Here is a 57,671-nt window from a genome sequence, read left to right as displayed (position 1 = left end):
TGAATAACTCTTTGTTAAAATTCTCATGGTATTTTAACTTCCACTGTTTATGAACATTCAACTCATTATCCAGAACTTCTGCATAAGCTTGATCAACTACCAAGGGTGAAATCAAAATCATAGATAAAAGACTTGTAGCAATATATTTTTTCTTCATTCGTACAATCCCTCCTAAAAAATAAGTGATAGAATCGACTACTTTTTGATTGAATCTAGGCTTAAACGTCTATATGTGTCTTCTTTTAACAAAGAGCAAGTTATTACATGTTTACAACTAAAAATTTCTATAGCATTGTTATAGTTTTATCCTTATCCCTCCTATTCCTTATACTAATGTCATATCACCTCTAACTGGTTATAACCAGCATATAAATATACTAAAGTAAGTAAGGAATATTTGTCAATTCAATTTTCTGATTATTTAGTTAAATAAACTTCCCTGCTGTTCACTTCTAAGCCAAATAGAAAAGTTATAAACAATAAGAATAGCAAATATAGTGAAAAGAATAGGACTCTTACCAATTCTATGATTTGGTAAGAGCCCTTTAATCAAAAAGTATATACAATCTCCTGCTAATTATCTCATATGCAAGAGGTAAATTAAACACTATGAACAAAAACATCCGAGATAAAAGCACACTTAACTAAGTCATTCACTACAAACAAATGACTTTTTAATAAAAAAACAGGCTTTATACCTGTTATTGTTTCTTATTGTAGCTTTGTAAAAAGATTGATCGATTATAATTAAGATTGATAATTTGTAATAAAGTTTAATTAAAATCATCTCTTTAGTATTTCTGATTTGATTTTTTAATACTTATGATTGTCATGATTGAATTTACTTTGTTTAGGATTGTACTTAAACGAACGGTGCTGTTTAACTTATGTTCAACAATCGGACCAGATTGTGGAGTATCGTATTGTGTAAATTTAAGAAAAATAATCATGTTTGCTATCTTTGTATTAATCCAAGCAATCTATTAACCCTTTTTCCAGATTCGGGTTTATTCTCGGCAATTGTACTAGTACCTCCCCAGAGTGACTTGCATTATTGCTAAGTTTCATCTTCCCATTGTGCTGCTTGATTACTTTTTCAGTAAATGTTAATCCCAATCCATAATGGCTGTTACTTGTCCGTCCATAGTTTTCGGTATAGAAAAGTTCAGATCCTTTTTTTAGAGCTTCCTCTGAAAAACCAGGTCCCTGATCAATGATAATGAATTGAATAAAATCTTTATCTTGCTTGACAATCAATTGTACTTTTTCATCCTGTGGGGTTCTTTCAATTCCGTTTAGTACGATATTATTTATCGCTCGAATGAACAGGTTTGTATCTATAAAAAGGATTGTCCCTTTCTCTGTATAATCTTCGACGATTATATTATTACTTAGGCTCCTTATTTCGATTTCTAGCTTCGACAAGAAATCATTGACAGCTATCTCTTCTTTATATGTATTTATTTGCTTGTTATTCAGATTGATATCGATAACTTCCTGAATGTATCGTTCAACCTGTTGTATGGAATTCGTAATATCACTAAAATTTTCCTTCATGTCATTGGTTGTCATTACTTCCAACAGTTCTATATTCCCTTTTATCACTGTCAATGGAATTTTTATATCATGTATTAAATAACTGATTTGCTCTGCCTTCGAGTTAGTAACCTCAATTTCCCTTTGAATGGATTTAACCAGTGCTTCTGATAAACTTTCCATTGCGCCCATCACATCTTTATACTCATTAAATCGAACTTGTGGAAACTCGATATTCAGGTCCTTTTCTTCTATTTTTCGTGCTACTTTAATAAGCTTTTGATTTTCTTGTATAAGAATTCGCGAGAAACTTCTAATATTCCAGACTAAATAAATACAATAAATTAATATCGAAAAAATGGATAACCATACACCAGGGTTTGGAAATACCTTTCTCAATTCAACGTCTGCAAATTGAACTTTTAAGTTATAATAAATCAAAATCGTTTCATTTTGACTATCGTACCTTATAAAAGAACTCATTTTTTCCGTACTATGATTCTGAAAAGCTTCTTTTGCTTTTTCTTTATTCCTTGGGCTCAAATTACTCTTTATCATTTCGCTTGTTTTCTTATTAAAAATGGCGTAATCCAGTTCAGGAGGGATGATGCTGGAATCAATATAAGCCGCATTTACAACTTCATTTTGGATTTTTTCTGCCTTTTTTATCGGCTCGTTTGCCGGAAGCAAAAAGTGTTGATTGATTCCCCCTATCGCGAACCCGATATTTATCATTAATACAAGTAAACCAGCAAAGCCTAATTTTATAATTGATTTAACAAAATAAGCCGAAAATGAATTCTTTATTTCCATATATACCCTACACCCCAGACTGTATTGATGGGGGCTAAGTTAAATTGTGCATACTTTTTTCTTATTACCCTGATATGTTCAATAATAGTTGAAATTTGTGAATCACTTTCCAGTGAATAAACAGATTCATAAATATCTTCTTTGGAAAAGATTTTCCCTTTATGTAAAGCAAGTAGCTCGCAGATTCTGTATTGGGTCCTAGTAAAGCTTACTTCATCCCCTTGGATAATCACCTTTTTCGCTTCCAAATCAATAAGAATGTCGCCGTCGATAAACACTACTTTTCCTTCCTTTTTTCGGTCTGGATTCCCGTCTTAAATGGGCCTCAATTCTCGCATTCACTTCATGTATACTAAACGGCTTGACAATATAATCATCCCCTCCAATTGATAAACCTTTAATAATGGAAGATTCATCACTTTTGGCTGTCATAAAGATAATCGGTATATCAATCGAAGGTCGAATTTTCTTACAAATTTCAAAGCCATCTTCACCTGGCATCATAACATCCAGTAAAATAAGATTATATTTATTTATTTCTTCTATCGTGATATTTTTTATACTTAGAAGAGTAGTAACTTTATGATTTTTCATCTCCAACATTTTTCTGATTAGTCTTAGAATTGCAGCATCATCATCAATCGCTAAGATATTTACCATAATTAAATCCTCCTTTAATTCTATTTAATCGATTGTTTTCCGTCCGGTCCAATTATTAATCCAAACGATACTTAGTACGGCCATCCCTATTGTTAAAATAAGGAATAAATAGTATCCTGTTACTAACATAGGATTGCTAAACAACGTTATATCAGTCATTTTCCAATAGTCAGTTAAATATTCGCTGAATCGATTTGCCCATGCCCAAGGTAGAAATTTCCATACTTTATCTCCAATTGTAGTTAAAGAAAGAGCAGTGATGATCAATCCTCCGAACCCACATATGCTACTAATCCCGATTCCATACTTATAACCCAGGACTTGATAGAAGAAATATTGAAATATAGAAGCTATTATGAAAATTATACCTGTTAAATAATAGAGAGTGAAGTGAACTTCATGTACACCAACTAAAAACTTCAGAGCCAAGGAATAGATTAATATCGTTAAAAATATTGCTGCACTATAAGAGAAAATCATCATTGTTGTTTGACTCATGAACGAGATGGTTTTACTTTGAATTACTCCGACCATATTTTGGAAATGACCTGCTTCATTTTCAGAATCGGCCACCATTCCACAAATAATAGAAATAATGACCGGTGTACCGACTCCAATTAATTCAAAGAAAATGACGTAACTTGCTTCTGAATTTATCGGATTATTCCTAGATAAAAAGTACATCACCAAAGTACAAGGTAAAATTAGGGGTATACCTAAGTGTAATAACAGAAATAAACTTCGCTTTCTCTTTTTAAACTCCCCTAGCAAACATCTATAAAATTGCAACATTATTTCACCTCTATTTTATTAAACGACCTAACAGCCATTAAAGTAAGAACAATAAAGAATAGAATGCTTAATACAAGAGCAATTGGAATGACTGAATAACTGAGTAGTTCATCGTTTTGCGGCAAGGGTATTCCATTAGAGTGCAGTTTAGTTAAAGGCATTTGTACTCTTAAATGCCAGCTATATGGCACGAACCACCAATCTTCTGTAGGGGCAAATAGTGTACCTAAATTTAAATTAAGCATGCTATTTAATAATAAAGTGATAAAGAAGTTCGTTTTCCTCGAGAACCATAAACAAAATGGAACCTGCCAAAGCGAAGTAACAAACATTAAGAAAACCGCCAAAATACAAGAGGAGAGAGAAACTAAATATGGACTTGTCCCAATCAGCAAACTAGTTAGGCTTATAGCAGCAACTAATAGAAGAGAACCCAGTGCCACAAATCCAATGACTAATAAAATTCTACTAATTTCATTTTTTTGGAGATTTATCGGTAAGCCAATGATAGTTTTAAAATTGGTTGATTTTTTTTCCAAATTATTCAGAAGCCCTGCCGTAAGGGCAATAAATACAGAAATCCATAATATCCCCCAATGGTTAATGATGGTTTCTGCACTGAGACTAACTATCTGTGGATCACCGCTTAAAAAATTAAAGCCAAGTGCAAGAAGGGAGCATATTAAAGGAATAATCAAAAGCACCTTTCTTATATTTGTTCGTTTTATTTTTATGATTTCTGATTTCAAATATAAATACATACCGCAACCTCAACCTCCTATTGAGTTCTATTCTTTCGTACAACTTCGGTAAAAAGCGTTTCTAGATTTTCGTAAGAATGGTATTTTCCTTCATACCCGAGTATCCCATTACTGATGATTCCTATATCGTCAGCTATATGTTCAACTTCCGATAACAAGTGGCTCGATAAAAGGACTGTCATGCCCTGCTGCGGAAAAGAAGCAATTAATTCCCTTAATTCTTGAATCCCAAGAGGATCTAATCCATTAGTGGGTTCATCTAGGATTAATAGCTTTGGACGATTCAAGATAGCAAGGGCAATGCCAAGACGCTGTTTCATTCCCATAGAAAAGTTCATTACCCTTTTACTTCCCGTATTGGTTAAGCCGACAATTTGAAGAACCTCTTCGATTCGCTCTTTTGGCAACCCAAGAATTGTATTTATGACCTCCAGATTTTCTTTAGCTGTTAAATTCCCATAAAGTGGGGCGTTCTCAATTAAAGAACCAATATAAGCTAAATCCTTTCTAGCCCACTGATTTCCATTAAAAATAACTTCTCCGGATGTTGGCTTGAGCAGACCCGATATAATCTTAAGTATTGTGGATTTCCCAGCCCCATTTGGACCCAAAAGACCATAAACGGTGTTCTTCTTCACATTGAGTGATACAGCATTTAAAATAGTAGACCTTCTGTATTTTTTGGTTAGCTGTTTAGTTTGCAAGATATACTGATCATTCATATTTGATAACTCCTTTTCATCTTTATAAATGGAGTTTAACAACAAAAAATCAAGATTCTATCAACATTGAAGAAGATATATATTAGTAAAAGTGCCAGACACCCACACAATTCTCAAACAATTTGGGGGCCTGACACTTTATGAAGTTGCCTTATTTACTTCTGACAAACAATAGTTTAAACCACTGATTAACTAAAAACGGCATAAACGATAAGCTATAAATAAAGCCTAATTGGGCGCCACTTAATGCGGCCACTTCAAATATACCCGTAAATGATGGAACAAATAATACGACATGTAAAGCGACAAAACCGATTAAAAATGCTAACCAAGTATATTTATTCGAAAATACACCAATGGCAAAAATCGATTGCTTCGATCTGGAATTAAAGCCATGAATTAATCTCGACAAACATAAAGTAGTAAACGCCATCGTGCTGGCTGTTAAAGTATCTCCTGTTGACAATCCGATTTCAAAAGCAACAGCTGTAGCAATTGCAATTAATAAACCTTCCAGTATAACTTGCGTCGTAAAAGCTTTATTTAACAATGGTGTGCGAATATCTCTTGGCTTGTCCTTCATGGTGTTTTTATTATTTGGTTCCAGTCCAATGGCAATGGCCGGCAAACTATCGGTAAGTAGGTTAATAAATAAGAGATGAACAGGTGCAAATGGAACGGGTAAACCTAATATAGTAGCATATAAAACGACAAAAATAGCCCCTGCATTTCCAGATAACAAAAATAAAATCGCATTTTTAATATTCGTATAGATGCTTCTACCATTCGAGATTGCTTTGACAATCGTTGAAAAATTATCATCTGTTAATATCATAGATGATGCATCTTTCGCAACTTCAGTACCGGTTATTCCCATTGCTACACCGATATCAGCCTGTTTTAAAGCGGGGCCATCATTGACACCATCACCGGTCATCGCAACGACATTGCCCTTTTCCTGCCACGCTCTCACAATACGAATTTTTTGTTCCGGCGTTACACGAGCATAAACTGAAACATCTTGAACTTTTTCTTGCAGTTCGCGATCCGTTAAACCTTCAATTTCAGCTCCTTCAATCGCTTCGGATGGGTCCTGTAAAATCCCGATTTGTTTGGCTATGGCAGTGGCTGTTATTTTATGGTCACCTGTAATCATTACAGGTTTAATACCTGCTTTAATACAGCTTTCAACGGCTGCCTTCGATTCCTTTCTAGGTGGGTCCATCATTGCTATTAATCCTACAAAAATTAAATCTCTTTCATCAAATACGGTAATTGGACGGCCTTCTCTTACTTCCTTATATGCAATGGCTAATACTCTTAAACCATTCATTGAAAAATCTCGATTCACTTCTTCGATTTTTTTTCGATGTTCTTGCGTCAGATTAACTAGACCTTGCGACGTATTCATTTTTGACATTTTAAATAGCAGAACGTCTAGTGCTCCCTTAGTAATCATAATATTTTGCTGATTAATCCGATTAACCGTACTCATAAGCTTCCGATCTGAATCAAAAGGGAGCTCTGCCACCCTTGGACAATGGTCTCTAACAAGTAATTCATCAAAATCATACTGCTTTCCTAATTTCACAAGGGCAATTTCAGTAGGATCCCCGATTTCCTTATGATCTCTTTCCAACGCATCATTACATAATAGCGCCTTTAAAATCAGATCTTTCTCAATTGCATTTTTCATATATAGTTGATCGTGTGGAATCACTTTCTGATTAACGTATACATGTTGGACAACCATTTTGTTTTCAGTTAAAGTCCCTGTTTTATCTGAACAAATAACCGAAACACTTCCCAAACTTTCAACAGCAAAAAGCTTTCGTATTATAGCATTTTCCTTTGCCATTTTTTGTGTCCCAAAAGCCAAGACAATTGTGACAATCGAACTTAATGCCTCTGGTATGGCGGCAACTGCCAACGAAACAGCAAACATAAACGATTCTACTAATTCACGGCCTCGAACCAAATCAATTGTGAAAATAACAACACAAATCATCGTGATGCCTAAAGCTAATTTTTCTCCAAATTGATCTAGACTTACTTGTAGAGGCGTTTTCTTTTCTTTTGCAGTATCAAGTAAATTGGCGATTTTCCCAATTTCCGTTTCCATTCCAATAGCTGTCACAATCACAACGCCTCGTCCATTCGTGACAAAGCTTCCAGTGAAGACCATGTTTTTCTTATCCGCAATGGTTACATCTTCCTTAATCGAATCGGCACTTTTTGCGACAGCTAATGATTCACCTGTCAACGAACTTTCATTAATATGAAGATTATGGCTTTCTAGTAATCTTCCATCAGCATTTATATAATCTCCAGCTTCCAAATATAGAAGATCTCCCACAACGATATCTTCAGAAGGAATTTCTATTATCTGATTATTACGCATTACTTTCGCTATGGGCGAAGACAGTGCTTTCAAATTACCTAAAGATTTTTCTGCCTTTACATGTTGAACAGTGCCCAGAACTGCATTTAAAATAATAACAATCAAAATAACAATCGTACTTTCTACTTCACCTAATAGAAATGAAATAAAAGCGGCTACCATTAAAATAATCACTAATAAATCTTTAAACTGGCCGAAAAAAACGGCAAGTGTACTTACCTTTTTACTTTCCTCTAAAACATTATAGCCGTAAACCTCTTGCCTCTTTTGAACGTCATAATCACTCAATCCCTGATTGGTCACATTCAGTTTATTCATGACTTCAACGGACGACTGCTGATGATACTGTGTCATTTGATTCTCCTTCCAGTGTAAATTATTAATAATAGTTGTGTTATTCAACATAGAGCGGACTATTGCAATAGAAGGAAAACATCATTATTGCACAGTCTTTTAGCTATCAAAATGTCGTTTCTATCACTTGACCCCTTTTGACTTGTATTTTTTCTATTACAAGCCGCGATTTCTGTTACATAGTATTAAAAATTATGTGCTCTTTTGCTCTCGACTCCATATCCCTAATAGTAGAACTATAACAATCTATTCCGTGTCCTAATCCAGTATGATAATAATTGATAGAGAGATTAAATTTTTTGTCCGATTGACAAAGCTAACTTTGCTCTCGCAAACAAAATAACAAGCCCCTCTCGACGTTCAACATCAAGAGGGGCTATGGGTAAATAATTTATCAAGGACTAGATTTCCATAATATGTAGAAAGCTAATTACTAGTGACAGACACCTGTGATTGGCTATTAAAAAAAGATGACATCACGTACTCTATTGATTTCAAAAGATTTATAATACATAAATATCACAATTTTTTATTATTCTATGGTATACTTCTTTCAGTAGCACCATCAAAGGGCACAAACCAATTCGAAGCTGCAGCGTATTTTATACGATGCAGCTTTTTTTGTTTCATATTTACTTGATCCCCATTTTACAATATAATGGTTTAACTAGAAAATATTAAATACATCCTCATTTAAATAGCTTTCCCATATGAAAATTCCAAATCATTAAAACAATCTCGCCAAATGACAAGCAAAGGAGAAAATCCAATGAATGTAGAAAAAATCTTTGAAAGCTTCCCACTATTACATTCTAGCAACCTACAATTTAAAAAAATAGAAGAAAGCCATTTAGACATGTTATTCGCTATCTACGATAATGAAAAAGTATTTGAGTATTGTGGCATTATCCCGAAACACAATATTCAGACTGTCCAAAAAATGATTAGTCATTTTGAACGTGACTTCACGAAAAGAAGTAGAGTGAAATGGGGGATTTTTTATAAAGATCAACCAGATTCTTTAGTCGGTATAATCGAAGCGATGGATTTTAACCAAAAAGTAAATATGGTAACAATCGGCTACTATTTAGCAGAGGACTATTGGAATAAGGGCATTGCAACAGAATCTGTACAAACCATTTGTAAATTTTTATTTGATGAAGCTAACATTAATAGAATTCAAGCGGAAGTTATGCCGATGAACGATGCGTCAAAAAAAGTGCTTTTAAAAAGTGGCTTTATGAAAGAAGGTTTATTAAGACAAGCTTCTTTCTGGTCTGGTAAAGGTATTGTTGATTTGGAAATTTACAGCATTTTGCAAGAGGAGTACAATAAATAAATTGAAAAGGCACGCTAAACAGAACTATTCTATTTAGCGTGCTTTTATTTGTTTATCTCCATACATGTTTGTGGCGTTAAACGGTTGCATAAACCGAATCTACAATCGTTTAATACCTGCTCATCATCACCTACTATTAGTAGTTTAACAAGTCAGGCTTTGTAATCAACAAGAGTATCACATAAGCTTACCGACATTTGCAAAAGCTATCATTTTCTGTTGTATGAATGTAGACATACTACTTCGTTTTCATTCTTTTTTTAGTCGTCTTTTAATTTCTGCTGCATGTAAATCAATATTTCGTTGTGTTTTTAAACTCCAAAATTCCAAAGATTAACATTGCTATACTTAGAGGAGCAAATAAGAGGAAAAACACCTCTTTGCTTACTTTATTAGTAAAGAATAAAATTAGTACAAGGAAGTTGTCGCAGTAATAAAGCTTACATATTTATTATATTTGTAAGACATACAATGCACCCTTTCTACCTTTTTAAATAGGGTAATTCACAAATAGTCTTGAATAAACAGTTTTAACAAAAATAGCCACGCGCATATAAATGAACGTGGCTTTTCTTGTATAGCAGAACCTTATTTTAGTTAATAAATGTAGAAATCTTTCCACTATATGTAGCTAAATAACCCTTTCCCGCTGGCACAGCTCCTTGTAATCTTAGATTTCCTTTATATAAATATCCATCAATCCATTTTTCGTAAGGATACAATGTTGGTATAGAGCTATTAAATGTGTAGTACACTTGATGCGATGCATCTGCATAAAGATAAAAACCTCTTGGATTAATATCAGATTTAGTGATTGTCTCTGATATTATTTCTCCATCTTCATATTCTTTATTGATGTCAAAACCAAGAGGTAGTTCTGTTACTGGTTCTGCTATTGGTGTAAATTCCTCAACATCATTAAAGCTTGTTTCCTCGGCAGCTAAAGAGATTCCTGAAAATGCAAAAATTCCAAAAACTAATGTAAACGCACACAACAAAATACTTAGCCTCTTCATTTCCTTCATCATCTCCTTTATATTATAAATCATTTTGATTATAACTAATAACCTCATTATTTTCAATATTATTATAATTCAGACTACTATAAAAATTTACTATTGGTAAGTGTTATATTTCTTGAAATAAAAAAGTCTAGGCTGAATAATCTATATCACCACTTTTAAGTTAATTTCGAAAAAAATCCTCAACTATCATTGCTGGGCCATTTCCTTAGTGGTAGCTGTTATTTATTTACGCCATACAGTTTAAAAAGTTCCCCAGATTCATATTGTTCAAGAACTATGCTTGCCTCAAAACTGGTCATATTCTGTTCGATTCCTGCAATCTTTTCAAGCATTTTTAAAGCTTCAGCTCTGCGATAGTCCACTATAATTGCATAAATACTGCAAACATATAAGACAAAAGGATTTTCATGTAGAAACAACTCATCTAACACGGCTGTTGCAAGTTCAGATGATTGCTTTAGTTGCTCCAAAATAGCAAGCAGCGCCTTATTGGATTTGTTTCCTCTTTTATAATCTCCTGTCATCTGTGTTTGTTCTGCTATTAAGGCATGTTTGATAAATGTTTCAATTAATATTTTCTCATCTTGCACATTATCACCTACTATTATTTCATTCAGACATTTTAAACTAACAATAGTATCAAAAAAGCTTATCGACATTTGCGAAAGCTTCGTCTTTTAATTTCTGATGTATGTAAATCTATATCTTCTTTATCTTTCAAAGTGTTTTTAAGCACCAAAATTCCAAAGATTAGCATTGCTATACTTAAAGGCACATATAAGAGTAAAAACACCTCTTTGCTGACTTTATTAGTAAAGAATAGAATTAGTAAAAGGAGAGTTATTGCAGTAATAAAACTTACATATTTATTATATTTGCAAGACATACGATGCACCCTTTCCAACTTTTAATTATTTGATTTTTCAGTTATTTAATTCTAGTATATAAATTAGGTAGTTCTACATATGAACATTTATTAGGTACTTCAGAAACAGATAAGAGCAAGAGAGAGGTGAATTTTGTGAAAAGTAAAACTATTTTCTTTATTTTTTTAACATTATTCTTCATTTTCTGTTTAGGACTGCTATCATTCTATAGTCTTAGCAATTAATAGTAATGTTTATCTATCCTCATTTGCATCAAACCATACAGCCTAGACTGTAACCATTTTAATGCAATAAAAGTACTCTAAACAGGTATATCTTTGTTTAAAGTACTTTTATTGATTATCTTAATGGATAGTTAAAAATCTTTCCACAAATCAAATCTACAATCTTAAGATTTCAATTCTTGCCATTTCCAATATGCTTCATATAGCATATCGTGTAGAAATTCCTCGTGCTCTCGCTCATCATCTAGACCTCTCTGTTCTAATTTCATCCCTAACCACACCGTATTATCTTTTCTAAATTTAGGATCACCAACACCATCTATAATACAGAAAAAGTGAAAAAAGGTTGAAAGCATCCGATCGCGAACAATCTTTTCAATGCCACAAATACTATGAAAATCAAATTCATTTGCTTTTAACGCTTTCATTTCCTCAGCAGTTAATTTAAGCTCATCCTCTATGCCTATCATCGCGTTTTCTGGATTTCGTAGGCTATCACCCATTTTAGAGGATTCTTCAATTAAATCATGAACCTCCATTAGTAAACACATTTGACTATCCATCTATATCACCACTTTTAAGTTAATTTAGAAAAAAGACCCTCATATATTTATCGCTGAGCCATTTCCTTAGTGGTAGCTTATTTACATACGCCATACAGTTTAAAAAGTTCACCGGATTCATATTGTTCAAGAACTATGCCGGCATGAAAACCGGTCATATTATTCTGTTCGATTCCTGCAATCTTTTCAAGCATTTTTACAGCATCAGCTCTGCGATAGTCCACTATAATTGCATAGATACTGCAAACATATAAGACAAAAGAATTTTCATGTAAAAACAACTCATCTAACACGGCTGTTGCAAGTTCAGATGATTGCTTTAATTGATCCAAAATAGCTAGCAACGCCTTATTTGATTTATTTCCTCTTTTATAATCTCCAGTCATCTGTGTTTGTTCTGCTATTAAGGCATGTTTGATAAATGTTTCAATTAATATTTTCTCATCTTGCACATTATCACCTACTATTATTTCATTCAGACATTTTAAACTAACAATAGTATCAAAAAAGCTTATCGACATTTGCGAAAGCTTCGTCTTTTAATTTCTGATGTATGTAAATCTATATCTTCTTTATCTTTCAAAGTGTTTTTAAGCACCAAAATTCCAAAGATTAGCATTGCTATACTTAAAGGCACATATAAGAGTAAAAACACCTCTTTGCTGACTTTATTAGTAAAGAATAAAATTAGTAAAAGGAGAGTTATTGCAGTAATAAAACTTACATATTTATTATATTTGCAAGACATACGAGGCACCCTTTCTAGCTTTAAATTATTTGATATTTCAGTTAATTTAATCTAGTATATGAATTATAACACACTTAGGAGGGGCATGATATGAAATTAACACTAAAAATAACTAGTTTATTTGCCGCTTTTCTTTTATTGAGTGCAACTTTAAGTAGTGCTACATATGCACATTCACTAGTTCCTTCAGCGTCTATTAAGACAGAAGAAATTACTGGTACTAATGATTTAATTAAAGCAAACGAAAATGGTGTTGCGGAAAATGATTTTAATATTATTAATCTACCAAGTGAGTTTGATGATGGAATTCTTCTGAAAAGTAAGGGGACCGGAGAAGATTTAAAAATTGGTGTACCGAATAATATGAAGTTAAGTAAACCTACAATTACAGAATCAGGCAGCTATGAGTATAAGAATGACGGTCCAGTAGACTTGATTTTGCAACCGACGGAGTTTGGCGTTAGAAGTATTGTAAATATTAAAAATTCAAGTGCTCCAAAAGAATATAAATTTGAGTTGGATATGCCAGAAGGACATAGGCTTATTTCATCTGCTGACTACTTTGGAGACGTCCCTGGAAATGAGTTAGATACAGAAGAAGTCTTTATTGTAGATGAAAATAACATTATTCAAAGTGTTTTTGGGAAAGCTTGGGCAGTTGATGTTAATGGTGTAGATGTACCCACTTATTATGAAGTGGTTGATAACACTTTAATTCAAACCGTGAATTTTAATGAAAATACTGCATTTCCTGTATTGGCAGATCCAGATTGGGTTGCGATAGGAGCATGTGGTACAGCTTTAGCTTGATTTGTCAGTTCAAATTTATTTGTAGCAGCTAAAATTATTAGAGTGAAAAATTATATTAAAGCTCTCGGTGGTTTTAAAGAAAGTGCAAAATTAATTGCGGGTGCTACATCTTGGGAAGAAAAATTACGTGTGGGTGGATCAGCATTACGTAGTTTAGCAGCAGAAATTACAGGTGTTACAGGTTTGTATGCGTGCACTAGATTCTTTAATAAATGATGAAAATAATCAAATGACTTGAAGAAGAGTAGACAAAATCGTCTGCTCTTTTTTGTCGTACTGTGGAGGCGGAAAAGGATTACAATAATAAATCGTTATGGTTTTTTCATATTAATTGGCCTTGATTTTCCCCTGTAGTGTATGATAAACTCCAAAACAGAACAAACATTCCCCCTCTTTTAATTCTTTATCGTGAATATTTTGTATTGCATAATAAAGTTGGTGCGAGTGGATAATTTAAAACTATAAAATATAGTGTCGGATAATCTGTAGTTGTTATCTATCAATTAAATTAGACACCAACAAAAAAAGATTGTAGATGCTCCCCAAGATTAGGAGCATCTACAATCAAACTACCTCTATTAACCTACTTCTATTTAATACTTTTAGCTGCTTGCTGCATAAGTGCAGCTACCATCGTATCCATTTGTGCGAAACGATCGTCTTTCGTTTGTCCGTTGACATAACGATAATAAATTTGTTGGCAAATGACCGCTAATTTAAAATAAGCAAACGTTATATAATAGCCGATTGTTGAGACATCACGACCACTTTTCTCCGCATAGTGCGCAATAAATTCCTCTCTTGAATAAAATCCAGGATGAACCGTAATTGGTGGCTCCCCTAGTGCATACAACAACATTTTTGGATCATCTGGATGCATCCAATAACTCATCGCAACACCGAGATCTGCTAACGGATCACCTACTGTTGTCATTTCCCAATCAAAAAGCCCAATCATTTCTGAGTAATCTTGTGAAAACATCGCATTGTTGAACTTATAGTCATAGTGAATAATTGTCGCTTCATTATTTGTCGGTATATTAGCCTTTAACCAAGCCGTTAGCGCTGCTACCTCTGACAGCTCAGCTGTTTTTGCTTTCTCATAACGGTCAACCCAACTAACCACTTGGCGTTCCATAAACCCTTCAGGCTTGACCATATCCTTTAAAGCCGTTTCCTTATATGGAATGGCATGGAGCGCTACAAGTGATTCCACCATTTTTTCAGACAATTGACGTGCGAGTGCTACTGTCGATTCTGTCCCTGATGGGAAACGTGTGTCCAACACGACACCTTTTTTTCGTTCCATTAAGAAAAAGTCACTGCCGATAATGCTGGCATCATCGACATATACATATGGTTTTGGTACAACAGCTAAAAACGGATGAAGCGCCGATAAAATGGTAAATTCACGCTTCATATCATGCGCTTTTTTTGCCACTGGCCCAAGAGGTGGCCTGCGAAGTACAATTTCAAAATCCGCTATTTTTAAACAGTAAGTTAAATTAGAATGACCCACACTAAATTGAGAAATTTCTAGTTTCCCCTCTGGTAAGTCTGGGAAATGTCGCTTTAAAAAAGCATGTAATTGCTCTGTATCGATTCGTTCACTTGCCCTTACTTGTATCGTATCCATAGGAACCCCCCTTAAATAATTGCACTCATTCCACCATCTACCACAATCACCTCGCCTGTAACATAATCCGAAGCTGCAGCTGCTAAAAATAATGCAACGCCCTTCAAATCATTTTCAGCACCTAGACGCTTTAAAGGTGTAGCCCCCATTAAATAATCTTGTCCTCGTTCTATTAAAACATTGGACATTTTCGTTGGGAAAAATCCAGGGGCAATGGCATTAATGTTTACGCCTGATGGTCCCCATTTCACCGCTAAATCTTTTGTTAACGTAATAACTGCACCTTTACTAGCGTTATAACCAATTGTATCCATAAAATCAGGGAGTGTACCACCAAGCCCTGCAATAGAAGCAATATTAATAATTTTCCCCGCTTTTTGTGCAAGCATCACTTTACCAACAGCCTGCGTCATTAAAAATGTACCGTTGACGTTCACATCAAACACCTTTTGCCATGCCTCGTATGGCATATCGACAGCCGGTGCCCCCCATGATGCACCACTATTGTTTACTAAAATATCAATCTTACCAAAGGTTTCTAATGTCCGTGACACAACATGGGCAATTTCCTCTGGTTTCGTCACATCACAGGCAAGCGCAAGTGTCTGGACACCCAATTGTGCGAGTTGTGAAGCTATTTCCTCACAAGCCTCCACTTTGCGTGAGCACAGCACAACGTTGGCACCAGCCTCTGCAAAGCCTTGCGCAATTTGTGCACCAAGTCCACGACCACCACCTGTAACAATAGCGGTTTTCCCCTGCAAGCTAAATAGGTCGAGAACAGTCATTTTACCAGCTCCTTTTGCTTTGGGGCATGTTTTTTCAGTTCCAATTTCGCTACAGTATTACGATGTACCTCGTCTGGTCCATCTGCTAAACGCAATGTACGTGAATTGGCCCATTGCGCAGCGAGCGTCGTATCAGGTCCAACGCCAGCAGCGCCAAATGCTTGAATGGCACGGTCGATAACACGCAATGCCATATTCGGTGCGACTACTTTAATCATCGCAATTTCAGCCTTCGCCTCTTTATTCCCTACTGTATCCATCATGTAAGCGGCTTTTAACGTCAGCAGCCTTGCCTGTTCAATATCAATACGTGATTCTGCTATTCGTTCACGCATCACGCCTTGGTCTGCTAGCGGTCGATGGAAGGCTTGACGCTCTAGTAAGCGGCTACACATTTCCTCTAAAGCGCGTTCAGCTGCTCCGATAAGACGCATGCAATGATGAATGCGGCCTGGGCCTAAACGACCTTGAGCAATCGCAAAACCTTTCCCTTCACCCCATAAAATATTGTCCACAGGAACTCGTACATTTGTAAACGTAACCTCTCCATGACCTTCAGGTGCATGGTCATAGCCAAAGGCCGTTAACATGCGCTCTATTTTGACACCTGGTGTATCCATTGGAACTAGAATCATTGATTGTTGCTCATGGACCGAAGCCGTAGAATCCTTATGTTTTCCCATAAAAATCGCGACTTTACAGCGTGGATCGCCAGCCCCGGTTGTCCACCACTTATGACCGTTTAAAATATACTGATCACCATCTCGTTCAATGCTAGCCTCAATATTGGTCGCATCACTGGAGGCCACTGCAGGCTCCGTCATCGCAAAGCAAGAGCGGATTTCTCCACGCAATAGCGGCTCTAACCACTCTTTTTTTTGCTTATCCGACCCATAGCGTACAAGTACCTCCATGTTCCCCGTATCCGGCGCATTGCAGTTAAAGACTTCCGGCGCTATTAATGATCGCCCCATAATTTCACATAAAGGAGCATATTCTATATTCGATAAACCTGCGCCATACTCGCTATCAGGTAAAAATAAATTCCATAGCCCCGCTTCCTGTGCTTTACGCTTCAATTCTTCCATAATCGGAGGAATCGCTCCCCAACGATCCGCCATTGCTTCCACCTGTGCCGCATACAGTGCCTCATTTGGATAAATATACTGCTCCATAAATTTCGTCAGTTTTTCTTGCAGTTCTACTACTTTTTCACTATAAGAAAAATTCATATGAAAGCCCCCCTTTGATTGACAACACGAATGAAAAATGAATGATTATTCATTCTTATTCTTACATTAAATGTTACCGCTATACGGCATGTAAATCAATCATCTATTCCATAAAAATTTGAATAAAAGAGAAAATTCATATGCAAAAACAGCTAAAAAAAGCATCTCCATTTCACCTTCTTTTTACAGCCATAAAAAATAATAACTATATTAAAATATCGTCAACATTATCTTTTACTATCAAAATAATGTATAACACCATCAATGAATTGTCGGATTGCAAAGGGCAGATGTCGATTTTTTAAATACACTAAATAAACATTCCTTTGTAAATTAGGGCAATCAATTTCTTTTTGAACAATCGTCTTCGCTGTTGGCCCCTGTAAATAGTTTTCAGGCAGAATGGTAATACCTAAATTTTCGCGAACAAGGGATACAGCCGTTTCAAAACGTTCGATTTCAAATTGAACATTGATTGCTTGACCCGCTTGTTCAAATGCATGCAAAATATCCTGCCTTGTTTGAAATCCATCTGTACTAATAATGAAAGGCTCATTGCTTAAATCTGCAATGGTCAGTAAATCTTTCGTCGCTAACGGATGATGTAAAGGTAATACAGCGACAAGTCGTTCCTCATACAAACACTTCACTTCTAGCTCTTCATCGTCCATCAATTGATTGGTAATAATCACATGCGTTTTATAGCCTTTCAGTGATTTCTTGACACGCTTGCTACCTAAAATATCGACTAAATGAAACTTCATCTGTGGATAGCGCTTTTTATATTCGACAATCGCTTTCGGTAACCAATGCTTAATGGACTCCATTACACCGATGGTCAAATCACTTGTACCATGTACAATGACCTCGTCCATTTCAATTTTTAGCACTTCCATATTTTTTAATATAACTTTTGCTCGTTCATATAAAAGCTGACCTGCTTCGGTTAATTGCAAATTTCTTGTATTTCTTTCAAGTAAAGAAGAACCAACTTCTTGTTCTAATTTTTTAATAGCATTACTTAAAGAAGGCTGAGAAATATGCAATTTTTCAGCTGCTTTCGAGTAATTCATATGCTCAATAACAGCGATAAAATATTGTAATTGTTTTAAATCCAAAACAACCTACCCCCCATTTATAGTTTAAAACTATAGATTAATAATAATTATATATTAGTAAATATAATTATGTGAATATATAATAAATTAACACTACAAGAATAATGTTAATGGAGTTGATAAAGAGATGTATACAATGACAGATCAAAAACAATGGAAAGGTCGCATCGATTCAACTACTAATCCAAGTAGTTTCCGATTACATCAAAAAGTAAAACGATTAGCTATTAACGATGTAAGCGCTTCACAACAAAAAAATGCTGGGATTGTCGGGTTTATATGTGATGAAGGGGTACGCCGCAATCAAGGGCGAGTTGGTGCAGCAAATGGACCCAATGCACTTCGTGGTGCACTGGCAAGCTTACCGTGGACATTTGATGAGCAACAGGAAATTATCGATGTCGGTAACATTCTTTGCCTCAATCATGCGTTAGAGGATGCACAACAAGAGCTCGGTGAAATTGTTCAAGGTCTACGCGCTAAAAACATGCAATGTATTATCCTTGGTGGCGGTCATGAAACATTATATGGGCATTACTTAGGTGTTCGTGCAGCATTACAAAAAGATGCTCGTATCGGAATTATTAACATCGATGCACATTTTGATTTACGACCATATGATGAACAAACTTCATCTGGTACAATGTTCCGTCAAATTTTAGAACAAGATCCACATACAGACTATTTTGTGCTAGGCATTCAGCGTTATGGAAATACAAAAGAGCTGTTTGATAAGGCACATGAGCTGCAAGTGAAATATGTGTTAGAAGAACAAATGACAGCAGACAACAACGCGCACATTATGAACGATCTACAGCAATTTATGGATAATCATGATTATATTTTACTAACTTTATGTATGGACGTTGTCAACACAGCCTACGCACCTGGTGTTAGTGCACCCTCTCCTTTTGGTCTAGATCCCAAAACGGTTCGAGCTGTAATTCAAAAAGTAGCATCCCATCCACATACCCATTCTTTTGATATATGTGAAGTGAATCCGTTACTAGATGAAAATGGTCAAACAGTCAAATTGGGTGCTTATTTTGTCTATGATGCACTCAACAACTTACTTAGGAGGAACGGTTCATGATCGAAATTAATCAAATTACAACAATATTTCTCGCAGTCGCGTTATTTGCATTCGGGAGCTTCCTTATTAATAAAATAAACTTTTTAAAGCGTTTCTGTATTCCAGCACCAGTTGTTGGTGGCTTACTTTTTGCAGCACTAGCCACAATATTAAAAACAACTGGCCTATTAGAAATATCTCTTGATACATCATTACAAAGCTTATTTATGATTACTTTTTTCACGACAATAGGTTTAGGTGCTAGCTTTAAACTGGTAAAGCTAGGCGGTAAGCTATTAGTCATTTATTGGCTAGCATGTGGGTTCCTTGCGCTAATGCAAAACGTTATCGGTGTATCCCTTGCTTCACTAATGGGCATTCATCCATTAATCGGTATGATGGCAGGTGCAGTTTCTATGGAAGGTGGTCACGGTGCTGCTGCTGCTTTCGGTCAAACATTAGAAGATTTAGGAATTTCATCAGCTATGACAATCGGTGCGGCGGCTGCAACATGTGGCTTAGTGGCGGGAGGTCTAATTGGTGGACCGATTGTCAAATATTTAGTCGGAAAATACAATTTAACACCAGATGAACAAGAAGCAGAAGCTATTGAATATGAAAACAAACATGAACAAATTACATCGGATTCATTCTTTACACAAGTGGTAATCATCACATTTTGTATGGCTGTCGGAACGTATGTTGGCACTTTATTCTCCGAAGCTACAGGTTTCGTATTACCAGGTTACGTAGGTGCCATGTTTGTCGCTGTATTGGTCCGTAATATTTTAGATAAAGTGAAACCAAACGCCATTAACATGAAAAGTATTTCTTTAATCGGTGACGTAACCTTAGGTGTTTTCCTATCAATGGCGTTAATGAGCATTAAACTATGGGAAATTGCCGATTTAGCTTTACCTCTATTTGTCATTGTTTTTGTACAAGTACTATTCATTGTTCTATTCTGTATTTTTGTATTATTTAAATTACTCGGCAAAAACTACGATGCAGCGGTTATGGTTGCGGGCTTTGCAGGACATGGCTTAGGTGCAACACCGAATGCAATGGCGAATATGTCAGCAGTTGTTCAACGCTTCGGCCCTTCTACAAAGGCATTCCTCGTTGTGCCAATTGTAGGTGCATTTTTAATTGATGTCTTTGGTATTCCTATTATTATTACAACCATTAACTTATTTAAATAACATGAAAAAAGCCGTGCATAGTCTTTATAAGACCGTTGCACGGCTTCTTCCATTATAGAAAGAACTTCATAGAATGCATTATTGTAATATGTCACTTACCGTTACACATTCATAACCTTGTTTCTGTAAATAAAGAATAACATTTTCTAACCCGTTGGCTGTCGTTTGATGGATATCATGCATTAAAATAATACTGCCATCTTTGACAGACGCTTTGACATACGTTAATATTTTATCGGCATTGCGATGCTTCCAATCAAGTGTATCAATCGACCATAAAATAGAAGGCATTGTGATAACAGAGCGCACTTGGTCATTTGTCGCTCCATATGGTGGGCGAAAAACAGTTGGATATTGACCAATAGCTGCGTAAATGGCGTTGCTTGTCCGATCCACTTCTTCTTTAACGCTTGTTTTCGCTAAATTAGTTAGCTTTGGATGATTCCATGTATGATTGCCAATTTCGTGACCATCCTTATACACTTGCTCTACAATTTTTGCATTACTAGAGGCATTTTTCCCTACCATAAAAAATGTTGCCTTTACATTGTATTTCTTTAAAATGGCTAATATTTGGGGCGTAACTTTCGCATTCGGACCATCATCGAATGTTAAAGCTACCCGCTTTTTCGCTCCTTTTGCTACTGGTACTCCTTGATTGTAAACTTTATTATTTACAGTTAAGTCCGTTAGCTCTGAAGCCTTTATGTACCCTTTTTGATCGTCAGCTTCTACATACGCCCAGCCTGCTACTATTGTATATTGCTGCACAATCGTTTTATTGGCTAGCGTGCCTAGCACTTCACCGCTTGGGCTCGCAGTTAAATGCATAATAGCCCCTTTAAGTGCATTTACCTGCTTTTTTATCGCAGTTGGTTTTTTCAGCGCATTTGTCGCGACATAGCCAAATTCATGTCCATATTGCACATATGACCAACCACCAGGTGCTATGCCATACACTATTAACATACTATTTTCATATAGCTGTCCAACTTTTTGTGCACTTGGACTTGGATAGGACATTAAGTTTAGGCCGCCTTTTTTCGCCACTACAGCTTTTTCCGGCGTTAGCTCTGCTAATGTTGAGGCTTCCACATACCCCTCTAACTGTGCCATTTGGATATGTATCCATTCCTCATTGAAAGCTGAGGCTTGCACAAAATTGCCTTGTTTAATATGGCCATTCACTTTGCTTTCTGTGGAAGCCTCTTCATACACCGTCGCATCCTTTAGAACTTGTTGGATAGCAGGCATACTAGCTTGAGCGGAAACATGATTCCCAATAGCCATACTACATAAAAATGCCCATAATAACGCAAAAGGTAATAATTTTTTCATTATTCTACACCGCCTTTATACAATCACTGATGTCGTCTCCTGTGTAAAATATATTAAAAACATAGGATTGAAATCTGATAATGTTATTATACCAGAAAATAGTAAGAATCGACTAGATTTGCTAATTGAAAAGTTCTGTAAGAATGATTTTTGATAATCCACATCGGTGGCATACTGTTGAATTCCTTCTTATACTTTTGCAAAAACTTTATTTGAGATAATGTAATCTTATCCATTCAGAATCTAAATTTCACTGTATTTCCATGCATACGTTAATCGCTAGTTTGCTAACCTTCACAGCATCCCCAACATATGTGCCAATCAACAGCTTCCAAGTGGTTTGCTCTACCTCTGGTGCATAAGCCGTTCAGCTTGATATGCCATATCTTACTATAGTGCTTGATATGCAGCCATTGCATCTTCAACATGTAAAGGTGGCGTCCAAACATGCCCTTCCGCATTTGTCGTAACAAAAATATACACTTCGCCATTTTTTTCAATTAAAGAAGCTAAGCAAAGCCCTGCTTCAGGTGTATAGCCAGTTTTGCCACCAAGAATGGCACCTTCGACCCCATCCATTTTTGAAAATAAAGTGCTAGCAATCGTTAACTCATTTGGCACTTGCGTTGTGTAGCTTTTTGTCGTCATAATCTTATAAAAAGTAGGATTTTCAATCGCATATTGAAAGAGCTTGCTAATATCACGAACACTCGATATATGTGCTGGATCATGAAGCCCACTAACATTTTCGTAATGAGTATCATTTAACCCTAGTTCAAGTGCTTTATCGTTCATCAGTTCCACAAACGCTTTCTCACTCCCTGCAATGGCCGTTGCTAGCGTGGCTGTTGCATCTGCACCTGATGCAAGTAAAGTACCGTATAGTAAATCCTCAATCGTTACAAAATCACCTGCCTGAAAGCCCGCCATCGAAGCATTTTGCGCAGTATATGTTGCAATTGTTTGTGGTGTAACCATCGTTTGCATTTGAAGATCTTTACTCGCCTCAATCGCTACAATGGCTGTCATAATTTTGGTTAATGATGCTGGATAGATAATAGCATCCGCATTTTTTTCATATAACACCTCTCCGCTATCGTTTACCAATAAAGCATTTTTACTATGTAACGAAGATAGCTCAATATCCACTACTTGTTCTTTGGACTTATTCGTATAGAAAAAAAATGCGATGACACCAATACAACAAATTAATACAAACTTTTTCATAAAAAAACGCCTCCCACACATTATAATAGGAGGCAATTATGAATATTCCTGTAGGATATTTATGAAGAAATTCTTAAGGATTGCGGAATATTTCGCATTACGTAATAAAAGCTACTATATATCAATAAAAATCATCGAACGCTAGAGAAATGTTTTGGATTTTCTTATCGGATAATTTAAAAAATACATCCTGTGATACATCTAACTTTAGTGCATGGTCCTTGGCTAATCCAGCATAAATGCCCCGTAAAATCCGCCCAGTTAGACCATGGGATATGACAATCACGTTTTGTTCATCTTTTACACTATCGAGCCAATCAGTCAATCTAGCAACAACCGAGTCGTAACTTTCTCCATTCGGTGCATTGAAATACCAATTATAATGGTCTGTGTTTTCTAAAAGACTTGGCCAAGACTTTTCAATTTCTTTTATTGTAAGCCCAGCCCAATCTCCAACAGCCACTTCGGCTAGTCGATGATCCTTTACTACATCATTAAAATCATAGCCTATCGTTTCGCAAATAATTTCTGCGCTCTGCAATGCTCTTCCTAAAGAACTTGAAATAATTTTCCAATCTTGAGGATTGCCTAGTAAGCTTTTTAACATAACTGCGTTTTGTTGAACTTGTTCGATGCCAACATCGGTTAAGGGTGAATCCAACTCGCCTTGGTATCGTCCTTGCGTATTAAAAACCGTTTCTCCATGACGAAGTAAATAAATAATTTGCCTCAATCCCGTTCCTCCTCTATCTCTCTATTGCCAATTGCTAGTCAGATTGTACAATCAAAGTTAAAAAAGTACAAATAAATACACTAAAGAAATGAAGAGACAGAGTGGGCTATACAACCATGTATCATTTCTTGCAAACTGTGAATGTTTTATTTTTTTAAAAAACCCTACATATTTAAAGTCGCCTATTGCTCGTATCAAGAATATAACTGCACAAACCGTACAACCAAGTGTAAAAAAGTTAAATTCTTGCACATTCCGTAAGTAAATCCCTTTTATTAATTGAAGGGGCATTTTATTCTTTCAATATGCATGGCTAATCTTCTTTTTTACTACCTTTGTTGACATTGATGTTGTTATTAAAGGTGTTTGTAATGTGTAAAAATGTTGGTAAAACACACCCAAGTAACAATAGTAACGGCACTATTTTTTTCATCAAATTCTCCCTACTATATAAAAATCATCTATTCACTATATGAATCGTTCATAGTTAATATGATGAATGCTTATAGGTCGTCAACTTCCTAGCTATTAAAACGTACTATCAAAAAGATTTTCCGCAATCGCTTGTTCAATATCTGAAGCCGTAAATTCCATCAGTTCATTTCTTGTAATAGTAGGCTGTTGGATTAAACGATTCGACTGGATTGTTACCAGCTTTTCAAAGACATTTCGGATATAACGTCCATTTGAAAAGTTCGGGATGGATTCAACAGGAATTTGAGTTAATTGTGCTTTCATATGGTGGGTAAAGGTATCACCATAACGATAATCGTTATTTTTACAGAGCATCGCAAAAATTTCATACAGCTCATCCGTAGTAAAATTATCAAACTGCACAAAATGATTAAAACGCGATTTAAAACCTGGATTGGCTTGTAAAAACGCCTCCATCAGCTCGGTATAACCAGCTACAATAATGACTAAATCATCCCGTAAATCCTCCATCGCCTTTAATAAGCTATCAATGGCCTCTTTACCAAATGCATCTTGTTTATCATGAATTAATGAATAAGCCTCGTCGATAAATAACACACCACCGGTCGCTTTTTTCACTACTTCCTGTACCTTTAAGGCGGTTTGACCAACATAACCTGCTACTAATCCCGCTCGATCGGTTTCAACAAAATGCCCACTAGACAATACACCAAGATGTTTGTATATTTGCCCAATAATGCGCGCAACAGTCGTTTTGCCTGTTCCAGGGTTACCGGAGAAGACTAGATGATACGTAATTGGAAAACTCGTTAAGCCATGATCGACACGTAAACTTTGAATTTTAATGAAGTTGATTAAATTATGTAATTCCTTCTTGGCATTCGGCAGCCCGACAAGGCCATCTAATTGTCCCTGTAGCTTGTTAATCTCTCTCTCTACTTCAGGCGTAATACGTAAACGTTCTCCGTGGATAAACTCCCCGCTATAGATAATTTTACCAGCCTCATTATAATAATCCCCGCGACCATGCTTTTCCCCATTTACAAGGTCACCAATATAAGATGCCTGTCCATTGGCATAATAAAGAATGCCTTTCCCTGTCATCGCATCCTCTTTAAATTGACCTTCCGCTTCTAGCACACCCTGTCTTGAATACACTTTTCCTTTACCATGCTTCATATCTTCAAAAAAATAACCTTCATAGTAAAGGGATGTTGAAGCTGATTTAATTTCCATTAGGCTTGGTGTTTCGGGGGCATAGTATAGCTTCCCTGCCCCTTGCATATGGTTCCACATAAAATCGCCTTCATATTGTAAAAAACCACTTGGGTAATATTGTGTACCTTTCCCTTTTTTCATGCCATGTGCAAAATCACCTTCATAGTGTGGTCGATTTAAATGCGGATATTGCGCCCGTATTTCTTTAAAAGGTGCAATAACAGTCTCTTCAAAATACAAAATACCATAGCCATCCATTAAATCATTACGAAAATGGCCCTCGTAATAAATCTTTCCATCTTTATATAAAATACCATTGCCTTGTTTTTTATTTTGAATAAATTCGCCTTGATAAATCATTTGTCCCTTTAAATACATGATGCCGTTACCTTGCTTCATATGGTTAACAAATTCACCTTCGAATAATCGTTCACCTTCTTGATCAAAAATCGTCCCCTTGCCATCGTATATATCATGACCAAAATCATTTTTCTTAACGCCACCACGGTACATTAATGTCCCATCTGGGTAAAAAAGCTCTTTTTCTTGATGATTATCGTTCATTTTATTGCCATCCTTTATCATTTCAGTATATGCTCAATTATAGCGTGGAACAGAATACATATGTGCGAATTTTTAGAATTTAAGGAGAACAACATGAAAAAAAGATATAAAATACTTTTCACGATTCTATTACCCCTTATCATCCTATATGTGGCGACAACATTACTTACTCGAGATTCTACTTTTAATAAGGAAGTAATCGAACAACTCGATATTGAACAGATTAAGGAAATTGAAATTATCCGAGCATCTGATGAAAAAACAATTACAATAACAGATACAGCGAAAATCGATGAAATGATGCATTTGTTCGAAGATAAAGCGATTCGCAAAGTGCTTTTTGCCAAGTCTGACGTAAAAGAGGCATACTGGTTAACATTCCAGATTAATGATAATCGTGAAATCGGCATACGGATTGATGATTCAACCCATCTTTTTGTATATTTATATGAAGAAAATTATATGAAAGACTATAAGCTATTAGATAAATTGGACACGACGTATATTGAAAAATTATTTTAATATGACATAAAAATTAGCAAGAAAACCTAGTAACAGGAACAGCATATGTAGTAAGACGCAAACTGCGCCATCCAAAATATTGCGTCTTACACTGTACCTTATCTTTTTCATGACGTTATTAAACTAACTGTTTAACCATCGTGAAATAGCTACTTCCAGGAGGATAATCTTTTATTTCCCCAACAACTAGATAGCCTCTTGCTTCATAAAACGTTCGCGCTTGAAAATCATAGGTAGTTAACAATGCCTTTTTGGCGCCCATTTTGATTGCAGTGGCTTCTGCTTGTAAAAGCAATTTTCCACCCAAGCCCTGTTTTCGATACTCCTTGCTAAACCAAAACTTATTGATTTCTAACCAATCCTAATAAACCTCTGCCGTTAACCCGCCAATCCATTCATGCTCATTGGAAACAATAATATTTAAAGGCTGCACTGCACCCTTCTTTCGTATTTCTTTATGATAAGATGAATGTTCATCATTAAACTCTCTTAACTTTGTATTTAGAAATGTAACAAATGCTTCATGATTTTCTAATAAAACTTCTACATTGTCATTCATCTTTTTCACCCCTACTTAAAAAATAGTGACAATTGCGGTAACACCTATCATTCTTTACGTTTCTTCATTGCCACGACCGTGACCATAATGACGCCCAATTTTACTATTAAAATAAGCACGTAGATACTAAAAGAAATCATCGCTGGCAACAGCACCAACCACCACGACCATGTTATAACCTCTGTTAGCTTGAGCACAATAAAAATAACCGTTAACACTTCTGCGATCCCCATGTTGTCACCACCATTGCTACTTATTATTGTAAAAAGTATAACCGATTCCCTTTGTATTTTGGCATTGTATGGAACAAAGCTTGCCAAAAAATCGTTTGATTCTATAGATAGGAGGTACTGTATGGAAGTAAATTCAAATCTAGCATCCACAGTGCTATTCATTTGCACACTCCTTTTATTTTTTATCATCAGTTCATCTGCCACATATTTAAATTTTTTTATCACCTATTTTCATTTTCACCCTTTAAGCGCTGTATTACTTATGACAATCACTTGTTTTTTTCTAGCGCTGATCGTCTTGAAAGATGTCAAAAATATACTGTCATTACTATTAAGCTTTATACTAATCACATTAACCCTTATTTTTGCAGGAATTATCTCTTTTACATTATTCATTGGGCACATGTTCAGCTAATAGCCCCCGTTGTTTTAAAAAGACTAGTTTTAGTCTCCCTTCTATTCAGTTACAATATAAGCGAAATAGACAAAAAAGGAGCTTGCAAATGAAAATTACACAGCTAGATCATTTAGTTTTAACTGTAAAAAACATTGAAGAAACATGCACTTTTTATCAACAAATATTAGGAATGGAAATCGTGACATTCGGAGAAGGAAGAAAGGCACTTCGCTTTGGCCAACAAAAAATAAATTTACATGAAGTAGGTAAAGAATTCGAACCTAAAGCCATTAGACCTACATCAGGCAGTGCTGATTTATGTTTCATTACGGATGTACCTTTACCCGCTGTCATAAAACATTTACATCAATTTGCTATTCGAATAGAAGAAGGACCAATTAATAGAACAGGAGCTCTTGGCCCCATTACTTCAGTCTATATTCGTGATCCTGACAACAATTTAATCGAAATTGCTAATTATTAATTTGAGGAGACAAACAACGAGGTATTTATGATACACAGAGTACACCGGAAGATAATTGCTATGCTGATATAGTTTTAAGGGCAAATCCTTTTTTTCAAATATTGATTAAATCTTCAACTAACAATGACTTTAAACAGCACAGGAAAAATGAGCTTGGACATGATTGTCCTAGCTCATTTTTTAACAAAGGACAAGTTGTTCTCTTTTTCTATAGTTACACTTTGTTTTACTATAAAAGCATAGTTATAGTCTTCGTCCTCACCCATTCACCACTGTAAGCTCCCAGGTAGATGAATTCTCCATTGGGGATAATAACTCACAACCTCCTGTTAAATGGTCAACTGGCTTATTTAGCAAAATTCTAATATCGAAGGATGTCCCTCATCTTTTCAATCTTAGGGACTCTTGACACACCACACTCGAACATTAATAAAAATCACAGTACACAATCCAATCCCCTTTTTCTGGATTGTAGAAAAAATAAAAACTACCACTATCTATAATATTGAAGCGAGCCTTTTCATCAGAACTTATTTGAAATATAAATGGGTATTCTTCCCCGAAAGAAACGCCACTTTGAGTAAAAGAAGGATATCCTCCAATTTTATGCGTGGCATATATTTTTTCAACAATCTCATCGTAATATTCAATGTCCTCCTCAAATTCAAGCCGTAAAATTTCATTTTCAATTGCTGGGGCAATACTATCAGAATCTTCCCAAGCAGGGGCATCATTATTAATGAATACAGGGGTTAAAGGAAAAGGCTTTATTTTCTTAGATTGTTTATTTACCTTTTGTAATTCATCCAGTTCCGTATAACAATTTATCTTAAAAAATGAAACTAAATCATCTCTATCTAGATTATTAAATACATCGAAGTCCATATATAGGGTTAATAATTGATAGCTTGTTAATTCCTTTGGTACATAAGGTAAATTATATAAAAACATTGTACAAATAGGGTCGAAATTAGAAGGAATAGTTTCTCCTTCTTTTTCCCATAAAACTTTGCCAATCCAACTTTCACCTAATTCCTCTGTTGGTCGGTATCCTCCTGTTTGAAAGATAGTAGCTTTTTTAAATAGTGCATGTTTAATTTGTGCAATATTCAATAATTTCTCCTCCTAGTATGTTTGTTATCTATTATATTAAATATCCTAAAAATTCAAAATCGTTGTCTAACTATCCCGCTTCTGTAGAGACATGAAAAAATTTAATCTAAATGTTAATAACCTAAATATTAACATTTATCAGTATTGTATTTCCATTTATTGTTTTACAGTGATAAAGAGGTACTTATTAAATACTAAGTATCAATAAATAAAATAGTAAAGGAGGTTTCTTGGTCGGAAGCACTCAATTTATCATCGAGGTAACTCGCACAAAGTACGTATATACTAGGAGGAAGATACATGACAACTCAACTAATTCGAGAAAAATTTTCGTTTGCAGATTTACCAGCAGTGAATTCAAGTTATGACAAAGTGAGAGAAGCATTCAAGGAAAAATTCAAAGTCAACCCTGATGGAATCGCAGTCAATAGTGAAACGTATTTTAAGGGGGTTAAGCCTGCAATCACTGAACAATATGGTCACCCATGTTTCAAAACACTTGGTGATTTTTCTTATACAAAAGGAAATGGGGCACCACCTAAGTCAGTCATTGTTGGGAGCAATATCGCAGTAAATCATGGAGATGAAGCAGCTACGATGACTTTAGAAGTTCAAGGTAGCTGGCAAAGTCAACAAACATGGTCTTCTGAAAGTACAACTGGGTTAAATTTTTCCTCCAAATTTACGATTGAAGGAATTTTTGAATCGGGCATGGAGTTCTCTTTTAGTACGACTACAGGAGAATCAAAGAGTGAAACAGAATCTAAAACAGCCACTGCAAAAATTGAGGTGACAGTACCCCCAAGAAGTAAGAAGAAAATTGTAATTGTTGGTACATTAAAAAAAGAGACGCTGCATTTCCGTGCACCTATTTTTGTCAACGGCATGTTTGGCGCAAATTTCCCAAAGAAAGTACAAGATCATTACTTTTGGTTCCTTAATGCAGCAAGTGTCCTAAAAAATACATCCGGCGAAATAACTGGAACAATTCGAAACTCGGCTGTCTTTGATGTGCATACGGAGATTGGTCAAACAGAACCATTAACAGTTGAAGAATTAAACGAATTCATGGCATTGAACTAAATAGCTGGAAACTTTATCGGTGGGATCCTTCAACCCACCGATTTTCCATTAGTAGCCACTATCACCTTAGCCTCTTAGTTTACGATAATCGCCTTGTTATGCTATTATTTTTTTGTATTTTTAAGCATAAGGAGGAGAGATTATGTCAAAAAACACCATGATATGGACCATTATTACTGCTGTTCTGACTGCTATGGTATACATAGATGGCTATTACTTGTGGGGTATCTTTTTTGTCACTATTCCTTTAGCGGTTGTATCAGCTATCATTTCGATGGTTGTTACATATAAAGAACAACGACCTGTCTATATGCTTGTAAATGTATTATTCAACTTTATTGCGATTATTGGTTTTTTTGTTTTACACAAATAACTTTACGGGTAATAGCTATCTTAGCGCGTACACCCACTCGTAGAATTTAACTACTGCAGTTGATTTCCGCTACGTGCGGACGCTTTTCACTCAACACAGCATAAGCCGCAACCCTCTGCTTGCGCGCGGTTTGCTTGCGGCTAACGCTGGGTGCTTTTCCCTGCCCTCCGCTCCAATCTCATTACCTTTTTTGGAAGGACATTAATCCTTTCCATTCTTTGTCTACAGATTTCATTAACTCACCTACTACAACTGTTCCAAATGAATGCTCAACAGCGCCATTAATTTGCCATATTCTATCAATTTCGCCCTATCTATTAAATGTTTGTAAAAACTGTTAGCAAGAAGCTTAATACTGTCTCCAATGTATATCAAAAGCGCCTCTATACCAGCATTTCTAATCGTTAAATTTTATCGTTCCTCAATCACTTTTTCATAAATGTTTACGGTGTCCGCACAAATTTTGACGGTCTCCGAAAGCAAAAATTTCGGAATCCCACCATTGTAATGTCGGAATTTGTAATGATAGGATTAAATTAACTCGAGGGTATATCTATCGCTGTTGCAGCAAACTTATGAAATATACAGATTCTAGCGATTAACAAAAATTTACATTGCTATTATTTTTTCATCTTTCCATAAATTCGTGAAGGAAGGTTCTTGTGAGAGATTTAAAAAAGGGCACTATTTATGCAATTATTTCAGCTTTGTGCTTTGGCATAATGCCTATTTTCGCAATAAAAGCATATAGCTTTGGTATGTCCGTTTATACATTACTCGTTTTAAGATTTTCAATAAGCTCTTTATTATTTTTTATATTTCTAATATGGAAAAAAACAACGTTTAAAATAGGAAAAAAGGATTTCAAGTTACTTTTTCTATTGGGTGGTGTGTTATTTACACTGCTTTCAGTCTTGCATTTTGAATCATTAAAATATCTGACATCATCGATGGCCGTCTTATTATTATTTTCATTTCCTATATTTGTATCAATTTTTTCTTTTTTTATCTACAAAGAAAAATTAAAGATCCAATCAATCATCGCATTATTATTCACCTTTATTAGCATGATTTTTTTATTAGGGGTTTCTTTTCAAGGTATAAATATGAAAGGTGTAGCTTTAGCGTTACTAGCAGCCATTGTCTACGCACTTTATATGATTCTTGGAAAAAAAGTCACTGATAATAACTCCCCAGTCGTAACAAGTACGTATGTTACCTTATTTGCTGCACTAGGTGTAATTTTAATTGGCCTAATTAGAAATGAACTACATTGGAATTTTACCTCAAATGCATGGATATATGTATTCTGCATTGTTGTTATTTCAACTATTATTGGCGAAATAACGTTATTTAAATCTCTACAGATTCTTAATTCAACAAATGTTTCTATGATTAGTATGGTCGAACCGATATTTACTTCTATTTTCGGCTTACTATTTTTACAGGAAGTTTTGCAACCGCTTCAATTATTAGGAGGCTTATTTATCTTAATCGGATTAACTTTTTTAATATATTTTCAAAACAAAATTTAGTTCAATTCAATTACTCATCGAAAGGAAGATTCTAAGATGATTTTAAATCTAAGTGAACAGAAACTATCCATTCCTGAAGGAACCGAAGATGTTTTAGGACTTGATATGAGATATCGAGAACACATCATCGATATTATTAAAGAAGTATATGAAAACTATGGTTTTAATCCACATAAAACACCTATTTTAGAATACTTAGAGACATTTAACGGACACCACGGAGAAGGCGAAAAGTTATTTTTTCATATAAAAGATAAAAACGACAAGGATTTAATTACTCGCTATGATTTAACCGTTCCACTGGCTAGAGTAGCAAGTATGTATCCAGATTTACCAAGACCTTACAAAAGATATCAAATTGGTCCCTCTTTTAGAGATGACGAGCCTGGAAAAAGCCATTTTAGAGAATTTACCCAATGCGATGCTGATATAATTGGCGCTGACAGTTTATTAGCTGAAATCGACATTACAGTAATGGCACATGAACTACTTACTATATTAGGCATAAAAAACTTTGTTTTAAAAATAAACCACCGACTACTTATACAAGCTTTAGCACTAAAAGTTGGTTTGCAGAGCAAAGAAGAGCACCTCGGATTACAAAGAGCTTTAGACTATGCTGATAAAGTGTCTAAAGATGGATTACAAGGTGTTAAAAACAAACTATTAGAAAATAATATTCCTTTAAATATGGCAAATCAAATACTGATGGAAATTGAGTGTTTTACTAACCTTTTAACGCAATTTGATGATTTACAAGATCAAATCAATCAAATTGAAAAGTTCTTTGATAACTGTCTTTCCGCAGCAAAGGCGGCAGCCGATTTGAAATTTATCATGTCTTATTTGCCAAAAAATGTTCAATCCAATATCAAAATAGATTTAACATTAGCAAGAGGAGCAGATTATTATACAGGTTATATATTAGAGGGCGTTGCAATCGATACTGAAATCGGAGCAATTTTAGGAGGTGGACGATACAATCAGTTAGTTTCAGCTGTGGGCAATGCAAATGAAGCAGGCGTTGGCTTAGCCTTTGGTTTAGAAAGACTGTTATCCGTATTGAAAAGCTTAGATTATATTGATAAAAATATCGTGCTACCTTCCAAAATATTGTTAGCTAATACCAACGTAGAATTTCATCCAAAACTATTTGTGATTGCTCGGGAATTAAGAAAATACTATGATGTGGATATTTATTATAATCAATCTTCATTTGGTGACATCGTCCATTTCGCTCAACAAAATAAGCATCAAATGATTATAGAACTTATTGGAAAACGACCATTAATTCACGCTGTCATAGAGAATGAGACCATGCAGTCGAAAGTGACTGATATTTTAAATAATTTAGACTGTATCTAATGATAAGTACAAGATGTTAGGAACACGATTGTTAAACAACTTTTCTTGAACGCCAATTACTAAACATCCCCCCATGGAAATATTGATACTAGGATTGTTACGTTAACTTTTGCAAGACGTAGCAATCCTATTTATATGTCGTAAATATCAGTTCATAACCGAAACTTCACAAGGCATAATAAAGCTAGCCATGATTATTAATTGGCCACTTTTGTTGTCACTCACTGCGTAATTCCACTCATTTGGTATAACATAATTCTTTAAAATTACAGCCCTTACAGCGCCATTCATCCGTCGTTTGCTCAAAATCTTCAATATCCACTGGCTCGTTTGTCAGAATATCTGCTTGAAACTTTTTCATTTCCAGTACACTACGTCGAAATGTATGTAAAATAGTGTCCATATCAAATGATGTAAATGTATATTGTTTTCGCTGCCCCGTTAGTAAATATTCATTGTATACCTCAATCTTCTCTAACGTTACCCCGTATTTTTGTTGGACGTAATAGGCATAGAGCGCTAATTGCTGACGATCATCATCGGATTTTCCTCCGGTCTTCCAATCGATAATAATCCATTTATCGTCCATATCATCGTAATAATGAAAGTCCATCACAACAAAAACCTGTGTATCCTCAATTTTCATTGAGCGAAACTGTTCGGGCTCACCAATCCGTAATGAACCTGTTTGCGCAGTTATTTGCATAAACGTCTCACTTAGAAGAAAATTTGTGAATACTGCTTCCAACCTACTTTTATAGTCTGTAATCAACTCAGCATTTAGTTGACCATCATAATAAATTTCCTGCATCATGTAATACTTATTAGGCTGATGTCGCCACAAGTCTCCATGACGGGTCGAATCAATAAAGGCGGCATTTAATTGACCACGAGCACGATTAACAAGCTCCGCAACTGACGGCACTGCCCTCGTTTGCAAATAATCAATAATGGTTTGTTCAATTAGCCGGTGAACAATTTGTCCAAATAAAATAGGCATCGCTTGCAACTTTTTTAAGCGATACACATGCTGATGAAAGGGCTCAACTTGATAGCTCAACCAGCCATTATGAGCAAAATAATATTCATATCCATATTTTCTTGCGCAGCTCGTTAAGGTTTTATGGCGTGAAAGTGACCAAGAAAAAGCTGGAAATGGTGATATGTCAAACATGGAAACCCTCCTTATAACTGTTGGAAGAAATCATAAACTAGTTGTAAAATAAGCACTATGGTAACAACGCGTAACAAAATCTTTACTTGATTTGCCTTTACCTTTCTCGCAAGAATAATGCCTATTTGTGCACCAATAATGGAACCTATCATTAAGACAATTGTTAGCGGCCATTCAATTTTTCCCGTTGCAATATACGTAATAGCTGCCCCAGCACACATGGCAAAAACGCCTACACGAGACAAACCTACTGCTTTTATATAGGAAAGTTTTTCATGGGCATAAGTATATAACGCTAACGTACTACTACCTGGACCAAATAACCCATCATAAAATCCTACCCCAAGCAAAATGGGAGCTGTTTTTGAATTCATTTTAAAACTGTCCACTTCACCAAAATCAGCCCCACCGATAAAGGACATGATCAGTGCAAAGCCTAATAAAATAATAGCAATTAGTGTTAACGTCTGACCATTCAGAAAGGAAGCAAAAAGCCCACCTAATGTTCCCCCAATTAAAGATACAAGCAAAACGGAACGCATTTCCGCCCATGACAATTCCTTTCTTCTATAAATCGTATAAAAGCTAGAAAAAGCACTGACCATATTGGAAACTTTATTTGCCCCAATCGCTGAGTGAACCGGCACGCCCATCAGCATCATCGTTGGCAATGTGATTAAACCCCCACCGCCGACTAATGTACCAATTAGATTTCCTGCAATACCGATTACTAAAAATAAAACGTATTCCATCTAATCCTTCTTTCTACATCCAAATGATGTTAATCTTATGTTACAGTATAACAGAATCCTATTTTGAAAGATGAACATATTGAGGTGATCTCATGCATGCACAACAAAAAACACCCATGCCGAGGCTATGTAAACAACTAACGATAGTTGTAGCAACCATTTTTACTGCTGGCATTACTGCAACGTTAATTCAATATCGTAAGCTCCCCTCATCCATTCCTGTTTTACAAAGCTTTACGACTGACCATGCACAGTTTGGTCCTAAAATCGCCATTTTTTATTTACCTTTTGTTGCATTACTGCTATTTTTACTTTTGCATTACTTAGAAATAAAGGCTGCTTATCCAGTAGTACGAAAACACAAGCCATCCCTTTCTCATCTGGAGCGACAAAATGGTATGATTACTTTTTGTATTATTAAAAACAGTATTTTGTTATATTTTACATATTCACTTTTTAATGATTTAACAGTGGCAATGGGACATAATCGTATTTTACAACAATGGCATGCATATGCATTTCTTGCTTTGTTATTCGTTATCTTTATCGCCGGCATTATTCGCGGGCTATTACTTCAACATAAAGCAAAAAGCTAGCTGCACAATCACCTTTGTGCACTAGCTTTTTCTTATAATAACACAGTGCCAAATTACTGATTTTAGCGCCCCTTTTTCCTTATCAACTATTAGCAAAAAAATAATAAAATTTCCCCATAAAACCATTGACCGAGAATGATTCTCAATGATAAAATTTCCGTAAATAAACGACGAAGGAGGACGACTTATGTCGAGTTGGGGATCAAGTATTGTAAATGCTGCTAAAAAAACGGCTAAAAATCAGATTTGGCCTGCTGCGATAGGAACTAGCGTAATAACAGGAGCAGGTGCTGGTATAGGGAAAGGTATTTATACTGACACCCAGAATAAGGTATATAAACATATAAATAATATATAACACAAAAATACCCGTTAAAAATGTTGCTAAAACTGTTGTTTCAACAGCCGTAAAAACAACTGATATTGGCTTAGGCGTAACACTTGGCGTAAACTTTGGCTATCGTTTAGGGCAAGAAAGAGGATGGTGGAAATAATCGCTACTTTCAAACTTAATTTTTCTGAAAATATAAAACATTTGGATATTTGCTACAAAATACATGATGAGTTATTGACTCAACAATGCTTTTATAATGCAGTAAAAGAATATTGGGAAGTAATGCTTGAAAAGTTTCCTTATAATACATTATATTTCTTTCAAACAAAGGATAACTACTTCTTAGATCCGAGCAATCCAATAATTCACCAAGATGGACAAATGATTTATTCTGTTTATACAGAAAAGCAAAAAACACAACAAGTTAATATGACAGCAAGTGTTACTATAAACAATCAAAAAATAGATGGTGTCAATATTACACCTACAGTATTTGTAAATGATGTTTTTATTTCATTGTCAATCACATTGCATTTCAATAAAATGGCGCAAACAACAGCGCATATTATCACAATTGATGGATTAGTCCTGAAGAAACGTACTATATAATGGACAACCTTTTACGATTCGAAAAAGGCGCAACTAAAGTTCAGGCAAATCCTCATTTACGAATTGACCCTTCTACTATGAAACTAGGTATTTGGCATGTAAGAATTTTAATTAGTAACATTCTCGTGCAAAAAGTACAATTCAAGTTATCAACCATTTCGTACTTCAAGGAAAGTTGGTGAAGTATTATGTGGTATTATCAATCACTCGCTTATTTTTTATATTTTACTTTAATAATATTTATACCTTCATTTGTAAGGGGTTCGCCTTACAAAGAAACACCAAAATCCTCCTATACAAGAAGGTTATTCACGACTATGGTATGGGCTCTTTTCTTAACATGCATAGTTACACTATTAGATATAAGATTTCCTTTTGGATTTGATTAGAACTTTTACTAAATACGTATAACCTGCCTCTTCTCCTAACAACTAGGAGGTGTTTTCTATTAAAAATTCGTCAAAAAAAGACAAAGTAATAATAGCATCTGGTTTTTTCTTTATCGCTTTTTCCGTTAAGTTATTTCAGGATTTTGATGATTTAAATCTACAAGATTTACTAGCATATACTCTTTTTGCTGCAATAGCTACTGGGATATTTTTTATTTTAAAGTACCCATTTAACAGCAAATAGTTTTCATTAAATACATTAAACAGGAGTGATATTATGATAAAAAATAGTCTATATACTTTATTTAAAGGAACTATGGTCGTTGTTATTGTAACGTTTTCTATACTTGGTGTATTTACAGAAAATACGGTTGCGAACGAATACCCCGATGACGAAGAGGTTCTCGCTTTGATTGAAGAATCTTTAGAATTAATTTATGAAAAAGGAATTATTACTGACAACAACGGATATTTTTGGGGATATGATAAAGAAATATTTGTAAAGAATTTAAAAAAATATGACGGTTATGAAGAGATTATACAAGCATTTGAAAATAAAAATTTATTTGTAGATATTAAACAAGCAGATGTTTCTATCCATTCTAAGATTGAAACTAGAGCTGTTGCTTGTGGATGGCATTTATTGAGACCAACCGCAGAATATAGAGCGGCACATAACAGCTGTCTTTCCAAAGGATTAAAAGAACATTTTGGTTTAGTTTCTTCACTTAGCACCTTAGCGAATTTAATATTTGATAAAAAGTTCAAATTAGCTGCTTCACATATACTAAAGCTTGGGATAAGATCGAATATTGCAGGGGCTGTTGTAACAATAGGGTTTATTCAATCCAAATGTGCAGAAGAAATGGATAAGAAATTCCCCGGAAAAAGTAACTGTGAATAATTAGACAGCGTACTTAGCTAATTAGTGAAGGTGTTTAATATGAAAAAAATTAAAAATATATTAAAAAACAGATTAGTAATAGCATCATTATTTTTCTCAATAAGTATTTTCATCATGATAATTGTGGATACTAATGATTTCAGTATGTCAGGGCTAGTAAATTCAATCATTTTTGCAGCATTTGCAGGGAGTGTAATTTTTATTTTAAATTACCCGTCTAAAAGTAAGTAAAATTCATATTTTCAACTTATAAAAAATTCAAATCTCATGCACTTTATTGAAAGTTGCAAAGATTGAATTAACTTACATTGTTTAGGAAGAGGTCGAACTCGATATTTTTTGACATAATATATGTAAACAGCTACCATAATCTAATCACTAGCTTTTATATCTTGAAATAGACCCATTTCAACATCACTTATCAAAGTCGATTGCATCCTAAAATTTTGGACCAATCGACTTTTACTATTTATATTACATCATTCATTTTCTTTTTATTGTGGGAGAAGATACTTTCAAAATATAAATTCATTAATATCAGCCCTAATGCAAAAGCAATAAGACCTCCACTAATAAATGCAAGTAACAGTTTATAAAATAATCCAAATTCCGCTGTATAGTGATAATAATCTAATATTAGAAAAATGCCTATTGTGCCAATAATCGAAGTAAAACTAGAGATACAATATGCCCAGATAAATTGTTTTCTGCTGTACAAAATATTCCCACATCCTTTCAATGCGCTTGTATATATTAGAATGAGAAAAATAAAGCAAAAATATGCATTTTATAAACATTTATTTGAAAATAACAAAGGTTTGTTTTTATTCTAGAAATAGAAAGAAGCAGTACTTAACGCTCCCCCACCAAATTTTCCGTTTTTTGTACTGGGTTTCACAAATTACGGAAAATAGATTATACTGGAACTAACTATTAACAATCTTATTCAAAAAGGGGAATCTCCTATGACAGAAAATAATCAGACGGAAGCACCAAAAAAGAAAATGAGTCTGCAAGAAGCCGTGAAGCAACAGCTTGAAAACAAAAAGAATAAAAACGCTACTACTAAAGGTAAAATGAATGGCGATACTTCAACAAAGAAAATGAAAAGCCAGCAGACGAAAAAAACAAGTAATACTCGTAGAAAAATGGGCGTTTAAATAAGTTTGATAAAAAATTCAGTAAACGCTAAAAAGCATTCATGGAACCTTTATGTTTCCTGAATGCTTTTTATTTGATATTCACTATTTTATTTTTCATTCGACCTCTTGCCGAATCGATTGAACCTCTTCTAATTTTAAGTTTGTTAACTCCATAATCTCTTCATTGCTATTTCCTTTTAAAATCATTTTTTTCGCGATACCTTCTATACCTTGTTTAATTCCTTTTTCTATTCCTTTTTCTATTCCTTTTTCTATTCCTTCTTGTTCCGCATAGTATTTTGCATCTTCGATTTTAGCCTCTTCATCTAGCATATACTTGACGCGTGATTGGTAAGCGATAATATTTTCAGGATCTTGACTGATTTCTTCCCATGCTTGAAATGCTTTACGTATGTTTTCATCTGTCATCGCTATTTCCTCCAATGCTTTATAGATATCCTCACGAACAATCTTTTTACCGTCATCTATCATACCAAACATCAGTAACCACCTCTCTAAAATATTTTTGAATGATTGATGTTCTTCATTTGTCCAAGCCTTTAAAAATTTATCCATTTCAATAAAATGAATTTCTAACACATCATCTGATTTTGGTACACGCTGTAAAGTCTTATCTTCATACAAATGATACATGCTATGATAATGGGCTATCTCGTGAAACAATGTAAAATTACAAATATTAATTGTAATGGTAGGGTTCAGTGTATGATACCCTTTGCCCTTTTGTAACTGTAGGTTGTACAATCTTGACCAATAAAATAATGTACGCTTAAGCATGTCTTTTTTATTGGCTAATTGTATTTCAATATTAATCAATTCTGCATTTTGCGTTTTCACAACAATATCAAAACGAGATTGTTTATTATCTTTATACTCGCCACCTACTTCTTGATTGATAAAAGTCACGTCTTTTATTGGCTCTCTGCTACTACTTTGCAAAATAGCATTTAAAAACACAATTGTTAAGTGCTTATTTCGTTCACTACCAAAGAGTTGTTTAAAAGCGAAATCAATCTTTAAATCTAATAATTTAGCAAGCGGAATGTTATTAAGAGCTTGTTTATTCAAATTTATTCCACCTTTGTTCAATAAATTAATCGAAACTACTATAGTTAAAACTATGAAATCAAAGGAAGTATTATATAAGGGTTACTTAACTAATGTAGTCCTATTTTTTAAAATAATTTGTAACATCATTGTCGTACTAACCATAATACCCGCGTATGGAATAAACAGATGTACATTAATAATATTTAGTAAAGTTAAACCAACTGCGAGTCCACAAATCAAACTACTGATAAAATGTTTTTAATCATATAGATTAACCCCTTTCTAGTATGCTTTTATATTTACTTTCATAGTATCTCGCCTATAACCGACATTTCAACCGACAAAATTTCTGTCGGTAGCCTTCATTTCCAGCTTAATGAGCACTTGAAACTTTGGTGAAATCAAGGATGTTCACCTCCATGGCCCAATTCATTGATATCAAGTTGTTCTAACTTTTTATCATTAAATTCAAAAACCTCATCGCATATCAATTCAATATCTTTTGACATATGGCTCGTTAGAAGAATCGTCACACCTTTATTCTTTAGTTCAAGTAATAATGTACGAATCTCTCGAACACTCGTTTTATCTAATCCGTTAAATGGCTCGTCAAGGATTAATAAATCAGGGTCCTCCATAATAGCCTGAGCAATTCCTAATTTTTGTTTCATACCTAAAGAGTACTTTTTTACAGGTTGTCTACTTTCAGGATTTAGCCCTACTTTTTCAAGTGTAGATTTAATTGTTGCATCATTTATTTTATTTTGAATTGCAGCTAAGTAGCGTAAATTTTTTAAACCAGAATAGTCTTCAAGAAAATGAGGCGTCTCTATCATAATGCCTGTATTTTTGGGAAAATCGATTTCTTTTCCGAGCGTTTGTCCAAATACTTTTATTTCACCACTATCAGGGGAAAGAAAACCACACAGTATTTTAAATAAAATCGATTTACCGCAACCATTGTGACCGATAAAACCATACGCCTTCCCCTTTTCTAATGAAAAAGATACAGCATGGAAAATGCACTGCTTTTTAAAAGTTTTTGAGATATTTTTTACTTCTACAATAAACTGTTGCATCATTTAACCCCTTTCCGAAAAAATTAACATATTTTTTTTACTAGAAATGGAGAGGTAAATCACGCTTCCCCCTATTACCAGCAACTGTGTTATCAGAAAGCGTATGTAAGTTACGTAATCTACTAGTATATTTGCAACAAATGTATGCTGCCCTATTATTATCGGGAAAACTAATTGTAAAAAATAGAGGATAACTACAAAAATAAACCCACTACTTAGTCGGTTAAATTTAATTGATACCGCAAGTTGCACACATGCAACACAAAAAGTACCGATAAATTGTCCAACAAATGCAGGAAGTACTAGCCTTAGAAACATGTTCTCTTTGGGGATTTCTATACCTGAGAACAGTGCTTCAGTAAACGGCATAGAACGATCATACAGTGTAAACGAACTAATCCATAATATGATTTGATAGACAAATAACACCAACCATAGTACAAAAGCGAGGGATACAACATGGGAAACAATAAATAGGTATCGTTTTTCTATTCTTAGCATACTAAATATAGCTTGCTTCCCCATCATATGCGCTATATATACATCTACTATCATGGCAATTCCAAAGTAGGGAAGCAATAGAATAAGGATTTGTATAACATGTAGCTTCTCCATTTGTATCATCCCTATACATACTAAATAAACATCTATCGCCGAATAGTTAGTATACCCCTGGTTATATAAAGTATGGAAAATCAAGGTTGCTGTTATCCAGCCTAAGAAAAGGAATACTCGTTTAGAGATAAAACGAATATTGTATCGTATAATCGACAACACACGGAAAAACATTCGTTATAAATTCACCCCCTTAGATAGACGCAATGCAAGAAATAGAAGACCAATACTTAATAGACTTAGCGGAGCCTGTGAGCTGAACAGCTGGAACAAAATCGAATTATCTTGCGGGTTCAAATAATAGATACTTACAAAACTTAAATCCAAAATATTCAAAAAAGGGATGTGGTAAAAATTTACAATAGCATTAAAAAGCAGGAGAAAGAACATGATGCTTATGCCTAACCTACTGGACTGCCTTTTCGTTATACTTTGCCAATACAAATAAAAACTTCCTAGAAAAATGATTGTCATAAAAAACTTTATCGCAAAAAAGCTACTTATAAGCATCGGTGACAATTCCAAAGGAAAAAACGTATAAGGATCAAGCCCGAATGTGGTTTCGTTGCTCCATGCAAATGTTCCCCCAAGAATTAAAATAGCTTCTATAATAACAACGACAAAAACATAGATAGTTAGAAAGAAGCCATATAAAATCATTGTTTTAATTTGAACTTTTATTATCGTAGCTTTTGTAAGTAACCTCCCCGCACAATAACGTAGGTTTCCTTCATTCGCAAGATCATATAGAAAAATAAGAAACACAGGCACAATTAATAAAAAATAGAGATACCTATTGCCAAAGATAAAAAATAGACCATTCCAATTGTTACTATCAACTGACCAGTCATTCATCAGCAAGACTATGAGAGGAAGAATGAGTAAATAAATTAACATACATAGAAACTTTCTACTCTTTAAAATTCTTTTACAAGTAATTTTGGAGAAATTAGATTCCATTTTTCAACTCCCATTTATGATTCAAATAACATGCTACTAAACCCGTTACAATTAATAGTAAATTTACTATAACAACATCACTTCCATGTAAATCGATACTCGACTTAACGTAATAAATTTTAGTTAATGCAAATTTTCGTAGCCCATCTAAATTAGAAATAAAAATATCGAACGTTAAATAAAGTGCAAATGTAATGGCATAAACATAGACAATTTTTGAAAAGAAACTTGTGATCCCCATAGCAAAAATAGCTATTGAAAATCCTAAGGCAAAATGAATGGCTATAACAAATAGGATATAAAACAAAGGGTTCGAAACAAATAGATCGCCCATTAAACCGTCTGGCTGAAATTCAAACGGATAGAGCATTTTATTTTCAAAAAAGACACTCATCCCTAAAAAAAATAGTGCATTCGGTATACATAAAGCCAAACCACCGGCAATACCATTGGCAAATAATTTAAAAATACGATATTTTAAATGACCTATACGGATTATAGAAAAATAATGAAAATGACCTTTTTTCTCAGCTACAAACGATGCTGCGTAAGGATAGATAGCGGCTAATACAAATACTATTTGTGTATAATGGAAAGCATCCAGCCAAATATGATATGTATTTCCACCGACTCTAAGAAGATATTCTAAATTTTCAGGTTTTAAGTCATCTGCCTCCCGATCAATAAAAAAAGAAATACTTAATAAAGCACTATAAGAAGACAAATAGTGTAAAATAAACATGACTATAATAACTAAACCCATTCTTTTATTAAAAATTGCACGTAATAATTCTCTCCTCAGCATAATCATCACCACTAGTCTTAAAAATATTCATCAAAAGGTTTTCCTCCATAAAATATAGAGGAAAACTTTTTTCGATTTAAATTTTAATAAGAATCAGGATTCCAAGCCCCTGTAACATTGTACCTGTTATACCAATTCCCATCATCGGTTTGAGCGCTCATTCCATATTGATGATTTTGAGCCATACCTTGATTCATCAATAAACTAGAAGTAGCACTACGAGTTGTCAAAGTTGAACTTCTAGCATCACCATTGGAATTTACTACCATAAATTTCGTCCTTACCTTTGATTCGATATAGTCCACTTTTAGATATGGATCTTCATCTTTTGTATATTTATATGCTGGTGCAGAATATACCTTTGCATGCCAAAGACCTGTATTCATATCAAAACTAAATTTAGCATTATATGCACTTACGCCTGTTGCCCCCAAAAACATCATTACAGATACTCCTAATACTGATAAAGCTCTCTTCTTATTCATGAAAACTCCTCCTTATTAGCTCAGCGAATATATTTTGATACTGCTGTTATCATATAGTTGTTATCTTGTTAATGAATGGCTATAAAATTCGTCTTTTATTCTGTCCAGATATAAATTACTATCTTCCCCATCTTCTTGAGGGTAACGCGCCATTAAAACAGGCATTAGCTTATCCCATAATGTGTCCATTACATAAAAATCTCGATCAAAGCTATAATCTAATTTATAAAGAGATATCCCCAGTGCCTTTGCGTAGCGTTCCTTTTCGGGCAACACGATATCCGCAACATTTGTAGCAATATATTGATTCACTTCCTCTTGGGAAATACTTACACCATAAATCGCTTTCGCAATTCGTATCGCATCTATATACCTTTCTGTTTCCTCTACAGCGACTTTTTCCAAATAAGCATTGTCATGTTTCAAATGACTCATTTCATTATGAACTTTTAATCGAAACTCTGTTTTTTTGTTATCCAACGATTTTTCTACTGAAGCTAAGTTTACATCACGTTGTTTCGTTGTTGCTTGCAGTTTATGTGCGATATCAGGCATTTCACGTAACACCTTCGCTACAGCAAATTCAAGGTCACTCTCACCACTGCTTACAGCATTGCTTTCTTTACCCAATACTATTTGACCTCCAATGCCTACTATTGAGAAAAGTAGGCAAATAGACAATAAAAATATCTTATTTTTAGGGCATATAAATTCTCCTTTCAATAATCTGTTAACTTAATTTTATCTTGCCTATGACCGACATTTCAACCGACAAAATTTCTGTCGGTTGTAGTATTTTTTTACAGCACCCGCACTAATTTTTACATTTACAGGTATAAAAAGAAACTATTGTAATTATTTTTCGTCTAGTTCATAAAAGGGGGTTAACATTAATATGAATAGGAAATTACCGATTGTGTTCGTCTTTTTAAGTTTATTTTTTTAGCAGCTTGTACATCAAACGAAACGCATAAAAAGTTAGTGCTACCCGAGGGCATTCCTAATTTTGTTCAAGCAAGTGATTTTGAAAAGATTGATTGGCATAAAAAAGCGATGACATTCAATAACAATATTCTTGGAAATAAAAATAAGTCAGGTGCTATTGGTGCAGACGCGCCAAGCTTGAATGTTCAAAAATGGATGTGGCATCTTTGGGGCATTGAAAATCCTACAGCGTTAACGGTAGTGGGCTATCATAAAGAAACAGGAGCGATCTATCCGATACTAACGGCTGGCTGGACAATTGAACTTGGAGGACCAAATAATGGTGCAGATGCCCACGCCCCATCGCACGTTCAAATAGCAGAGAAAGGACAATGGGCAATACTGCTATATACTAACGAAAAATTATTTGATATCTTGATTTATGACATTAATGAATAAGAGGCGATTTTTTAAATTATAGTTTTAAAGTGCAAATTCAAAATACTAGTTTTTGGCTAACTTGCTCAAATCCTTCTTTTCAGGCATCATGGGTTTTTACTACTTATATTTTGTTCATATAAGTTCAGCTGGAATAGCATCTTTAACAGCGTTTATTGCATTGACAAGTATGTTCTTAAATACCATTACCCATCCATTTAATATACCTTCCGTTAAAATTCTCGGAATATATAATAGTGTTTTTTTACTGTATGTGACACTTTCTCTAGACAATGGATCCCAATTTTATCTTTGTTGTAAATTTCATTCTAGACATAAAAAGCTCCTCATTTGATAAACATATTTTTAATCTGTCTACCTAATGGGGAGCATGACAATAAGAAGTTGCTTTTTTAAATTCTATTATTAATTATCCGCTAAATTCCTTCTATTTTTGAAGAGAATGATTAATATAACAGTTGTACTAATAATTATTCCTGCATAAGGAAAGAACAAAGGTAGGTGAATAAAATCAAGTAAAGTTAAACCCACTAAAAGCCCACAAATCATTAAAATCAATGAAAAAATATTTTTAATCATATTAGAATAACACCTCTTTATGGAAAGTTTTTTATGAATTTGCTCTGACTTTAAAAGCACAATAAGCTACTACTCCTTCAGTAGCTAAGCCAGCTCCTAACAAGCAAGGGATACACCCAGCACCAGCTGTACCTATACATGCTAATCCACATGCAACCGATAAAGCTGTTATTGCCCAAGCAGCAATACCTTTACTCGCTAAACAATCGTTAAATTCACTCCAAAAACCAGCACTTACTTTTATGGGTTTAATAAATAAAGTTTTATTTTGAGAGATTGACTCCTCAGTTAAAAGTGTAGAATCAAAATCCTCTTTATCAAATTGTAAATATTCTTTTTTTGCTAATATCCCGTTATTATATACCTCAACCTCAGCTGAATAATTAACATCATTACCAACAATTTTAGTTTCAACATAATATTCTAGATTACCAGTCTTATCAAAGATAATTGAAAGGAAAGATTTATTCAGCTCCCTATTTACATTTTCATACTCAATTGGGAGATAAACCACATTGTTTTCGTCACTAGTTTTAACATCTAGATTAGAGAAAGATAATTCACCATTTGTAATTAAGCTAATATCATCATTAAAAATTAGTTTTTTTGTGTTTTCCTCAAATTCTTTTGTTACTAACTCACTTGCATCACCAAATTTTTTATTGAATTCTTCAGATTTAATCAATAAATCTTGCAGTAAATCTTGTCTTTCTTGCATTTTTGCACTTGCTTTAATATCTCTATATGATCCCAAAGAAGAAGCGAAAATAATTGAAAACACCAAACTTAAAACTACAACTATTTTAACAACTAAAGTATTTTTAATCATATACATTTCCCCTTTACTTTTTTAAATTTAATACATAATAAAATATAACTATTTGTATTGATTCCAACAATTGCTATCTGTGTATCAATTTCCGTGGCAAACAAGATTTTTAATTTTCTTATAATATTACCTGCTATAGCACACTTCCACTCGAGTTAATTTAATAATACCTCCTCACCAACCGACATTTCAACCGACAATATTTTTGTCGGTACCGTCATAATTTCTGTCGGTCACGATTAAATTTCCTTTCTTAACAGTCTTCTAAATACTCCAATTTCGAGTTTTTTCGCTTCTAGTAATTGCTAATGGCAAGTGATTACGTGCAATTGAAAAAACTAAAAAAAAGTGCCGATTTCCCTCGACACTTTTTATCATCAATTATCTTTCATTTCATTAAGCAATTGTTTTTCTTTTGCAACCTCAACCGCTTCTAATCGTGTAGACACACCTAATAGGCTAAAAAGCTGTGATAAATGGCGTTCTACCGTACGCACAGAAACATTGCATATTGCTGCAATTTTCTTATTTGGGTAGCCGTTCATTAACATCTGCAACAATTTTAGTTCTCGATGTGTTAACTTTAAATTAGCATATCGATCGTTTATTTTCTCATTTATATAATCTAAAAAATCGGTTGGAATCACAATCTTCTCTTGAATGCTTAAACGAATTGTCGAGATGATTTGATCAAAAGGAGCGGTTTTTACAAGAATGCCCTCCACTTTTTTCTCAACTAATAAGGGATAATACGAACAAACACCATCAGTCGTATATAAAATAATAATTGCTTGTTCCTGTTTTGCTTTAATTTCTGTCGTAAGTTCTAGATTGTTATTAGTGGCAATACAAGCATCAATTAAATATACATGGAATTCTTCCTCTTGCATTCTATCAAGAACCTTATGAGGATTCTTCTCGATTTCAATATTTAAATCTTCTATCTCCAGTGACAACGTTTTTAACCCTTTTAAAACAATTGGATGATCATCCACAACTAAAACTGAAATCAATCGTATCCCTTCCTTCGAAAAGTTTTCATTTAAAGTTGCGACACATTTACAGTATCAACCACATTTTTTATACTAAAATCATCTACCATCTAAAGTTGAGAAAAGAGATAAACTCATAAATAATAACATAATACTAAAAATAATCATGCGTTCCATTCTTAATATGAAACAGAGTAAAAATAGAATAAACGACAATTTAAAAGTTACCTCTAGGTAAAAATTTTGAACGATAAAATTTAATAGCATTGCTACAATCGCGATAATCAAGGACGGCTTTTTAAGAACTGCTAAAAGTTGCTTGAAACCATGTTCTTGTATTGTCCAAGTTCCCATAACTTGTACTACCGATAGTGTGGAGTGAGATTCATTTAATTCGAATTTTATGTAAATCGGCTGTAAATAAGGCGCACAACCGTTCAGTGATTGTTGTCCCCAACCAAAATTTTCACCATTAATATTCATCGGAGCTGCAATAATAGCTTCTTCATCATCCTTATATTCTGGTAATAACTTAATTTCAGCATCTTTCGAAAAAACAACACGTTGCCCTTCTGTTTTACCAAAATACTTTTTCCAATAGATTGTTTTAATAGAACTCCCCAAAAATGACCAAGGTCGTTTCTTTTGCATATATGCCATACTGGTATCTACTGGAATCCATCCTTTCCCTTCTATAAAAAACTCATTCCATACATGTGCGTTCATTTCGCCGTATGCCCAGCTTCCTACTACCGTTCTTGCTGGAATGTTCAATGCTCTGCACAATGCTGTAAAGAGAAATGAAAACTCGCCACAATCCCCTTCTTTAAGTTCGAGAAATGACTTGACCCCTCTGCAGCTTGGTGGGTAGACATAGCGGTAATTTTTTACTATGTAATGAAAAATAGCGCGTGCCTTTTCTTTAGCATTTTCCTGTTGAAATGTAATTTCTTGCGCTAACTTTGTCATTTCTTTATTGATTGGTGATAGCATCGTATTTCTTAAATAAAAATCCCTTTCTTCTTCTGTTAATGTTTTCTTTTCATTCTTTGTACTGTATAGTTCTACTTCATAATCTAAATGTAAGTATTCATTTTTGTTTAATATATAGTAGGCTAATTGCTCACCTGTTGGAATCTCTGTCACTTGAACGGGTATTGTACTCATCTCGTAAACAGATTGAATTGCGGGCGGTATAATCATCCACAATTGTAGCTGATTAAACAATTCATTTTTATAAAGAAAGTCTACTGTAACCGTCTTAGTCATAAAATCCCTCCTGTTCCTTACGTATGGTATCTAAAAAAACAGCAACGAATTACTACTTACCATTCTTACTTAAATAGTATCTAGCATTTGCAAAAAAGATAGTTCCGAAAAAGAACAACATACAAATAATCCAACTAGCAATGGCTGAATAACGACCACCTAACATAAATTCACTGATCAAATTTACAAAAACAATAAGCATCATCATTACATATAAAGCGATTAAATATTTCATTTTATCCACCTCTAACTAAATTCATCGTAAGTCTAGAACAATTGAAATAAAAACTACTGTTCTCCTACCGCATATTTTCTTAAATCCAATACATAACTTCCCTACAAAATCAAAATTTTTCAAACCCATAACATGTGAACTTAGAAAACACGAAACGCATAAAAAAACAGTCAATTAAAGGTTCTTTACCTTCTCAATCGACTGCTTTCTTGTTTTCACATGCCATCTTACAATATTTAGACATGGGATAAATTACGTTTCCAGCCTATTGATTGAATTGAAATTGTGAATACAAAACATACCTATGTACTTACCTCAACCTCTTTATAAGAATTAAACCTACTGTAACTTCTTGCGCATCCTTCTTGAGTATATAAAGCCTGCCCCAATAAAGAAAACGAGCATCATTCCTTTTATAATTGGAAACATAAATAGCTTACTTACAATAAAAATAACAAGGATATAATAGACGACCATTGCTATTAAAAATAATGTGAGTTTATTCAATCCATTACCTACTTTCTTTTAATGCCGCTTCTATTGCTGCGAGTGCTTTGGGGCCTATTCCATGTAGATTTTTTAATGTCGCTAAGTCGACCTCTTTTAATTGTTGCAATTGTGTATAGCCAGCAGCATTTAATGCTCGAATAGCTGGCTTAGCGACGCCTTTGGGCCATTCCGTCATAGAAGTACCACCCTTTCTTTTTCCGATGAGTCAGCTGTATTTAAGTATGACTACCATAGCCATATCTTAATCAAGATTAGATCACAGTTTACAACATTGACAGTCCTTCTTAAGCCTTATTATGCAAGTGGTCCTAATGAAATGCAATGATGTACTTAGTTTAGTATTGCTTTATTTCCTGTTCTACCAACTGTAATAACATGAATTGTTCAAGCGCTATCAAAATATTTTTCCCCTTTCGTATCCATTTTCCACCTGCTTGTCCGAGATGATTAAGACAGATTCCCTTTCTAACATAACAAATTCCCAATAAGATGAAATCATTTTCTTTTTTGCATAAAGATATCGCGTTTGAAATTTCTTTTTGTGCTTTTGAATATTTTTTATCTTGTATTAATAGCAAAGTAATATTCATCGAAATATTAATTTTTAAACGTGAAACATGACGAAAGTTTTTATATAAAGCAATATGCCGTAAAGCAAATTGTTTGATTTGAAGAACTGTTGGTAAAGGGAATAAAAATAGAATGGCATTCAACATATATAAATCCGCTACAAAAAGTTGGTTATATTTAGATAAGTCTTGCCAAACTGGTTCAACAATAGTCCTCGCTTGCTCTAAATCACCTGCTTTAGCTAGAATGATTAATCCATCTAAAATAGTAGAAATATGAATAATCTGTTGATCTTCCTTAGCTTCTTTTAAATAAAGTCTACATTTTTCTTTCAGTCTACTAAGTACTATTTCATTGTTATAGGGTATACGAAAAAATTGTATGATTATATCATCACGTTTACTATATTGATAGCCATTTTGAATATAAAAAAATTCCTCAAATGTAATACCTAGTTGATTTATTATCCCATGCATCGTTGAAAAGTTGATGTCCGTATTATTATTCTCAAACTTTGAATACGCACCCTGTGTTAAAAAATGAGCTGCCACATGTTTTTGCGTATACCCTTTGCTAATCCTTATTTGTTTTATAATCTCACCATAACCTTTCACGTTACCATTCACTCCTTACAAAATATTCTTTTATGAATATTTTTCTAAAATGATTGAAATGTATGCAATGATGTAGTTAACAAGGGGGTAATCACATTGATCGATGAGGTAAATATGGAAATAACAACTTCAACACTTTGGTTAATCGGTACTGGGAGAGGAAGCTAATTTGAATAAAATCAAACTATTCTTAAAACCACTCTCCCCTATTTCAAAATCGAGTAACGTACCAAATCTACCTTTATTGTACAATTAGCGTTTTTTTGTTGTCCATTAATAAAAACTTTGCAAACCTCTTTAAAGAAAGGGGCTTGCAAAGCGTATATTTTCACTCAATCAATTCGAATATTCGATATTTTTCTTTTGTTCCCCACTTAATACTTTTAATGAGACTAATGCAGTAACGACAGTTAGCAAGCCTAAGATCCCCATAATATGGTTTGGATTTAAAGCATCTAACAACACACCTGTCAAGACTTGTCCGACAGGAATGGATATTAATAAGGCAGCACTCAAAAATCCAAAAAATCTTCCTTGCTTTTCAACGGGAATTTTTCTTCTATACATTGTGCCAAAATAAGTATTGCCCATACCAAACGCTATACCCGATAAAAAGTAAAAAATCGTTAGCACGAGTGGTGTATTAGCTAGACTCATCAATATATTAAAAAACCCCATAACCGCACAACATATAAACCCGTAAATAAATATGTTGGATTGTACTTTCAATTTCATTGACATAAAAGCCCCAATGATTACCCCAACAGGTGAGCCAACAAAAATAAGGCTCCACCATAATGAGCTTACTTCCATATTAATAACGATCACGCGAAGTGTTAACATAATTGCTGCACCTAAAATATTGATAATAGCAGCACTAAACAGAAAGGTTTTTAATATCCTTTCTTGAAAAAGAATAGACATTCCTTCCTTTAAGTCTACAAGAAAAGATTGTTTCGCTTTAGCTTTATGCTGTTCTGTTATGTTTGAAGTCAACAATATAAGAAGAGAAAGAACGAAGCACAACCCATTAATAAGAAAGAAGTTTCCAGGACTAAACACACTAAATAACAGCCCACCTAACACTGGCGCTAAAATGCCTTCCAACTGATTCGATGTTTGTCTAATAGCTACAGCATCCTGTAACTCATCCTCGTTGACAATAATTGTAAGTGCAACATTGGCTGCTGGGGAATGTAACGTACTACCAAATGAATAGACAATAAAAATAAGGAGAATATACAAAAATTCAAAATAGCCCAAAAGAGTAATAACGGCAAGTAAGATCAATAGCATACATCGTATACTGTTTGCGACAAGCATTAAATTTTTTTTATATAATCTATCCACAAAAGTCCCCATAAACGGGGAAAGAACCACGATAGCAATTGTACTGCTAGCGCTTAAGATGGATACGAAGATGGATGATCTTGTTACTTCTAAAATCCAAAGCGGTAAAATAAAAAGGATAATTTTATCTGCAAGACCTGATAGAAATTGTGCATAAAAAATTTGTGTAAATTGTTTATTAATAAAATAGACTTTCGGAATGAATTTCATACTTACTCACTCCTCGATTTTCTCTACTTCATGTATATTTCAAAAAACTTCTACTACATTATGCCTAACCTCCCTCCCCCATCATCCTGTACGAAATCTATCATGTTAAGTTTCTTTATTTATACAAATATACAAAATTTTTAACCCATATAATCAAAATATTCCTAAAAGAATACTAGAAAATAATATTCCATCTCTTCTTCTTTCCTCCCACTATAAAATAGTAGGAACTTATCTTTAAATATTCTTTTGTGAATATTTTGAAATATCTAATCAATCATCACTTATTATAAAAATATCAAAATGAGGATATTAGTTAAGTCATCAATATCCAAATCTATCTAGAAGTCAGTTCTTAAGATTATTTGGAGATAAGAAAGGATGATTGAAATATTAAAAAACGCATTGTAGTTGTTCTTGTTATGTTGTTACTAGCTTTCCTTATTGGCTATGCCATTCAAAAGTTTGATAGAGATGAAGGCAGTGCAATTTGGGGGTATCGTGCGGTTCAACCAACTTCTGTAAATAGTGAAAAACTAACTAACAAAAAGGTTAAAGTGGCCATTTTGGATAGTGGTATTTCCCCTCATACTGATTTAAAAAATATGATCGTTGCGTCGTATAACGCTATCGAAACGGAACAAGAAGCAATTGATGAGTTAAACCATGGGACAGCCATTGCCGGGATTATCGGTTCATCTCAAAATAAAGTGGGTTTTTCCGGAATCGCAAAGGACATTGTAGAAATTTATAACGTCAAAGTTTTGAATAGCCAAGGTAAAAGTGACTTTCAAACAGTTATCAACGGTATCGAATGGAGTATCAAAAATAATGTAGATATTATCAATATCAGCTTTGGATTTGAAACAAATAATCCGGAATTCCAAAACATTATAAAGGAAGCTTTAGCCAAAGGAATTATTATTGTAGCAGCTTCTGGTAACACACTAGGATTAAGGGTTGATTACCCAGCGAAATACGAAGGTGTCATTTCAGTTTCTGCATTAAAACCTGATTTCACAAGCTATAGCTACTCTGGCAAGGGCAAAATCGATTACGCCGCACCAGGTAAAAATATCTTATCTACTGACAACAATGGTGGCTACAGCATATTTAATGGAACATCTTTTGCTGCAGCTTTCGTTACGGGCTCTATTGCTTATTTACTTGGAAACACTAATGAAAAGATTAATAGTACTAATTTAAATAGCTTTCTAGCACCTTACGTGAAAGATTTAGGACTACCTGGATTTGATGAAGAATACGGACATGGTTTTATACAACTTAATTAGGAAAAGGAGTAATGAATGATGAAAAAATTCTTAATTAAATTAATTGTAATAACAATGCTAATTTCTCTTGTGCCAAGTGTTGATCCACTCAAATCTTACGCAAATGATGAAGCAAACACGATCGAATATAATACGATTGAAGTCGAAAATGAAATATTACAAGAGCTCGGGATAGATGATACTGAACAATTAGATTTACATGTCGAAGAAGATAATGATTTGGTCACAGTATATACTGACATAAACACAACAGATGTTCATGTATCAACTATAATATATTATGATACAATTACAGACTCTATTTTATTGTATGGTACAGTGGAAGAAGATGGAGAAAAAATCTCCCATGAATATGAAGTAATCGTTCATACAAATGAAGGACAGGATTTTTTAGCAACTTTTGTCGATCAATCTACTGGCGATATTTATGATATCGATACTTTAGAAGCACAATCTTCTGCTTTACCATTTGTCATTATAGCCGCCGTAGCAAGATATGGTATTTCTTATGCGATTACAAGATATGGTAAAAAAGCTGTAACTAATGCCATTCGCAGTAAAAGTTTTGATAAAGTATTACCTTCTGTAGCAAGATTAGGTAGTAATAAACGCCATCACATTATGGCAGCAAAGCATGATTGGCATAAAGTAACTAAGAATAATTGGGATGACATAGCAAAGGTCATTTCTCACGTGATGCGTTATGGAAAAGAGGGTCCTTATGGGTTATTTGCAAGAGAGAAGACATTAATGTTGGATGGTAATAAAATTACAGTAACTTTTGTTAGAGAAAATGGAAAAATACACATTAGTAATGCGTGGGTGAATAAATAATGTCGAAAAAATTAGAAAATTTAATTTTAGCTTTCAAATTTAAAGACGCTGAAGAGTTATATCATACAAACGATTTACAACATTTTCATGATGAACTAATATCAAGTGCTTATGAAAATGGTAATATGATTAATTATACCTTTCTACATTATTTATTAATGAAAGAAGAATCAGCGGAGTTACACAATCTTGTCTTTTCTTTATTTGTAAATTCTTTAACACATATCGAAGGTGCCTATCATTGTGCTCTCTATCACGCACAAAGAGCTGTCGAGCTAACCAATGAACAAGATACATTTAGCTTAGAACATTTATTATTCCTCAATATTGTGCCCGATCAATTAGTGAGTAATGAAAAAGCTATTGACATTTGCCATAAAATTTTAGCGTTAGACCCTTCGAATAAAACTGCGAAAACTTCCCTTAAAGAATTACAAAGTAAAATGAAGTAAAATTATTCATTACATTTGTGAAAAGACATACAAGCACTAGGTTAAAACGTTATAAGGCTTCATTTTAACCTAGTGGTATTTAAAAAGTTTCAAGTGCACTTCTTAGCTATTGATGCTATTTAAATAGCAAAAAATCAGTAATATGTAGGTGTTGATTCCATGTTAAAAAATCTAGAGCAACTTATTTTATCAAGCAACTTTAAAGAAGCTGAAGCGTTATATCACAAAATGGATTTCCAGCAATTTGATGATGAAATCTTAATGAGTGCTTATGACAACCACAATATGATTTACTATACCTTTTTGCATTATCTTATAATGAAGAAAGAAACCGCAGAGTTACACAATCTTGCCTTTTCATTATGTGTACATGCTTTAACACCTATTGAAGGTGCCTATCATTGTGCTCTCTATCACGCACAAAGAGCTATCGAATTGACAAATGAACAAGATGTAGGGGATTTAGAAAATTTATTATTCATATACGGGGTGCCCGATCAAGTCGTAAGTGATGAAAAAGCCCTAGAAACTTGCCACAAAATTTTAGCGTTAGAGCCTTCGAATGAAATTGCCAAAAGTGTACTTAAAAAGTTACAACGCAGAATGAAGTAAACGATCTTATGCACTTGTGAAAAAAGTACAAGCGCCTTTCTTATCTAGCTCTCTACCCTATTACGCCTATTAATAAATAGGCGTAAATTTTTAAAAACAAAAAGCTCCTAGAAACTATAAAACTTTCTTAATTACGAAAATACAACAAAAGGAGAATGAAACATGTTAATAAATTTAGAACAGCTCATTTTATCAGCCAACTTTAAAGATGCTGAAGCATTCTATCACAAGATGGACTTCCAACAATTTCATAATCAGCTAATATCTATCGCTTATGATAACCGCAATATGATTAATTACACCTTTTTGCTTTATTTATTAATGAAAGAAGAGTCAGCAAAGTTACACAATCTTGCCTTTTCATTATTTGTCATCCCTCTAACCCCTATCGGCAACCCCCATCATTGTGCCCTCTATCACGCACAAAGGGCTGTCGAGCTAACAAATGAACAAGATACACTTAGCTTAGAACATTTATTATTCCTTAATACTGTGCCCGATCAATTAGTGAGTAATGAAAAAGCGATTGACATTTGCTATAAAATTTTAGCGTTAGACCCTTCGAATAAAACTGCGAAAACTTCCCTTAAAGAATTGCAAAGTAAAGTGAAGTAAAATTATTCATTACATTTGAGAAAAGACATACAAGCACTAGGTTAAAAAGTTATAAGGATTCGTTTTAACCTAGTGATATTTAAAATGGTTAAGTGCCCTTCTTATCTATTGATGCGATTTAAAATGTTTAAATAGCTAAAAATCAATAAAATGTAGGTGATGATTCCATGTTAAAAAATCTAGAGCAACTGATTCTATCAGGCAACTTTAAAGATGCTGAAGCTTTATATCACAAAATAGATTTCCAACAATTTCATGACCAGCTAATATCTATCGCTTATGATAATAGCAATATTCTTTATTATACATTTTTACATTATTTGTTAATAAAAGAAGAATCAGTGGAGTTACACAACCTTGCATTTTCATTATTTGTAAATGCTTTAACACCTATCGAAGGTGCCTATCACTGTGCACTCTTTCACGCTGAAAGGCTAGTAGCTTTGACAAATGAACAAGATCCCGAAACCTTAGAACACTTATTATTCCTTAGTGAGGTGCCCGATAAATTAGTGAGTAATGAAAAAGCCATTGAAACTTGCCATAAA

General features: G+C 34.2%; 65 protein-coding genes and 1 pseudogene (1 of these 66 running past the window's edge). 23 read left to right on the top strand and 43 right to left on the bottom strand.

Features of this window, described 5'->3' with window-relative positions:
- The 8 genes from C9J37_RS20380 to C9J37_RS20350 all read right to left on the bottom strand — a co-directional run.
- A protein-coding gene (locus C9J37_RS20380) for a hypothetical protein (protein ID WP_107896854.1) crosses the window boundary here: on the bottom strand, window positions 1–157 show its 5' portion. 1,214 nt of this gene lie to the left of the window's left edge; only the first 157 of its 1,371 coding nucleotides appear in the window; it begins with the start codon at window positions 155–157; its stop codon lies beyond the left edge, outside the window.
- 809 nt (window positions 158–966) lie between these two features.
- On the bottom strand, window positions 967–2,349 hold the full coding sequence (locus C9J37_RS20375) for a sensor histidine kinase (RefSeq protein ID WP_107896853.1): 1,383 nt from the start codon (window positions 2,347–2,349) through the stop codon (window positions 967–969).
- The gene (locus C9J37_RS29110; RefSeq protein ID WP_235617189.1) at window positions 2,340–2,582 is read right to left on the bottom strand and encodes a winged helix-turn-helix domain-containing protein; all 243 of its coding nucleotides are present in this window, start codon (window positions 2,580–2,582) and stop codon (window positions 2,340–2,342) included. Before C9J37_RS29110 ends, C9J37_RS20375 begins: the two co-directional genes overlap by 10 nt.
- 16 nt (window positions 2,583–2,598) lie before the next feature.
- Complete coding sequence (locus C9J37_RS29105; protein WP_235617187.1) at window positions 2,599–3,009, bottom strand: response regulator transcription factor; 411 nt, start codon at window positions 3,007–3,009, stop codon at window positions 2,599–2,601.
- Window positions 3,010–3,033: 24 nt separating this feature from the next.
- The gene (locus C9J37_RS20365) at window positions 3,034–3,801 is read right to left on the bottom strand and encodes a lantibiotic immunity ABC transporter MutG family permease subunit (protein ID WP_107896852.1); all 768 of its coding nucleotides are present in this window, start codon (window positions 3,799–3,801) and stop codon (window positions 3,034–3,036) included.
- The gene (locus C9J37_RS20360) at window positions 3,801–4,562 is read right to left on the bottom strand and encodes a lantibiotic immunity ABC transporter MutE/EpiE family permease subunit (RefSeq protein ID WP_107896851.1); all 762 of its coding nucleotides are present in this window, start codon (window positions 4,560–4,562) and stop codon (window positions 3,801–3,803) included. The genes C9J37_RS20365 and C9J37_RS20360 overlap by 1 nt, the downstream gene beginning before the upstream one ends.
- Window positions 4,563–4,579: 17 nt before the next feature.
- Window positions 4,580–5,284 (bottom strand): lantibiotic protection ABC transporter ATP-binding protein, encoded by a 705-nt coding sequence (locus C9J37_RS20355; RefSeq protein ID WP_107896850.1) that lies wholly within the window; start codon window positions 5,282–5,284, stop codon window positions 4,580–4,582.
- A gap of 151 nt (window positions 5,285–5,435) precedes the next feature.
- Entirely contained in the window at window positions 5,436–8,039 is a 2,604-nt protein-coding gene (locus C9J37_RS20350; RefSeq protein WP_107896849.1) for a cation-translocating P-type ATPase, read from the bottom strand.
- 769 nt (window positions 8,040–8,808) lie between these two features.
- Here C9J37_RS20350 and C9J37_RS20345 point away from each other — a divergent pair.
- Window positions 8,809–9,378 carry a GNAT family N-acetyltransferase gene (locus C9J37_RS20345; protein WP_107896848.1) on the top strand — a complete coding sequence of 190 codons (570 nt, stop codon included), beginning with the start codon at window positions 8,809–8,811 and terminating at the stop codon, window positions 9,376–9,378.
- 593 nt (window positions 9,379–9,971) lie between these two features.
- Here C9J37_RS20345 and C9J37_RS20340 read toward each other — a convergent pair.
- From C9J37_RS20340 to C9J37_RS20320, 4 genes are all read right to left on the bottom strand, one after another.
- A complete protein-coding gene (locus tag C9J37_RS20340; protein ID WP_153063507.1) occupies window positions 9,972–10,394 on the bottom strand; it encodes a hypothetical protein in 423 nt (140 codons plus the stop codon).
- A gap of 227 nt (window positions 10,395–10,621) precedes the next feature.
- Complete coding sequence (locus C9J37_RS20335; protein WP_153063506.1) at window positions 10,622–10,993, bottom strand: hypothetical protein; 372 nt, start codon at window positions 10,991–10,993, stop codon at window positions 10,622–10,624.
- A gap of 685 nt (window positions 10,994–11,678) precedes the next feature.
- Entirely contained in the window at window positions 11,679–12,077 is a 399-nt protein-coding gene (locus C9J37_RS20325; RefSeq protein ID WP_107896845.1) for a hypothetical protein, read from the bottom strand.
- A gap of 77 nt (window positions 12,078–12,154) precedes the next feature.
- A complete protein-coding gene (locus C9J37_RS20320) occupies window positions 12,155–12,598 on the bottom strand; it encodes a hypothetical protein (RefSeq protein WP_107896844.1) in 444 nt (147 codons plus the stop codon).
- A gap of 317 nt (window positions 12,599–12,915) precedes the next feature.
- Between C9J37_RS20320 and C9J37_RS20310 the strand changes: the two genes are divergently transcribed.
- Both C9J37_RS20310 and C9J37_RS28455 read left to right on the top strand, forming a co-directional pair.
- A complete protein-coding gene (locus C9J37_RS20310; RefSeq protein WP_107896842.1) occupies window positions 12,916–13,635 on the top strand; it encodes a hypothetical protein in 720 nt (239 codons plus the stop codon).
- 42 nt (window positions 13,636–13,677) lie between these two features.
- Complete coding sequence (locus C9J37_RS28455; RefSeq protein ID WP_167397381.1) at window positions 13,678–13,851, top strand: hypothetical protein; 174 nt, start codon at window positions 13,678–13,680, stop codon at window positions 13,849–13,851.
- 373 nt (window positions 13,852–14,224) lie between these two features.
- On the opposite strand, the gene C9J37_RS20305 is transcribed toward C9J37_RS28455, so the two are convergent.
- The 4 genes from C9J37_RS20305 to C9J37_RS20290 all read right to left on the bottom strand — a co-directional run bounded on the left by C9J37_RS20305 (window position 14,225) and on the right by C9J37_RS20290 (window position 18,409).
- On the bottom strand, window positions 14,225–15,271 hold the full coding sequence (locus C9J37_RS20305; protein WP_107896841.1) for a phosphotransferase family protein: 1,047 nt from the start codon (window positions 15,269–15,271) through the stop codon (window positions 14,225–14,227).
- Window positions 15,272–15,282: 11 nt separating this feature from the next.
- Window positions 15,283–16,059 (bottom strand): SDR family oxidoreductase, encoded by a 777-nt coding sequence (locus C9J37_RS20300; RefSeq protein ID WP_107896840.1) that lies wholly within the window; start codon window positions 16,057–16,059, stop codon window positions 15,283–15,285.
- The gene (locus tag C9J37_RS20295) at window positions 16,056–17,291 is read right to left on the bottom strand and encodes an acyl-CoA dehydrogenase family protein (protein ID WP_107896839.1); all 1,236 of its coding nucleotides are present in this window, start codon (window positions 17,289–17,291) and stop codon (window positions 16,056–16,058) included. The genes C9J37_RS20300 and C9J37_RS20295 overlap by 4 nt, the downstream gene beginning before the upstream one ends.
- Window positions 17,292–17,518: 227 nt before the next feature.
- Window positions 17,519–18,409, bottom strand: coding sequence for a LysR family transcriptional regulator (locus tag C9J37_RS20290; RefSeq protein WP_107896838.1), 891 nt, complete (start codon window positions 18,407–18,409; stop codon window positions 17,519–17,521).
- 127 nt (window positions 18,410–18,536) lie between these two features.
- Here C9J37_RS20290 and hutG point away from each other — a divergent pair, with 127 nt between their 5' ends.
- Window positions 18,537–19,502 carry a formimidoylglutamase gene (gene hutG, locus C9J37_RS20285; protein WP_107896837.1) on the top strand — a complete coding sequence of 322 codons (966 nt, stop codon included), beginning with the start codon at window positions 18,537–18,539 and terminating at the stop codon, window positions 19,500–19,502.
- Window positions 19,499–20,683, top strand: a complete 1,185-nt coding sequence (gltS, locus tag C9J37_RS20280) for a sodium/glutamate symporter (RefSeq protein WP_024361893.1) — start codon at window positions 19,499–19,501, stop codon at window positions 20,681–20,683. Before hutG ends, gltS begins: the two co-directional genes overlap by 4 nt.
- Window positions 20,684–20,761: 78 nt before the next feature.
- Here the strand turns inward: gltS and C9J37_RS20275 are convergent, their stop codons facing one another.
- The 5 genes and pseudogenes from C9J37_RS20275 to C9J37_RS20255 all read right to left on the bottom strand — a co-directional run bounded on the left by C9J37_RS20275 (window position 20,762) and on the right by C9J37_RS20255 (window position 26,198).
- Window positions 20,762–22,021: a polysaccharide deacetylase family protein gene (locus C9J37_RS20275; RefSeq protein WP_107896836.1), complete on the bottom strand. Its 1,260-nt coding sequence runs from the start codon at window positions 22,019–22,021 to the stop codon at window positions 20,762–20,764.
- 390 nt (window positions 22,022–22,411) lie between these two features.
- On the bottom strand, window positions 22,412–23,248 hold the full coding sequence (locus C9J37_RS20270) for a D-alanyl-D-alanine carboxypeptidase family protein (protein WP_107896835.1): 837 nt from the start codon (window positions 23,246–23,248) through the stop codon (window positions 22,412–22,414).
- A gap of 121 nt (window positions 23,249–23,369) precedes the next feature.
- Window positions 23,370–23,981, bottom strand: coding sequence for a histidine phosphatase family protein (locus C9J37_RS20265; RefSeq protein ID WP_024361896.1), 612 nt, complete (start codon window positions 23,979–23,981; stop codon window positions 23,370–23,372).
- Window positions 23,982–24,038: 57 nt separating this feature from the next.
- Window positions 24,039–24,245, bottom strand: a pseudogene (locus tag C9J37_RS20260) (DUF3995 domain-containing protein); the annotation flags it as partial.
- Window positions 24,246–24,509: 264 nt separating this feature from the next.
- On the bottom strand, window positions 24,510–26,198 hold the full coding sequence (locus tag C9J37_RS20255; RefSeq protein ID WP_107896833.1) for an AAA family ATPase: 1,689 nt from the start codon (window positions 26,196–26,198) through the stop codon (window positions 24,510–24,512).
- A gap of 93 nt (window positions 26,199–26,291) precedes the next feature.
- Between C9J37_RS20255 and C9J37_RS20250 the strand changes: the two genes are divergently transcribed.
- Complete coding sequence (locus tag C9J37_RS20250) at window positions 26,292–26,720, top strand: hypothetical protein (RefSeq protein ID WP_069512758.1); 429 nt, start codon at window positions 26,292–26,294, stop codon at window positions 26,718–26,720.
- 118 nt (window positions 26,721–26,838) lie between these two features.
- Here C9J37_RS20250 and C9J37_RS29100 read toward each other — a convergent pair whose 3' ends face one another.
- From C9J37_RS29100 to C9J37_RS29090, 3 genes are read right to left on the bottom strand one after another with little or no spacing between them, the layout of a single operon-like run.
- A complete protein-coding gene (locus tag C9J37_RS29100) occupies window positions 26,839–27,069 on the bottom strand; it encodes a GNAT family N-acetyltransferase (protein ID WP_268808042.1) in 231 nt (76 codons plus the stop codon).
- Between the two features lie 12 nt (window positions 27,070–27,081).
- Window positions 27,082–27,279, bottom strand: a complete 198-nt coding sequence (locus tag C9J37_RS29095) for a hypothetical protein (protein WP_235617185.1) — start codon at window positions 27,277–27,279, stop codon at window positions 27,082–27,084.
- Window positions 27,280–27,326: 47 nt separating this feature from the next.
- Window positions 27,327–27,674, bottom strand: coding sequence for a hypothetical protein (locus tag C9J37_RS29090; RefSeq protein WP_235617184.1), 348 nt, complete (start codon window positions 27,672–27,674; stop codon window positions 27,327–27,329).
- A 341-nt stretch (window positions 27,675–28,015) separates the two neighbouring features.
- Here C9J37_RS29090 and C9J37_RS20235 point away from each other — a divergent pair, with 341 nt between their 5' ends.
- Window positions 28,016–28,393, top strand: coding sequence for a VOC family protein (locus tag C9J37_RS20235; protein ID WP_107896832.1), 378 nt, complete (start codon window positions 28,016–28,018; stop codon window positions 28,391–28,393).
- 426 nt (window positions 28,394–28,819) lie between these two features.
- On the opposite strand, the gene C9J37_RS20230 is transcribed toward C9J37_RS20235, so the two are convergent.
- Window positions 28,820–29,506, bottom strand: coding sequence for a DUF1963 domain-containing protein (locus tag C9J37_RS20230; protein WP_107896831.1), 687 nt, complete (start codon window positions 29,504–29,506; stop codon window positions 28,820–28,822).
- Window positions 29,507–29,806: 300 nt separating this feature from the next.
- On the opposite strand from C9J37_RS20230, the gene C9J37_RS20225 reads away from it, so the two are divergent.
- From C9J37_RS20225 to C9J37_RS20210, 4 genes are all read left to right on the top strand, one after another.
- The gene (locus C9J37_RS20225; RefSeq protein ID WP_107896830.1) at window positions 29,807–30,589 is read left to right on the top strand and encodes a hydralysin-2; all 783 of its coding nucleotides are present in this window, start codon (window positions 29,807–29,809) and stop codon (window positions 30,587–30,589) included.
- Window positions 30,590–30,731: 142 nt separating this feature from the next.
- Entirely contained in the window at window positions 30,732–30,962 is a 231-nt protein-coding gene (locus C9J37_RS20220) for a hypothetical protein (protein WP_025219376.1), read from the top strand.
- Between the two features lie 662 nt (window positions 30,963–31,624).
- Entirely contained in the window at window positions 31,625–32,497 is an 873-nt protein-coding gene (locus C9J37_RS20215; protein ID WP_107896829.1) for a DMT family transporter, read from the top strand.
- Window positions 32,498–32,533: 36 nt separating this feature from the next.
- Window positions 32,534–33,862 (top strand): histidine--tRNA ligase, encoded by a 1,329-nt coding sequence (locus C9J37_RS20210; protein ID WP_107896828.1) that lies wholly within the window; start codon window positions 32,534–32,536, stop codon window positions 33,860–33,862.
- Window positions 33,863–34,100: 238 nt separating this feature from the next.
- On the opposite strand, the gene C9J37_RS20205 is transcribed toward C9J37_RS20210, so the two are convergent.
- Together C9J37_RS20205 and C9J37_RS20200 are read right to left on the bottom strand one after the other, a co-directional pair.
- Window positions 34,101–35,036 carry a PD-(D/E)XK nuclease family protein gene (locus C9J37_RS20205; RefSeq protein WP_107896827.1) on the bottom strand — a complete coding sequence of 312 codons (936 nt, stop codon included), beginning with the start codon at window positions 35,034–35,036 and terminating at the stop codon, window positions 34,101–34,103.
- Between the two features lie 11 nt (window positions 35,037–35,047).
- Window positions 35,048–35,788: a sulfite exporter TauE/SafE family protein gene (locus tag C9J37_RS20200; protein ID WP_107896826.1), complete on the bottom strand. Its 741-nt coding sequence runs from the start codon at window positions 35,786–35,788 to the stop codon at window positions 35,048–35,050.
- Window positions 35,789–35,880: 92 nt separating this feature from the next.
- Between C9J37_RS20200 and C9J37_RS20195 the strand changes: the two genes are divergently transcribed.
- From C9J37_RS20195 to C9J37_RS20180, 4 genes are all read left to right on the top strand, one after another.
- Window positions 35,881–36,384, top strand: a complete 504-nt coding sequence (locus C9J37_RS20195; RefSeq protein WP_107896825.1) for a hypothetical protein — start codon at window positions 35,881–35,883, stop codon at window positions 36,382–36,384.
- A gap of 187 nt (window positions 36,385–36,571) precedes the next feature.
- Window positions 36,572–36,742, top strand: coding sequence for a hypothetical protein (locus tag C9J37_RS28450; RefSeq protein WP_167397380.1), 171 nt, complete (start codon window positions 36,572–36,574; stop codon window positions 36,740–36,742).
- 123 nt (window positions 36,743–36,865) lie between these two features.
- On the top strand, window positions 36,866–37,327 hold the full coding sequence (locus C9J37_RS20190) for a hypothetical protein (protein WP_107896824.1): 462 nt from the start codon (window positions 36,866–36,868) through the stop codon (window positions 37,325–37,327).
- Window positions 37,328–37,993: 666 nt separating this feature from the next.
- Window positions 37,994–38,620 (top strand): hypothetical protein, encoded by a 627-nt coding sequence (locus C9J37_RS20180; RefSeq protein ID WP_107896823.1) that lies wholly within the window; start codon window positions 37,994–37,996, stop codon window positions 38,618–38,620.
- Between the two features lie 469 nt (window positions 38,621–39,089).
- Here C9J37_RS20180 and C9J37_RS20170 read toward each other — a convergent pair whose 3' ends face one another.
- The gene (locus C9J37_RS20170; protein ID WP_107896821.1) at window positions 39,090–39,338 is read right to left on the bottom strand and encodes a hypothetical protein; all 249 of its coding nucleotides are present in this window, start codon (window positions 39,336–39,338) and stop codon (window positions 39,090–39,092) included.
- 247 nt (window positions 39,339–39,585) lie between these two features.
- Between C9J37_RS20170 and C9J37_RS20165 the strand changes: the two genes are divergently transcribed.
- Complete coding sequence (locus C9J37_RS20165) at window positions 39,586–39,780, top strand: hypothetical protein (protein WP_107896820.1); 195 nt, start codon at window positions 39,586–39,588, stop codon at window positions 39,778–39,780.
- A gap of 96 nt (window positions 39,781–39,876) precedes the next feature.
- Here the strand turns inward: C9J37_RS20165 and C9J37_RS20160 are convergent, their stop codons facing one another.
- The 7 genes from C9J37_RS20160 to C9J37_RS20130 form a co-directional block, all read right to left on the bottom strand.
- Window positions 39,877–40,851 carry an Rpn family recombination-promoting nuclease/putative transposase gene (locus C9J37_RS20160; protein WP_167397379.1) on the bottom strand — a complete coding sequence of 325 codons (975 nt, stop codon included), beginning with the start codon at window positions 40,849–40,851 and terminating at the stop codon, window positions 39,877–39,879.
- 383 nt (window positions 40,852–41,234) lie between these two features.
- Window positions 41,235–41,912 carry an ABC transporter ATP-binding protein gene (locus tag C9J37_RS20155; protein WP_107896818.1) on the bottom strand — a complete coding sequence of 226 codons (678 nt, stop codon included), beginning with the start codon at window positions 41,910–41,912 and terminating at the stop codon, window positions 41,235–41,237.
- Window positions 41,913–41,915: 3 nt separating this feature from the next.
- Window positions 41,916–42,527 (bottom strand): hypothetical protein, encoded by a 612-nt coding sequence (locus C9J37_RS20150; protein ID WP_137067765.1) that lies wholly within the window; start codon window positions 42,525–42,527, stop codon window positions 41,916–41,918.
- Window positions 42,528–42,704: 177 nt separating this feature from the next.
- Window positions 42,705–43,424 (bottom strand): hypothetical protein, encoded by a 720-nt coding sequence (locus C9J37_RS20145; RefSeq protein WP_137067766.1) that lies wholly within the window; start codon window positions 43,422–43,424, stop codon window positions 42,705–42,707.
- A gap of 52 nt (window positions 43,425–43,476) precedes the next feature.
- Window positions 43,477–44,292, bottom strand: a complete 816-nt coding sequence (locus C9J37_RS20140) for a hypothetical protein (RefSeq protein WP_153063505.1) — start codon at window positions 44,290–44,292, stop codon at window positions 43,477–43,479.
- An 83-nt stretch (window positions 44,293–44,375) separates the two neighbouring features.
- Window positions 44,376–44,777 carry a hypothetical protein gene (locus C9J37_RS20135; RefSeq protein WP_107896814.1) on the bottom strand — a complete coding sequence of 134 codons (402 nt, stop codon included), beginning with the start codon at window positions 44,775–44,777 and terminating at the stop codon, window positions 44,376–44,378.
- A 60-nt stretch (window positions 44,778–44,837) separates the two neighbouring features.
- Window positions 44,838–45,407 (bottom strand): hypothetical protein, encoded by a 570-nt coding sequence (locus C9J37_RS20130; RefSeq protein WP_107896813.1) that lies wholly within the window; start codon window positions 45,405–45,407, stop codon window positions 44,838–44,840.
- 351 nt (window positions 45,408–45,758) lie between these two features.
- Here C9J37_RS20130 and C9J37_RS20125 point away from each other — a divergent pair, with 351 nt between their 5' ends.
- A complete protein-coding gene (locus C9J37_RS20125) occupies window positions 45,759–46,160 on the top strand; it encodes a DUF4871 domain-containing protein (RefSeq protein WP_235617183.1) in 402 nt (133 codons plus the stop codon).
- Between the two features lie 405 nt (window positions 46,161–46,565).
- Here the strand turns inward: C9J37_RS20125 and C9J37_RS28445 are convergent, their stop codons facing one another.
- From C9J37_RS28445 to C9J37_RS20095, 8 genes are all read right to left on the bottom strand, one after another.
- Window positions 46,566–46,739: a hypothetical protein gene (locus tag C9J37_RS28445; RefSeq protein WP_167397378.1), complete on the bottom strand. Its 174-nt coding sequence runs from the start codon at window positions 46,737–46,739 to the stop codon at window positions 46,566–46,568.
- Between the two features lie 31 nt (window positions 46,740–46,770).
- A complete protein-coding gene (locus tag C9J37_RS20120) occupies window positions 46,771–47,568 on the bottom strand; it encodes a hypothetical protein (protein ID WP_107896811.1) in 798 nt (265 codons plus the stop codon).
- A gap of 377 nt (window positions 47,569–47,945) precedes the next feature.
- Window positions 47,946–48,581, bottom strand: a complete 636-nt coding sequence (locus tag C9J37_RS20115) for a response regulator transcription factor (protein WP_107896810.1) — start codon at window positions 48,579–48,581, stop codon at window positions 47,946–47,948.
- Between the two features lie 78 nt (window positions 48,582–48,659).
- On the bottom strand, window positions 48,660–49,829 hold the full coding sequence (locus tag C9J37_RS20110) for a transglutaminase-like domain-containing protein (RefSeq protein WP_107896809.1): 1,170 nt from the start codon (window positions 49,827–49,829) through the stop codon (window positions 48,660–48,662).
- A 52-nt stretch (window positions 49,830–49,881) separates the two neighbouring features.
- Complete coding sequence (locus tag C9J37_RS20105) at window positions 49,882–50,064, bottom strand: hypothetical protein (protein ID WP_107896808.1); 183 nt, start codon at window positions 50,062–50,064, stop codon at window positions 49,882–49,884.
- A gap of 511 nt (window positions 50,065–50,575) precedes the next feature.
- A complete protein-coding gene (locus C9J37_RS28440) occupies window positions 50,576–50,749 on the bottom strand; it encodes a helix-hairpin-helix domain-containing protein (protein ID WP_167331265.1) in 174 nt (57 codons plus the stop codon).
- A gap of 160 nt (window positions 50,750–50,909) precedes the next feature.
- On the bottom strand, window positions 50,910–51,758 hold the full coding sequence (locus tag C9J37_RS20100) for a helix-turn-helix domain-containing protein (RefSeq protein ID WP_167397377.1): 849 nt from the start codon (window positions 51,756–51,758) through the stop codon (window positions 50,910–50,912).
- Between the two features lie 336 nt (window positions 51,759–52,094).
- Window positions 52,095–53,318 carry an MFS transporter gene (locus C9J37_RS20095; protein ID WP_107896806.1) on the bottom strand — a complete coding sequence of 408 codons (1,224 nt, stop codon included), beginning with the start codon at window positions 53,316–53,318 and terminating at the stop codon, window positions 52,095–52,097.
- 422 nt (window positions 53,319–53,740) lie between these two features.
- On the opposite strand from C9J37_RS20095, the gene C9J37_RS20090 reads away from it, so the two are divergent.
- The 6 genes from C9J37_RS20090 to C9J37_RS20065 form a co-directional block, all read left to right on the top strand.
- The gene (locus C9J37_RS20090) at window positions 53,741–54,610 is read left to right on the top strand and encodes a S8 family serine peptidase (RefSeq protein ID WP_107896805.1); all 870 of its coding nucleotides are present in this window, start codon (window positions 53,741–53,743) and stop codon (window positions 54,608–54,610) included.
- Window positions 54,611–54,625: 15 nt separating this feature from the next.
- The gene (locus C9J37_RS20085; RefSeq protein WP_107896804.1) at window positions 54,626–55,444 is read left to right on the top strand and encodes an SAR2788 family putative toxin; all 819 of its coding nucleotides are present in this window, start codon (window positions 54,626–54,628) and stop codon (window positions 55,442–55,444) included.
- The gene (locus tag C9J37_RS20080; RefSeq protein ID WP_107896803.1) at window positions 55,444–55,896 is read left to right on the top strand and encodes a hypothetical protein; all 453 of its coding nucleotides are present in this window, start codon (window positions 55,444–55,446) and stop codon (window positions 55,894–55,896) included. The genes C9J37_RS20085 and C9J37_RS20080 overlap by 1 nt, the downstream gene beginning before the upstream one ends.
- 159 nt (window positions 55,897–56,055) lie before the next feature.
- The gene (locus tag C9J37_RS20075; RefSeq protein WP_107896802.1) at window positions 56,056–56,508 is read left to right on the top strand and encodes a hypothetical protein; all 453 of its coding nucleotides are present in this window, start codon (window positions 56,056–56,058) and stop codon (window positions 56,506–56,508) included.
- Window positions 56,509–56,670: 162 nt separating this feature from the next.
- Window positions 56,671–57,123: a hypothetical protein gene (locus C9J37_RS20070; protein ID WP_107896801.1), complete on the top strand. Its 453-nt coding sequence runs from the start codon at window positions 56,671–56,673 to the stop codon at window positions 57,121–57,123.
- 167 nt (window positions 57,124–57,290) lie between these two features.
- The coding region (locus C9J37_RS20065) for a hypothetical protein (RefSeq protein ID WP_107896800.1) at window positions 57,291–57,671 on the top strand (381 nt) is incomplete at its 3' end.

Source organism: Lysinibacillus mangiferihumi, assembly GCF_003049665.1.
In the GTDB taxonomy this organism is placed as follows: domain Bacteria; phylum Bacillota; class Bacilli; order Bacillales_A; family Planococcaceae; genus Lysinibacillus; species Lysinibacillus mangiferihumi.
Note: the sequence above shows the minus strand (reverse complement) of the source record. Positions and strands in the feature narration are given on the sequence as shown.

Coding starts and splice junctions, on each gene's coding strand:
- C9J37_RS20375 (WP_107896853.1), bottom strand. CDS start 2,349: ATGGAAATAAAGAATTCATTTTCGGCTTATTTTGTTAAATCAATTATA.
- C9J37_RS29105 (WP_235617187.1), bottom strand. CDS start 3,009: ATGGTAAATATCTTAGCGATTGATGATGATGCTGCAATTCTAAGACTA.
- C9J37_RS20365 (WP_107896852.1), bottom strand. CDS start 3,801: ATGTTGCAATTTTATAGATGTTTGCTAGGGGAGTTTAAAAAGAGAAAG.
- C9J37_RS20360 (WP_107896851.1), bottom strand. CDS start 4,562: ATGTATTTATATTTGAAATCAGAAATCATAAAAATAAAACGAACAAAT.
- C9J37_RS20355 (WP_107896850.1), bottom strand. CDS start 5,284: ATGAATGATCAGTATATCTTGCAAACTAAACAGCTAACCAAAAAATAC.
- C9J37_RS20350 (WP_107896849.1), bottom strand. CDS start 8,039: ATGACACAGTATCATCAGCAGTCGTCCGTTGAAGTCATGAATAAACTG.
- C9J37_RS20345 (WP_107896848.1), top strand. CDS start 8,809: ATGAATGTAGAAAAAATCTTTGAAAGCTTCCCACTATTACATTCTAGC.
- C9J37_RS20340 (WP_153063507.1), bottom strand. CDS start 10,394: ATGAAGAGGCTAAGTATTTTGTTGTGTGCGTTTACATTAGTTTTTGGA.
- C9J37_RS20325 (WP_107896845.1), bottom strand. CDS start 12,077: ATGGATAGTCAAATGTGTTTACTAATGGAGGTTCATGATTTAATTGAA.
- C9J37_RS20320 (WP_107896844.1), bottom strand. CDS start 12,598: ATGTCGATAAGCTTTTTTGATACTATTGTTAGTTTAAAATGTCTGAAT.
- C9J37_RS20310 (WP_107896842.1), top strand. CDS start 12,916: ATGAAATTAACACTAAAAATAACTAGTTTATTTGCCGCTTTTCTTTTA.
- C9J37_RS20305 (WP_107896841.1), bottom strand. CDS start 15,271: ATGGATACGATACAAGTAAGGGCAAGTGAACGAATCGATACAGAGCAA.
- C9J37_RS20300 (WP_107896840.1), bottom strand. CDS start 16,059: ATGACTGTTCTCGACCTATTTAGCTTGCAGGGGAAAACCGCTATTGTT.
- C9J37_RS20295 (WP_107896839.1), bottom strand. CDS start 17,291: ATGAATTTTTCTTATAGTGAAAAAGTAGTAGAACTGCAAGAAAAACTG.
- hutG (WP_107896837.1), top strand. CDS start 18,537: ATGTATACAATGACAGATCAAAAACAATGGAAAGGTCGCATCGATTCA.
- gltS (WP_024361893.1), top strand. CDS start 19,499: ATGATCGAAATTAATCAAATTACAACAATATTTCTCGCAGTCGCGTTA.
- C9J37_RS20275 (WP_107896836.1), bottom strand. CDS start 22,021: ATGAAAAAATTATTACCTTTTGCGTTATTATGGGCATTTTTATGTAGT.
- C9J37_RS20270 (WP_107896835.1), bottom strand. CDS start 23,248: ATGAAAAAGTTTGTATTAATTTGTTGTATTGGTGTCATCGCATTTTTT.
- C9J37_RS20255 (WP_107896833.1), bottom strand. CDS start 26,198: ATGAACGATAATCATCAAGAAAAAGAGCTTTTTTACCCAGATGGGACA.
- C9J37_RS20250 (WP_069512758.1), top strand. CDS start 26,292: ATGAAAAAAAGATATAAAATACTTTTCACGATTCTATTACCCCTTATC.
- C9J37_RS29095 (WP_235617185.1), bottom strand. CDS start 27,279: ATGAATGACAATGTAGAAGTTTTATTAGAAAATCATGAAGCATTTGTT.
- C9J37_RS29090 (WP_235617184.1), bottom strand. CDS start 27,674: ATGAATAGCACTGTGGATGCTAGATTTGAATTTACTTCCATACAGTAC.
- C9J37_RS20235 (WP_107896832.1), top strand. CDS start 28,016: ATGAAAATTACACAGCTAGATCATTTAGTTTTAACTGTAAAAAACATT.
- C9J37_RS20225 (WP_107896830.1), top strand. CDS start 29,807: ATGACAACTCAACTAATTCGAGAAAAATTTTCGTTTGCAGATTTACCA.
- C9J37_RS20220 (WP_025219376.1), top strand. CDS start 30,732: ATGTCAAAAAACACCATGATATGGACCATTATTACTGCTGTTCTGACT.
- C9J37_RS20210 (WP_107896828.1), top strand. CDS start 32,534: ATGATTTTAAATCTAAGTGAACAGAAACTATCCATTCCTGAAGGAACC.
- C9J37_RS20205 (WP_107896827.1), bottom strand. CDS start 35,036: ATGTTTGACATATCACCATTTCCAGCTTTTTCTTGGTCACTTTCACGC.
- C9J37_RS20200 (WP_107896826.1), bottom strand. CDS start 35,788: ATGGAATACGTTTTATTTTTAGTAATCGGTATTGCAGGAAATCTAATT.
- C9J37_RS20195 (WP_107896825.1), top strand. CDS start 35,881: ATGCATGCACAACAAAAAACACCCATGCCGAGGCTATGTAAACAACTA.
- C9J37_RS28450 (WP_167397380.1), top strand. CDS start 36,572: ATGTCGAGTTGGGGATCAAGTATTGTAAATGCTGCTAAAAAAACGGCT.
- C9J37_RS20190 (WP_107896824.1), top strand. CDS start 36,866: ATGGTGGAAATAATCGCTACTTTCAAACTTAATTTTTCTGAAAATATA.
- C9J37_RS20180 (WP_107896823.1), top strand. CDS start 37,994: ATGATAAAAAATAGTCTATATACTTTATTTAAAGGAACTATGGTCGTT.
- C9J37_RS20165 (WP_107896820.1), top strand. CDS start 39,586: ATGACAGAAAATAATCAGACGGAAGCACCAAAAAAGAAAATGAGTCTG.
- C9J37_RS20155 (WP_107896818.1), bottom strand. CDS start 41,912: ATGCAACAGTTTATTGTAGAAGTAAAAAATATCTCAAAAACTTTTAAA.
- C9J37_RS20150 (WP_137067765.1), bottom strand. CDS start 42,527: ATGGAGAAGCTACATGTTATACAAATCCTTATTCTATTGCTTCCCTAC.
- C9J37_RS20145 (WP_137067766.1), bottom strand. CDS start 43,424: ATGTTAATTTATTTACTCATTCTTCCTCTCATAGTCTTGCTGATGAAT.
- C9J37_RS20140 (WP_153063505.1), bottom strand. CDS start 44,292: ATGCTGAGGAGAGAATTATTACGTGCAATTTTTAATAAAAGAATGGGT.
- C9J37_RS20135 (WP_107896814.1), bottom strand. CDS start 44,777: ATGAATAAGAAGAGAGCTTTATCAGTATTAGGAGTATCTGTAATGATG.
- C9J37_RS28445 (WP_167397378.1), bottom strand. CDS start 46,739: ATGATTAAAAATATTTTTTCATTGATTTTAATGATTTGTGGGCTTTTA.
- C9J37_RS20120 (WP_107896811.1), bottom strand. CDS start 47,568: ATGATTAAAAATACTTTAGTTGTTAAAATAGTTGTAGTTTTAAGTTTG.
- C9J37_RS20110 (WP_107896809.1), bottom strand. CDS start 49,829: ATGACTAAGACGGTTACAGTAGACTTTCTTTATAAAAATGAATTGTTT.
- C9J37_RS20105 (WP_107896808.1), bottom strand. CDS start 50,064: ATGAAATATTTAATCGCTTTATATGTAATGATGATGCTTATTGTTTTT.
- C9J37_RS28440 (WP_167331265.1), bottom strand. CDS start 50,749: ATGACGGAATGGCCCAAAGGCGTCGCTAAGCCAGCTATTCGAGCATTA.
- C9J37_RS20095 (WP_107896806.1), bottom strand. CDS start 53,318: ATGAAATTCATTCCGAAAGTCTATTTTATTAATAAACAATTTACACAA.
- C9J37_RS20090 (WP_107896805.1), top strand. CDS start 53,741: ATGTTGTTACTAGCTTTCCTTATTGGCTATGCCATTCAAAAGTTTGAT.
- C9J37_RS20085 (WP_107896804.1), top strand. CDS start 54,626: ATGATGAAAAAATTCTTAATTAAATTAATTGTAATAACAATGCTAATT.
- C9J37_RS20080 (WP_107896803.1), top strand. CDS start 55,444: ATGTCGAAAAAATTAGAAAATTTAATTTTAGCTTTCAAATTTAAAGAC.
- C9J37_RS20075 (WP_107896802.1), top strand. CDS start 56,056: ATGTTAAAAAATCTAGAGCAACTTATTTTATCAAGCAACTTTAAAGAA.
- C9J37_RS20070 (WP_107896801.1), top strand. CDS start 56,671: ATGTTAATAAATTTAGAACAGCTCATTTTATCAGCCAACTTTAAAGAT.